Here is a 57,671-nt window from a genome sequence, read left to right as displayed (position 1 = left end):
CCCATTTCTGTAGGTGGGAAAACTTCTTCCAACCTATTTCCATATACTGCTTTTAATTGGAATGGTTGATTACTTAATAATATTTTTAATTCTTTAAATGTCGGTGTTTCACGTGCAAAGTCCTTTGGGGTTGTTCCAAATCCAAACCAACTGTTAAACTCTTTGGGGACATCCACCTGTTCCTTAGTCAATGCTTTTATCCATAAATATTGGTCTAGATAAATATGGCCAAGATTCCAGCGGATATTGTTATTGAAACCTTTTGGAACAATTTCTGCCTCCTCACAGTTCACTCCGTCTAATACACCTAAAGTATACCTTCGATACGTCTTTAATTGAGTAAATAATACCTCATGCCTTTGTTTCATTATTAACGGCCCCTTTCTTTAATCATAAGGATGTATTCCGCGTATCCTTTATTTTTCCCTGCCAATTTCAAACCAAGTTAGAATTAATATAAAGTGTTAAATGATAATGATTTTCATTATGAGTAGACGTATCGTTTGTGATTTCTTTATAATTACTGCCTAGACATTAATAATCATTCTCAACTAGATTAAATTATTATCAATTAAGATTGACATTTTAGGAAAAGTTTAATATTATAGTTACATGATAATAATTATAAATAAGTTAATGGAAGAAAAAATAAACCAAAAATAAAGGGAAAGGAAGGTGTAAATATGAGTGCCCAGGCACAATTGTTAAAAAGTAATAAACCAATTCCACAAGAAAACTTATGGAAAAAGCTTAAGGTCAATGGAGAACTAATTGCAGCTTTAGGGAGCGGTGTTCTCATCCTACTTGGTTGGTTATTCGATAAAAGTGGTTATGGGACAATGTCAGTGATTCTATATATGTTCGCCTTTGTGATCGGTGGTTTCGCAAAAGCAAAAGAAGGTATTGAAGATACCATCAAAAATAAAGAGCTTAATGTTGAAATGTTGATGATTATGGCAGCTGTCGGTTCGGCAATCATTGGCTATTGGACTGAAGGCGCCATTTTGATCTTTATTTTTGCAATGAGCGGTGCTTTAGAAACATATACGATGAACAAAAGTCATAAAGAAATTTCTTCATTAATGGAGATGCAGCCAGAAGAGGCATTGCGAATTACAGACTATAGTGAAGAACATGTGCATGTGTCGGAGTTAACCGTTGGTGATCTCATACTCATCAAGCCTGGAGAAAGAGTTCCTTCTGATGGTGAAATAACGAAAGGTCGTACAACTCTGGATGAAGCGGCTATCACAGGGGAATCGGTCCCTGTTTCCAAGAGTAATCATGATGAAGTATTCGCGGGAACTGTGAATTTAAACGGTTCGATCACTGTGCGAATTACAAAGCCAAGCCACGAAACCTTGTTTCATAAGATTATTGAATTAGTACAATCAGCGCAAAGTGAAAAATCACCTTCGCAGCTTTTTATTGAACGATTTGAAGGACAATATGTAAAAATCGTGCTGGCTGTTGTGTTCGTGATGATGTTCCTACCACATTATTTGCTGGAATGGAGCTGGACTGAATCTTTTTATCGGGCAATGATTTTACTTGTCGTTGCTTCACCGTGTGCACTCGTGGCTTCTATTATGCCTGCTTCGTTATCAGCCATTTCTAATGGGGCAAGACATGGCATCCTCTTTAAAGGCGGCGTACATTTAGAACAATTAAGTGCAATAAAAGCGATTGCTTTTGATAAAACGGGAACCTTAACGAAGGGAAAACCGGAAGTTACTGATTTAATTGTCCAAGACGGACTCACCGATGAGGAAGTTTTACTCGCGACAGCATCGATTGAAAGCCACTCAAACCATCCATTGGCTAATGCGATTGTAAAATACGCCAAGGGTAAATTAAGCTTACCGCTCATTCACCCAGATAGCATTGAAGATGTTACTGGTTGGGGAGTAAAGGCAGTTATTGATCACGAAGAATGGAAAATTGGTAAAGCGAGTTTTGTTGGAAATGAAATGGCAGAAGCATTTGCCAATGGGGCGGCAAAGAAATTTGCAAGTGAAGGAAAAACCATCGTCTTCGTGCAAAAAGGCAAAGAGCTTGCGGCAATGATAGCACTTAAAGATATGGTGCGTGAAGAAGCGAAGCTTGCTATTGATCAATTAAAAGATCAAGGTGTTTACACGATTATGCTTACAGGTGACAGTGAAAAGACAGCTCAAGCGATTGCTGCTGATAGCCATGTCCGTGATCATATTGCTGAATGTTTACCGGAAAATAAGGTCGACCATCTTAAGGAGTTAAAAAAGAAATATGGAAATGTTGCGATGGTTGGTGATGGAATCAATGATGCTCCAGCACTTGCGACAGCAAACGTAGGAATTTCCATGGGCGAGGGCACCGACGTCGCGCTCGAAACAGCGGATATCGTCCTAATGAAAAATGATCTGTCGCGTATTTCCGAAGCAATCCGTTTATCGCAAAGGATGAATAGGATTATTAAGCAGAACGTTATATTTTCAATCGGCGTGATTATCTTGCTCATTCTATCCAATTTCCTTCAAATGTTGGATTTGCCATTCGGAGTGATTGGCCATGAAGGAAGTACCATTCTTGTCATTTTAAACAGTTTAAGACTTTTGAGGTAAGGTTCCTTATATATCAAATGGGCCCTATAGGGTAGACACTTTAAAAAGGTCTCCCTATAGTTTTTTTGTATACCAAATCGTTAATTGAATAATGGAAAAGTTAGAAATAGTACATAAGTAGTATAGACTGTTTGGTGTAACAAGTCTATTATGTTTATAACAAGTTGATATTATCGTAGGACTTTTTGTAAAAATTACTACAACTTTGAATCAGTAAACCCATGTTATTGTTCATTATTTAACTCCGCTAATAAAGGAAAATAAATATCTAAATCCTCAATAAATTAACCACATGACGCTAGAGACAACTAAAGCTTGAAAATTATTTAGCCTACCTCACAATGCTTAATTCATAAACCTCCAGCTTTTGCACATTAGTTCATATCATTTCTATTGATAAGATATATTAATATTTTTTGCTTGAAAAGGGGGGATGGGATGTCAGACAGCTACGTATAAGTAATTAGCTATATAAGTAGAAAGTTCCTCATTAATGAAAGCGCTTTATTAATCTTTGAAATTAAATAAGGGGGATGCAAATGAGGGCCAGTAAGAGAATAAAAAGAAAGTTAAAACATCCAATATCATTCTTGTTAATGCTGTTGTTAGTATTTTCTAGTTTTTCAAATATCACTTTGGCTAATAGCACAAACAAGGAAGATGCGGAAATGAGTAAAAATACTCCTAAAAGACCTTTTCCTCAACATGTAACTTATACAGAGGGAACAATAAAACCTAATCATCTAACTCAAGAAGAAATGGATGCAACGGTAGCTAGATTGTACGATGAGTGGAAGGAGCGCTATTTAAAGCAAAATCCATATGATAAGAATCAGTACTATGTATTTTACAACCACAATGGAGAGTCGACAAATGATCCAAGGGAAGCAATTACGGTATCAGAAGCACATGGCTATGGTATGGTGATTACTGCCTTAATGGCTGGACATGATCCGGATGCAAAAAAGTATTTCGATGGTCTATATCGTTATTTTAGAGCACATCCAAGTGAAATTAATCCACAATTAATGGCATGGCAGCAGGCTATCATTAACGATGAAATCGTCGATGTCAATGGAGTCGATTCGGCCCTTGACGGAGACATGGATATTGCATATTCTTTGCTCCTTGCTGATAAACAATGGGGTAGTAATGGTGACATTGACTACTTAAAGCAAGGTAAACTAGTCATTGATGCCATAATGGAAAGTGAAATCCATCAAACGGATTATTATTTGAAATTGGCTGACTGGGCATCAGACAATAGTGATACTTATGGTATAGCTACCCGCCCATCCGACTTTATGCTTCAACATTTACAAGCGTTTAAAATGGAGTCCGGAGACACTCGTTGGGATAAAGTTATTGATAAAACGTACAGCATTATTAATGATGTGTTTGCGGAATACAGTCCAAATACTGGATTACTTCCTGATTTCTTGTTAAAAGACAAGGATTCTGGTAAATTCAAGCCGGCTCATCCATGGTTTTTGGAGTCTAGTAGGGACGGAGACTATTATTGGAATTCTTCTCGTGTTCCATGGCGCATTACTACTGATTATCTTGTAACAGGAGATGAACGTGCGAAAGACCAGCTATCAATGCTGAACAGTTGGATACGTGAGACTACTGGAAATAACCCGGCCAATATAAAGCGTGGATATAAATTAGATGGAACTCAGTTGACTACTAGTGCAGGTGATGCGGCATTTTCCGCCCCATTTACGGTCAGTGCTATGATGGATGACGCAAACCAACAATGGTTAAACGATTTATGGGATTATAATGTGAGTAAAGAAACAGCAAAAGGAGCATATTTTGCGAACAATATCCGCATGCTTAGCATGATTATTGTTTCAGGAAATTGGTGGTCACCTACTGAGGTAAGCCTAGATTATTTGAATAATCTTTTAGAATACTATATTGCAATAGGGGAAGTAAATGGTCCACTTACGAACCAATTAACTAACAGCCTTAAACAAGCCGGGCATCAATATTTCAAAGGGCATCAAGAGCAAGCCATCAAGTCATTGGAGGATTTTATTAAACATATTAGCAACAAAGCATTACAAAAAAATATCACTCCAGAAGCAAAAAGAATCCTTATTGAAAATGCTGAAGTATTGATTCAGTTGTGGGCTGATTAATGTAAAAACACGGATTTTTATTTGATGGTATTGAATATCGGAGGAGAGGTATTATAATATGTTGAAAACTTTCTTTAAGCGAGTGTCTATTGTTCTAATTATCGCGATGCTTTATCCACTATTTCCCAACTCCTCCTCGGCGGGGGAGACATCTTTGGGGTTTGAAGATCACTTTGATTCATTTGATCCGGAATTATGGTATAGATCCGATGGTTGGGCAAATGGAGCAGACTTCGGCGTTGGCTGGTTAAGAGATCATGTAGAGTTTTCGGGAGGGAAAATGGCGCTTCGACTAGATGATGCACCAAATAATAATGATAAGCCGTATACCTCAGGTGAGTTCTACACTTTGGAGAAGTATGGATATGGCCGTATAGAGGGACGAATAAAAGTCGCTAAGGGTGTAGGGCTAGTCACTTCTTTATTCACATATTCGCCAAATGCAGATGAAATTGACATTGAAATCTTAGGAAAAGACACGACCAAGTTAGAAACAAACTTTTTTGTAGGCGGTGTACGAGGAATAAATGGTCATGCTATTATTGATCTTGGATTCGACGCCTCGGAAGACTATCATGACTATGCTATAGAGTGGTCTTCAAATTATATTAAATGGTTTGTCGATGGGGAATTAGTTCGTACTGTAGAGGGTAATGGAATCGAATTACCATCCGAACCATCCTTTATCATGGCCAACTTATGGGCTGGTGCTGGTGCTGCTGCAAGAACTTGGACGGGAGAGTTTGTTTATCCTGGAAGCCCTGTACGCGCTTATTATGATTATATTAAGTTCACTCCTGAAAAAGAGGAAGATAGTATAACGTTAGAGTACATGAATGATCTTCTAGAAAACTATATTACAACAGGGGAAGTAAATGGACCACTTACGAACCAATTATCAAACAGTCTAAAACAAGCCGATCATCAATATGTTAAAGGACATCAAAAACAAGCCATCGAGTCAATGGAGGATTTTATTAAACATATTAGCAATAGTGCATTACAAAAACATATCACTCCAGATGCAAAAAGAATCCTTATTGAAAATGCTGAAGCATTGATTCAGTTATGGGCTGATTAATGTAATATCACGAAGGAAAACCTCTTCAAAATGGGGGTTTTCTTTTTTATATCTTTTTATAAGTTCATTCGGGGCAAAAAAGGGAAGAGGATGGTGATGACGATTATTTAGGAGGAACAGAAGAATGACTATCAAAGCGTTAGTACTAAATTGCACGTTGAAGAAAAGTAGTGAACCGTCAAACACACGAGCCCTTATAGAAGAAGTTACAACTATTTTTGAGGAAAATGAGATTGATACAGAAATATTAACGATAGCGGATTACAATATTGAATTAGGGATTACAGCAGAAGCAGTCAGTGATCAGGACGAATGGCCAAAGATTTTTGAAAAAGTAAAGGAAGCAGACATCCTCATTATCGGCTCTCCAATTTGGCTTGGTGAGCAAAGCAGTCTCGCCGTTAAAACAATCGAACGGCTATATGGCGGGAGTAGTTTAACGAATGAAAAGGGGCAATATCTCTATTACAATAAAGTTGGCGGTGTGGTTATTACTGGAAATGAAGATGGTGCTAAACACGTTGCCCGCTCCCTTATTTATTCCCTCTCCCATATTGGCTTCACCATTCCTCCGAATGTTGATACTTATTGGGTAGGGGAAGCCGGACCGGGGCCTTCTTTTATCGAAGCGAAAGGTTATAAAAATGAATTCACTATGCAGCACGCCAAAATCATGGCTTATAATTTAATGCATTTTGCCAGGATGTTCAAACAGCATCCGATCCCTGCAGAGGGGAATGTAATTGAACAATAGGACTTGATAGCTAAAACGCTTTGAATGACAATCAATGTCATTCAAAGCGTTTTTTTTATGAATGGAAAAACAAAAAAACTTTAAACAGTACCTTGCACTGAACAGTACCGTGTGATATATTTATTTTGCAGGGTACTTCTTATGGATTGGTACTGTTTAATGAATAGTAGTGAATAATGAATAAACGAGGTGGCACACAACAATGAATGTTCAATTTAAAAAAGGTGTCCTAGAACTATGTGTTCTTGCATTACTTGATAAGAAAGATCGATATGGATATGAGCTTGTTCAAAAAATTTCGGATCAGATTGCTATTTCTGAAGGTTCTGTTTACCCGCTTTTAAGACGGTTAACGAAAGAAGAATATTTTACAACTTACTTACAAGAATCCTCGGAGGGACCTTCAAGGAAGTATTACAAGTTAACAGATAGAGGAAGGGAGTATCTTCATGAACTCATCCATGAGTGGCAGGAGTTTTCAAATGGGGTCAATCAATTAATTAAAGAAGGTGTTTTCAATGACTAAGTATCAATTCTTAAAACTATTAGAAGCGTCTTTGAGCAAAATTTCCTCGGAAGAACGTCAAGATATTTTACAAGACTTTGAGGAGCATTTTGCCATTGGTTTAGAAGAAGGAAAAACGGAAGAAGAAATCTCGGCTGCGCTTGGTTCACCGCGAAACATTGCAAAGGAGCTCGTGGCAACGCATCATCTTGAAAAAGTAGAAACAACTGCAACGACGGGGAATGTAATCCGTGCCGTGTGGGCTGTCATCGGATTGGGCTTCTTTAACTTAGTAATCGTCCTTGGACCATTTATTACTGTAGCGGCTGTGATTATCGCGGGTTGGACAACAGGAATTGGATTTATTGCTTCTCCCCTACTCGTATTGATTAATGTAGCCATCTACCCAGGTACATTTGAATTCTTTGACTTGTTTTTCTCTATGGCACTTGCTGGAATCGGGCTGTTCATTGCCATTGGGATGTACTTTGCTACTCGAGGAATGATAAAGGGATTCGTCCGTTATTTAAAATTCAATGCAAAGCTTGTAAAAGGTGGTTTGAAACATGAATAATATTAAACAAATATCGATGGTTGCTTTATTTCTATTAATCGTTGGTACTGTTGGCAGTATCTTAACATTTAAAACAATGACTCAATCAAAGCAAGTTTCAGAAGAAAAAGCGATTACCGAAGATTACACGAAAATTGATGTCAAGACGAATAACGCTAAAATAGAAATTTTACCTTCAAATAATTCAACTACAACAGTGGAGTTATCGGGCAAGGTTGCCAACAACTTAAAATATAGTTTCACTGCTGATGTAGAAGGAAATACTCTTTCAGTCAAATTAACAGATAAACTAGGAAAACTGTTTAAGTTCGACTTTTTTACCACCTCATTATCATTAAAAGTTTTCGTTCCTGAAAAGCAGTATGATTCGATACAGATTATAAGCAACAACGGACGTATCATCGGAGAAAATTTACATGCTCAAGATATTATTGCGGAAACCGACAATGGTCGAATTGAACTGAATAATATTAAGGGTTCTACTGTCACTACTGAAGCTGACAATGGAGTTGTTCATTTAAAAAATGTGGTAGCTTCTACTGTCGCGGTTGAAGTGGATAATGGAAAAATCCTTCTGGACGACATTGATGGGGAGCTGTCAGGAAGAGCAAATAATGGTAGTATCACGCTTATCACCAATCATTTGGATCGTCCCATTAACTTTGATACGGATAACGGGAAAATCAGGATTGAAACTAAAAATGAGCCGACAAATGCCACTATTGATGTAGGAGTGGACAATGGAAAAGTGAGCATTTTCGGCAAATCCAATAGAAACGTTATATTCGGCAACGGTGAGCATCAAATTAAACTCAAAACAAATAACGGGAGCATTACTGTTACAAAGTAGGAAACTAGAAAATTAATTTTTAAAGCATCGGCGTAAACTGCCGATGCTTTTTTGGGTGCCTGGTACTAGGTATAGGCACGATCCTTTTGATAAACAATAGGTTTGTCTTCTTTGCTGCGACAAAGATAGCTTTCTTCTTTATTGATTGCAGGGGGCCCATACTATAACATTAATAATTGGATAATTTTTTTATGAAAGGAAGAGAGCATATGGCTCAATCTAATATAAAAGTAGCTGTACAAAAGTTCGGCAACTTCTTAAGTTCAATGGTTATGCCGAATATTTCAGCTTTCATCGCGTGGGGTCTAATTACTGCGCTGTTTATTCCTACGGGTTTCATCCCTAATGAAAGCCTTGCCAAAATGGTTGATCCGATGGTCACCTATTTGCTGCCTTTATTAATAGGGTTCACAGGCGGTAAAATTATATATGATCAACGTGGCGGTGTTGTGGGTGCCATTGCGACAATGGGTGTCATTGCAGGATCAGATATTCCAATGTTTCTAGGCGCCATGATTATGGGTCCTGTTGGTGGATATGCGATTAAAAAGTTTGATCAGTCGATTGAAGGAAAAATTAAAACTGGTTTCGAAATGCTGGTGAACAATTTCTCAGCAGGTATACTTGGCGGCTTGCTGGCGATTCTATCGTTTTTAGCGGTGGGTCCAGCAGTAAATGCTTTCTCTAGTTGGCTAATGACTGGTGTTAATTGGCTAGTGGGGTTAGGGCTATTGCCTTTGACAAGTATTTTAATCGAACCCGGAAAAATTCTGTTCTTAAATAATGCAATTAACCATGGCATTCTTACACCCATTGGTCTAGAGCAAGTGAAACAGACGGGCCAATCGGTACTATTACTTCTTGAAGCAAATCCAGGTCCTGGTCTTGGTGTCTTACTTGCTTATAGTATTTTTGGAAAAGGAAATGCTAAAAGGTCGGCACCAGGGGCAGCAATTATTCAATTTTTGGGCGGAATACATGAAATATATTTCCCTTATATACTCATGCGACCGATGTTGTTCTTGGCGGTCGTTCTAGGTGGAATGAGCGGTGTGTTTACACTCGTTCTTTTAGGTGGCGGCTTATTTGCCCCGTCATCCCCAGGAAGTATACTTGCGATCACTGCTGTTACTCCACATCATGCAAGTGCATATATTGCCAACTTCGCTGGAGTACTTGTAGCTGCAGCTGTATCCTTTGTTGTTTCCTCCTTCGTATTAAAAACAGGCAAGCAACAAGAGGAAGATATTGAAGAAGCAACAAGAAAAATGCAAGAAATGAAAGGGAAGAAGAGCTCAGTTGCAGGTGCATTGGCTTCAAATACTGGCGAGGTGCCAGAAGACGTCAACAAAATTTATTTTGCTTGTGATGCTGGCATGGGCTCTAGTGCAATGGGTGCCTCCCTTCTTCGTAAGAAGGTAAAAGAAGCGGGTCTGGATATTGCTGTAACAAATACAGCGATTAGCAATCTTCCCTCCGATGCAAAAATTGTTATTACTCAAGATGAGTTGACGCCAAGAGCGCAAAGTAAAGTGCCGGCTGCTTATCATATATCGGTTGATAATTTCTTATCGAGTCCTCAATATGATCAATTAATCGATCGACTGCAAAATCAAGGAAATGATGAACCTAATAAAGTAGTCGAGGATGCTGAAGAACAGATTGAAGCTGAAAATACTGAAGATGATTTGCTTCTTGAGGAAAATGTCTTTTTAAATCAGCAATTCGCAAATAAAGACGATGCCATCCGTTTTGCAGGAAGAGCTTTAGTTAAAGCTGGATATGTGGAAGAAAGCTATATTGAAGCAATGATTGCCCGTGATGAAATGACATCAACTTATATGGGTAATGATGTGGCAATCCCACATGGCACAGAGGAAGCGAAGAAGGCCGTAATTAAATCAGGATTTACCGTCTTACAGGTTCCTAATGGAGTTGACTTTGACGGCCAAAAAGTACGCTTGATTTTCGGTATAGCCGGGAAAGACGGTACACATCTGGAAATATTATCTGGAATAGCAGTAACTTGCTCAGATATGGATAATATTGAAAAGTTGGTTCAAGCTAAAACAGCTCGTGAAATCATGGATATGATTAATATCAAATAATAGTTTGGTTTAACGAATAGAAAAGCGTCTCTTTGACGCTTTTCTATTCATCATTTTCCGACGCTGAAAAGAGATGATGGTATGCACATTACCTCGAGAGAAAAGGACATCATTGAATTAATTATTAAAACATCTGGAAAACATACTGCTTTTTCAATTGCAGCATTTTTAAATGTAAGTACCCGAACGGTTCAACGCGATTTAAAATCGATAGAAAAGGTTCTCCAGTCATTTGATCTCCTTTTAGCCAGAAATTTGAATAAAGGATTGATGATTGAAGGAAAGAATGAACAGATATTCCGACTTATCCAGTATTTGGCGGGAATGAACCCGATTGATCAAACACCTGAGGAAAGAAAGCTGCTTTTACTTTTAGCCTTGTTGCATGAAGAATCCTATAAACTCCGAGTATTAGCGACTGAGATTGGTGTAAGCATTACAACATTAACGATTTATTTGGATGAATTGGCCGACTGGTTAAAGAATTTTAATGTAAGCATTGCTAGAAAAAGAGGTGTAGGTGTTGAACTTACTGGGAAGGAATCAAATAAGCGCCAAGCTTTGGCCCGCTACATCCTCATTCATTTTCATGAAGAACTAATTGAGAGTTTATTTTTATTACAAAAAGGAAAACGCGCTGGGAACAAAATTTTGCATTATTTACTTCCGGAATATCTCCTTACAATTGATAGGTTAGTGAATACGGAAATCAATAGCTCACAGCCGCGTCTAGCGGATAGTGATTACATCGGATTCCTTGTACATATATGTATTACGATCCAAAGGACAGAAGCGGGCTTTCTATTAGAGGAAAAAATAAATAATGTAAATGAACTTATCCATGAATATCATCTGATTATTGAAATTGGCAAGAAGTTGGAGGAAATATGTTCAGTAGCATTATCCAAAGAAGATTTGTACTTTTTAGCCGTAATACTTAAAGGTTCTAAGCTTCAAGCAGTGGATGGTCTGCCCTATGACAGAGTTGATCTCAGTCGGATGATAAAAAATTTAATACAATATGTATCCTCTCAGCTCCATGTAGATTTAACAAAGGATTTTTCTTTGTATCAAGGGCTTCTCGCTCACATGGAACCTTCACTTTTTCGCATCAAACAGAAAATGGGTTTGTTTAATCCTTTAAAAGAGGAGATTAAACGAAAGTACCCGGTTTTATTTATGGCTGTAAAGGGATTTGTTGAGTCGGAATTTAATGAAATTGATGATATTCCGGATGATGAAATAGCCTTCATTGTCCTTCATTTTGGCTCGGCGCTACTCATGCATGAAGAGCAACTATATATTAAAGCACTTGTCATTTGTCCAACAGGCATAGGTACGTCGAAGATGCTGGCAACTCGAATAAAAAAAGAAATCACCGAAATAAACTCGGTAGATATTTTATCGATTAAAGATATACAGCGGGATGCAAATTTGACAAGCTATGATGTCATTATCTCAACCGTAAGGCTTCCGTTTATAGACATAGACTATATTCTCGTTTCACCTCTCTTAAGTGAAGAAAATATATTAGCGATTAGAAGTTATTTAAAAGATAACATTGAAAACGTGACAAAAAACAAACCATATCAAAAATCTGTACAAAAAGAATCTACTCCAGCAAGAAGTAACCTGACAAACGTTTTACAAGAGCTGAAAGATGTACACGGAACCATCGATGCTGTTATGAACAATTTTCGGGTTTATCGAACACAGCTTAATGGATATGAAGAGATTATGGAAGAAATGGTCAGGGCCGCTGAAAGGGACCAACTTTTAACACATGTTCCTGATGTAATCAAAGCCTTACAGGATCGTGAAAGAAAAGGCGGGCTTGGCATACCGAATACGGGAATGGCTCTTTTCCACTGTAGGCATGAAAAAGTTAGGGAGCTGATTTTTCAAATCTCACACTTGGATGAACCTTGCCTGGTAAAAGGTATGGATGGAAATGATATGTACATGAAGAGCTTGCTATTAATGCTTGCGCCAGCAGAATTAAGCGAAATAGAGCAGGAAATAGTAAGCCTAATCAGTTCAAGTTTAATTGAGAATAATGAGGCGATGATGATTTTTTCTTCAGCAAATGAGGAATTGATTCGCACAAAATTAGAGACCATTTTTCTAAGCTATCTTCATACAAATTTATTAAAGGACTGATACGAATGAAACAAGCCGTACACTTTGGAGCAGGCAATATCGGAAGAGGATTTATTGGGGCACTTTTTTCACAGTCTGGCTATCATGTTACATTTATTGATATCGCAGACCAAATTATTCAACAACTAAACGAAGAAAAGCAGTATCAAGTTATATTGGCAACAGATCAACAAGAAACAATGACGATTGACAATGTATCAGGATTAAATAATATGACACAGGAAAAAGAAGTCATCGATTCAATTCAACAAGCCACCTATCTTACAACGGCAATTGGACCGAATATCTTGCCGCGGATTGCACCGCTAATCGCAAAAGGCATAACGAATAGAATAAAAGCAAACGAAGAAAAATTATATATAATTGCCTGTGAAAACCAAATTTCTGCTACAGATCTACTAAAAGGTTACATATTAGAACATTTAGATGAAGATACAAAAGCGGATTTAGACGCTAAAGTTTATTTCTTTAATTCTGCCGTTGACCGCATTGTTCCAATCCAAAATAATCAAGGTTCCCTTGATGTTCTTGTAGAACCATATCACGAGTGGGTTGTGGAGACTAGCGAAAGTATTCCCCCGATTGAAGGGATGAAAATAGTTTCAGATCTGGCGCCTTTTATTGAAAGAAAGCTTTTTACCGTTAATACGGGACATGCTGTCATTGCTTATCTCGGCTTTCTTGAGGGTAAAGCTACAATTGATGAAGCGTTGGCAGATGAAAAGGTTGAAGCGCAAGTTCATGCCACGCTCACAGAAACCGGCGATTATTTAATTAAACAATATGGCTTGGATCGAGATGAGCACAATCAATATATTAACAAGATTCTCGATCGCTTCAAAAATTCATATTTGAATGATGCAGTGACGCGAGTAGGGCGGTCACCTCTTCGTAAACTCGGTCCGGATGACCGCCTAGTTCGTCCTGCTGTCGAAGCAAACAAAGCAGGACTCTCTTATACTAATCTTGCTAAGGCGATTGCCTCCGCATTGCTCTTTGACTTCAAGGAAGATGAAGAAGCAGTAAAATTACAAGCAATGATCAAAGAACATAGCGTTCCACATGTGCTTAAAGAAGTGAGCGGGTTAGATGAACATAGCGAAATCACCCAAGAGGTCGTAAGACAGTACAATGCGTTAAAGAAATAACATCCCGGGATTGACCGCGAACTATTGATGAAAAAGATTTCTACCACAGTGGAACCTAGCAATGGCAGGGCTGACCTTGACGATTATACCAGTAGTTATTTTTTATGCAGCTGCACAAAAGCATATCATCAAGGGCGTTGCTGCTGGTGGAGTAAAATAACGTATATATGGTGAACTTTAAAAAAACGGATTAATCAGGCGAGAAGCCTGCATCCGTTTTTTGTTTTCTTTACAGACAGATAATTTGCAATGTAAAATTTAATTAATAATCTCTCATCATAAAAGAGGTAAATAAAACGAACCAGAGACATGTGACCGATTAAGAATGATTTGTATATTGTTGAATGAAGGGTGAGACATGACGATGCTAAAGGTGATTAAGCTGCTACTAATGTTTTCTTTACTAATGATAATGACTGCTTGCGTTTCGCAGAAGTCTTTACCAATAGAAAAATTACCTTCAAAGAAAAATGATTTACATCCTAAAGATAAGGAACCTATTTCTTTTATACTTGATCGAATGATGGAAAAGGCTCGTGAGGGAATGATTATAGATTCCTCGTTTAATGTGATGGATAGCTCGTTTCAACAGGTTAAAACGAAGTGGGGAAAGCCAGATCAAATTGACCAAGTGGCTGGTGGGTCTTATGCTACTTATTATGAAAAGAATGTTGTTTTAGGCTTTAATGCAGATGGGGAAATCTATGATTTACGTTCGTCCAAGGAACTAAAAGATATTACATCAAAGACAGTTGAGCAGTATTTGGGACCGCCAGATGAAATAAGGGAATACAATAATGAACGTATTTATGTTTACGGGTTGAAACAAAATATTGAACTGAAAATGATCATTCCAAATGCTACTAAGTTTGTCGACCACATCTCGGTTTACAATCCGCAACGTGCTATTGCTGAAGAATATACACTTGATATCAAAGGTAAATCCAATCAATTATCCAATCAAGCGTGGAATAGTATGCAAAATTGGCGAAAACAAATTAGTTTATTTTCAAAAGAACATGGAAATGTGTATTTGAATGGTCCTAATAAGAAAATGGTCGCCTTGACCTTCGATGATGGTCCTGATAATACAATCACTCCAGCCATTATAGATATTTTAGATGATTACAATGTAAAGGGAAATTTCTTCTTTTTGGGAAGCAAGGTAAAGCTCAACCCGCAGGTTGTGAAGAACGCTTATAATAAAGGGAACTTAATACTAAGTCATAGCTATAATCATCTGGAACTAACGAAGTTATCGAAGGAAGATATACAAACGGAAATTGAAAGCACTGAAAAGGCGATACAATCCGTGATTGGGAAAAAAACTGCTATTCTACGAACACCATACGGAGATACCGATGAAAAGGTTGTTACGGTTACTCAAAAACAAGGATATTCTATCGTGCTTTGGTCAATTGATACGCTAGACTGGTCACAAAAAGAAGCGGGACATATCGTGAACAATGTTGTAGAAAATGTTCGCAATGGTGACATCATATTAATGCACTCGGATTCTGATAAAATTGAAACTGCGAAAGCACTCCCGCTCATAATTGAGTCATTACAAAAAATGAACTATGAGATTGTAGATTTAGAAACATTATTAAATGTGAAAGCTTACCAGTGACAGTCTGGCAAGCTCTGTTATTTCATTAGATGAAAAATACGAACAAATATCTAATCAAGCGTTTGATTAGACGTCAGAATGCGAACACATATCTAACCAAACGTTTGATTAGTTGTAAAAAAGCGAACAGATATCTAACCAAACGTTTGATTAAAAGCGAATGCGAACAGATGTCTAACCAAACGTTTGATTAAGAGAAAGAAAGCATTGAGACCCGAGAAAAAGTGATAAAACGGTCCTCATGAAGGTTCATGGGTAAGGAGATCTAAAAATACAAAAAAGAAATCTAATCAAACGTTTGATTAGACGTAAAGAGGTATTATTCACTTTACGTCTAATATTTTTTTAAGTAGAATGATAGTGAGTAATCACTCATTCAGGAAGAGGTGGAGAAAGTGAAAAAAGTGAACACAAACTCATGTGTGTCCATTCAGCATGTCTCAAAGAAATTTGGAAAACAGCAAGTACTTAACGATATTAATTTAGAAGTATTAGAGGGTGAGATATTTGGTTTGCTTGGACCATCGGGGGCCGGAAAAACAACGTTAGTAAAACAACTTGCCGGCTTGGATGTCCCATCATCAGGTGAGAACTTTCTTCTTCAAGAAAAAATGCCGTCTTTAAAACTGATCGAAAAAGTAGGGTATATGGCCCAATCTGATGCGCTATACGAGGATTTGTCTGCGAAGGAAAACCTCCAGTTTTTTTCAGCTTTGTATGGGTTGAAAGGGGAGAAGCAAAAACAAAGAATAGAAGAAGTAATGGAACTTGTACACCTATCAGAACACCTTAACAAACTAGTATCCAACTATTCTGGTGGAATGAAAAGAAGGCTGTCATTAGCCATTGCGCTCCTTCACGAACCTGATATTTTGATACTTGATGAACCAACAGTTGGCATTGATCCTGTATTAAGAAAAAGTATATGGGACGCATTTTATGAATTAAAGAAAAAAGGAACGACACTTATAGTCACTACACATGTTATGGACGAAGCGGAAAAATGTGACCGATTAGGACTGATTCGTGAAGGCAGCTTAATTGCGGTTGGAACACCTCGTGAGTTGAAAGAGGAAACAAATTCAACAACGATTGAAGAAGCGTTTCTTTTTTATGGAGGTGCTTAAGATGAGGATTGTGGCTTTGTTAATCAGAATTTTACGACAGATCGTCCGGGATAAAAGAACAATGGGGTTGCTCATTTTTGCACCAATCCTCGTACTAACGATGTTGCATTTAGTTTTCAACGGGGGCGACTATATACCGAAAGTTGGTCTAGTTAATATTCCTGAATCCGTTGCGGATCGAATCGACTTATCTGATGCCGAAATTACTAAATATAAGGATGTAAAAGAAGCGAAAGTAGACTTATCTTCACGAGAAATAGATGGATATATCGTATTTGACAATCAATTCCCTTCTATATTTCTAGAAGGCAGTGATCCTAGTGTAAATGGCTCTACATTAAAATGGATTCAAAATGCATTAAAACCTTTGCAAAGTAACGAACATTCTTATGAACCTAAAGTAGATTTTCTGCACGGATCCAGTGAGATGGGACAATTTGATTATTTTGGCCCCGTACTACTAGGTTTTTTTGTTTTTTTCTTTGTATTTTTGATTGCAGGAGTTTCATTTTTAAGGGAACGAACAACCGGAACGCTCGAACGACTTCTTGCCAGTCCGTTGCGTAAATGGGAAATTGTGATTGGATATGTACTTGGCTTTGGAATTTTTACACTGATCCAGGCAACCATTATAGCTGCGTACGCCATTTATGTGTTAGGGATGCTGATGGAAGGCGCGTTCGGGTATGTGCTCCTCATTACCTTGCTTCTATCCTTAACTGCACTAACGCTCGGGATTTTATTATCTTCATTTGCAAATAATGAGTTGCAAATGATCCAATTTATTCCGATTGTGGTCGTGCCACAAGTATTCTTTTCGGGTTTGTTTAACTTAGAAACGATATCTGAATGGCTTAGGTGGATTGGACAGATCACTCCTTTGTATTATGCTGCAGACGCATTAAGAAATGTCATGGTCCGCGGATATGGATGGAATGATATTTATTTGGATCTCCTTGCCCTAGTAGGCTTCTCCATTTTGTTTATGATCATAAACATTTTGGCGCTTAGAAAGTACCGGAAAATATAGGAGAGGGAGTACAGAATGTTTGAAGAATTTGTAAATGACGAGGAAGAGTTAACAGAAAAACAAAAAAAAATAATAGCCGCAGCGATAGAATCGTTTTCTGAGAAAGGATTTGCAGCAACTTCCACAAGTGAAATTGCTAAAAAAGCAGGTGTGGCTGAGGGGACTATATTTAGGCACTATAAAACGAAAAAGGAATTGCTCTTGTCGATTGTTGCACCGATGATGGCAAAGCTTGTTGCGCCATTAGTTATTAAGGATTTAAATAAAGTGCTGAATCAAGATTATGAACGCTTCGAAGACTTTATAAAAGCGATGATCGAGAATCGAATTAAATTTCTTAAAAACAATATGCAGCTGTTTCGAATCTTGATTCAAGAAATTCCTTTTCATCCAGAATTAAAGGAACAATTTACGGAGCATATCGCCGTAAAAATATTTGATCGACTTAGGCAGATTATCGAACATTACCAAGCGAAAGGGCAGATCATTAAGATGCCGGCGGATACTGTCATTCGTGTTACATTGTCGACGATGCTCGGTTATTTAATTTCGCGATATTTACTGCTTCCAGAAGCTGAATGGGATGACGAAGCAGAAATCGAAAGAACAGTACAATTTTTAATGAAAGGATTATCTCCTGAATAGTGAACTTTGCAGGAGATAATCCTTTTTATTAAAAGATAAGAAAGTATAAAAATTGGGTCTACCATGGTCGTTTCGGCTATGGTATTTCATTTTATAAAGATGAATATTCTTAGAGGAATCAAAAAGGACGTCCAAATCATGAATGACGCCTTCAACTGTTAGATAATCAAAACTGGAGACGTCCAAATCATGAATGACGTCGTCAACTGTTAGATAATTAAAACTGATGACGTCCAAATCATGAATGACGCCTTCAAATGTTAGATAATCCAAACTGACGACGCCAAAATCAAGGATGCAGTTTTGTAATTTGTAAAAACTGCGAAAACAATCCTCAAAGACGCCGAATGAGATTCGGAATCTTTGATTGTTCTCGTTTGCAGGCAGTTTAATCACGTTCAATGCCTATTTATTCTCGTTCGCAGTGAGTTTATTCTCGTTCCATGCTGATTTATTCTTGTTCAGTAAACTTTACACCTTCGCAAGAAACGTCCTAGTCGAAAAATAAAAAATTATTTTTGCCCGCTCACAGGAACTGCCACATTATAATACTCTTCTAAGGTAATACCTTTCTCATGAATCTCTTTTGAAATATCTGTTCCCACATAGCGTAAGTGCCATGGTTCATACTGATATCCTGTAATCTGCTCCTTGCCTTTTGGGTACCTGATAATAAATCCATACTCATGAGCATGCTTTGCTAACCAATCGGCTTCTGGAGTACCATCGAAGCAATCCTGCGCTGCACATATCCCAGTGTGACCGGAAACATCCATGGCCAGACCTGTTTGATGCTCACTATGCCCGGGCCTTGCACTAAATAACTCGGCAGCTTTCTGACCGTCCCTATTTACATAGTTGTTGAACAACACTTGCTGTGTAGCAAAAGAGCGATATCCGGAAACCCCGGCCAGAAGGATACCATCGTCCTTAGCCCCAGTAAATAATTTCTCTAAAGCTTTTGCTGCATTAGCGCGCATTTTTCGTTTATCCGCTTTTTCATTAAAGGTAAAAGGAACATCTGGATACACTAAATCTTTTGGCGAATAATTGTCTGGCAGCTTATTTTGCTTGTTGACGAGAACAGCTATGGCTTCAGGTTGTCCAATAACTTTAACCGCGTCCGCATTAGTTGCCCACTGCTTTCGTTCGGACTTTTTTTCAGCAGTCTTAGATTCATTGGATTTAATTTCGGAATTAGACGATGACGGATCTTCCGAATTCTTTTCCTGAATTGTTGATGATGCATGATCTATTTTGTCCAAAGAAGGCTCGTTTTCTTTATTATCATTATAAAAATCTACTACTTTCCCATTTTCATTGGAAATTATTTTAGATTTAATATCACCATTTAGCATACTGCACCCAGTTTGAAGACTAACGACTCCAGCAAATAGAAGGGCTGCCAAAATAGATTTACTAAATAGTTTCACTGTTGTTCCCTCCTGATTTTATTGCGATAGAAAAGATATGTTCAATCCTAAAATTATATCATAGTTTATGAAAATATTAAAAAGAGACACTAATATGAAATATGTGCCCTTGAGACTAGAAAAAAAGGTTTTTAAGCTAAATGTGGAGAATATATATAATTAATACCCTCAAGAAAATCATAAATGGTATGAAAGTATTAGGAATATTGCTATAATTAATGATAATGCATGATTTGGCAAAGGGGTAAATAAAAATGGGTGAAATTTTCGTAAACATTGGTGAAATTCTTCAGTCATTAAGAGTTTATAAAGGACTAACAAAAGAGGAACTCGCAGAAGATATTTGCTCAGTCGAGGAACTGGACTTATTTGAAAAGAATAAGCAAGATCCGACAATTGATCAGCTAATTAGATTCGTGAATAAATTAAATGTTCAATTAAGTGATTTCTTTGATTTTACCTCAGCGGACTCGATTAGTTATGTATCTGCGGTAACTGGTTTGATTAATCGATATAAAAGAGAAAGAAATTATCAGGCCATCCATGAAATTGTGGAACGGGAGAAAAAAAATCCACTATTCAACATGCCTTCTGGAAAGCAATTTTTACTTTGGCATGAGGCTATCTGTCTATACTATTTAACAGATCTAGAGAAAAGGGATAAGGATCGTTCTATTGGAATGTTATATGAAGCTATTGATATTACAAATCCATCTAGAAAGGGTCTTTCCGAAAGAGAAAATGAAATTAAAATGTCTATTGCCATAATAGAAAAAGATGATCTAAATTTCGAAGAATCCATAACTATTTTAAAAGAAATTATGGAGGATATCGACCAACTTCCAGCATTGGCCGAACCTCATACTCGATTACGAGCATTGTTTGGCTTATCTCAGTCACTTTCTAAAGTAAAGAGATTTGAGGAGTCATTATATTATAGTGAGAAGGGAATAAAGCAATGCATTAATGATGAGGTTCTATATTTACTTGGGGAGTTTTTGTATCAAACAGCTTTAAATCATTTAGAACTTGGTAATAAACATGAAGTAATAGAATCTTTAACCAAGTCTCTTCATGTTTTTAATCTCCAACAAAATAAGGCATTTAGTAATATTGTGGAAACTGAGTTGGAGAAATTATCAAAATAATGCTATAATTTGTATATTAATATTAATATTAATATAAATATTAAAGTTATGGAGGGTGAAAAATGAAGAAAATATTAATTATTTCCGCTCTTTCACTTGGTTTATTTGGAGTGGTAAGTTCCCTCGGAATAAATGGTGCTAATGTAGCGGGCTTACCCGATTTACCAAGTCAGCATAGTGTAAAACCAGGAACAACACTAGCGGGCTTACCTGATTTACCAAGTCAGCATAGTGTAAAACCAGGAACAACACTAGCGGGCTTACCTGATTTACCAAGTCAGCATAGTGTAAAACCAGGAACAACACTAGCAGGCTTACCTGATTTACCAAGTCAGCATAGTGTAAAACCAGGAACAACACTAGCAGGCTTGCCTGACTTACCAAGCCAACACAGTATAAAACCAGTCTCATTCGCATAAAAAAGTAATGCTGCATTCATAATGATGCGGCATTTTTTTGTAATTGGGTTTTAAATACTTAGAACCTGGTGATGGATCCTAATAAAGAAAGGGGTATCCTATTGCCGAATAAAAATATGAAGCAGGAAAGTTAATATCCCAAGATAAACAGCCTCGTGGATTTTACGTAACCGTTTAGTTTCGAGCGTGCTTTAGTTGAGAAAAAACAAAGGAGGATTGCCTGTTATTGGCTATCCTCTAAAAATAGGGCTAAATATCAACCTTCAATATCCCGTTTATTATATCCAATAAAACCAATAACGGTTATAACGATTGCAATAATTGTCAGCATGAAAGCCTTTGGAAAGTCCATATCTTCAACTGGGAGTTTAGGAATCTGACCAAAGGGTGAAAGTTTACCTAGCCATTTAGGGAATTGAAGTAATCCGCCTAAATAAACAACCACGAATGAATAGGTCAAGTATAGCCAGATTAAACCCGTTAATTTCGGTGCCACACCAGCCACTAGCACTGCGATTCCAATCATGATCCATATTGCGGGTAAATAAACCATTGCTGCACCATAAAGAGTGCCAAAAGCAATTCCGTCATCCATGACTGCAGAGGCAGCAGACCAAAGACCGATTGCAGCAAGTGATGGCATCACAAAGGCAACAACAAAGGACACTAGAAATGAACTACCCATTAGTTGCGTTCGAGATACCGCACGACTTAGTAAATGTTCCGTACGATTCTTCTTTTCTTCGCCTATAAGCTTAAGCATGGCCATTAGTGCCGGTATCGTACTGAGCATTGCCATGATTGACATTAACATTGTAATAAATTGTTCAGTTAATGAAAAACCTTCTACAGGAGTCAATATGTCTATATTTTCGAAAAAGGAATCTAAATCACCAAAAACTGACCCATAAGACGCGCCTAAAATGAACAATCCAATGGACCAAGCGATCAATCCGGTCCGCTGAAGTCTTAGCGTAAGCCCGAGCGGACTTTGTAAAAAGACAGATGCATATTTTCTCCCTGGCCTTGATCGTAAAAATCCGGACCCTAAATCACGGATGGCATTCAAATAAAATGCAAGTAGGATGAAGATAAGCGAAACACCTATCGTTAGTAAAATCGGCCACCAATAATTATTTACATACACTTCCGCACCTAACACCCAGCCTAAAGGTGAAAACCATGAGAGAGTTTCGTTTCCGGCATCACCGATAGCTCGAACAAGATAGGAGAGGCCAAGAACCGCAAACGATAACCCAATTGTTCCCCTGGAATTTTCCGAAAGCTGTGCAAATATTGCAGTGATAGCGGTAAAAAGGATTCCGGTTGCTCCTAAAGCAGCTCCATATAATAGGGAACCTTCTAAATCCATGCTTTCAATTCCTAAGGCATACAATCCAAAACCGGTAACTAGCGCTAATAATACATTCGTTCCACACACAACTATGATTGTCGAATTTAAATTAGATAATCTTCCAGTAGGCAAAGAGCGAATCAATTCGATTCGACCGTCTTCTTCGTCTGCCCGTGTATGACGCGCAACAAGTAAAATACTCATTAGCCCGACAGTTAAAGCAGTGAAAAGTAACATTTGATGCGCCATCATTGCTCCACTTGTATAGTTTTCTAATCCGTATCCTTTGCCGACCATCGCTGTCATTGCAGGGTTCTTCATTGTTTCAGCTATAGTTTGTCTTTCTTGCTTTGATGAGTATAGATCTGTAAATGCATGAGCAACTGCAAGTGTAACGGCGCATATAGAGAGTAACCATACAGGAATACGAATCCGATCTCGTCGTAGGATGAACCTGGAGAGGGTTCCTGTTTGATTGTATATTTGCCTTGCCATTATGATTCACCTCTAGTACCTTCATAATGACGCATAAATAAATCTTCTAATGTTGGTGGCGAGCTTTCTAATTTTACAATTCCAAATTGACTGACATACTTCATCACATTGTCCAATTCTTCGGTGTCTACATGGAAAGAAAGTGCTTGACCTTTTTCTTGGATATCATGAACACCGTTTATTTCGTTTAAAGAAGATAAAGGTTTCTTCGTCTCAACTAGTAGACTCGTTCTCGTTAGGTGACGCAACTCATTTAAAGATCCTGATTCGATGATTTTGCCTTGGCGAATAATTCCGATTTTATCACATAGTTTTTCAACTTCTGATAAAATATGACTGGAGAGCAACACGCTTTTCCCATCTCTTTTTGCAGCCATCACACATTCTTGGAATACTTTTTCCATTAGTGGGTCAAGCCCGGATGTCGGTTCGTCCAAAATATAAAGATCGGCATCAGATGAAAACGCGGCAACTAACGCAACTTTTTGGCGGTTTCCTTTTGAATATGTTCTGCATTTTTTTGATGGATCTAAATCGAATTTCCTAATCAGCTCTTCACGTCGGTTTTTATTATTGATCCCACGTAATTTCACAAATAGATCGATGACTTCTCCGCCTGTTAAGTTCGGCCATAAGTTCACATCCCCAGGGACATATGCAATGCGCTTATGAATATCAACTGCATCTTTCCAAGCATCCTTTCCAAAAATCTTTGCTTCACCTTCCGTTGCCTTTAGCATCCCAAGCAATACACGAATGGTTGTTGATTTACCGGCTCCATTAGGACCAATGAACCCATAAACTTCACCTTTATTTACTTCGATGTTCACACCATCCAATGCCGTAAAATTACCAAACCTTTTTGTTAAATGAGTTGTTTTTAATATGGTCATTTCGGACGCTCCTTTTTATAAAAACAAGTTCTCATAATATCCAGATAGTTAAAAAATTCATCGAAGTACGGTCCGTAATCAATGGAAGTTACATCTTGATGACGTAAACGAAGCTTGAGCTCTTCCTCATAACCGTGGAAGGCCCACTTTACTAATTTAAGTGCTTTCTCAGCATCAATATCATCTCTAAACATCGAGTAATCTAAATTTCCATAAATTTTTGTGTGCCCAATTACTTGCAATGCCTCAACCCGCGATATTAATTCTTCATCCATTTGATCGAAGTTCTGAAGAAAAATGGTCGCCAAAAAGTTTATTGCGTTCGGATACTTCATAAGGAATTCCATTTTGACATTTGATATTTTCTTTAGTCTTTCAAACAGATCACGCTCACTTGTATCAATTAACTCAAAATACCTTTGTTCCGTTATTTCAAGGCAATAATCAATTAAATAATAATAGAGTTCTTTCTTGCTATTAAAATAATAAAATAGCATTCCTTTCCCAATACCCGCGTCCTTCACAATTTGATTCGTTGAGGCCTGTTCAAAGCCTTTATCTGTAAATTCTTTTAGCGCAGCGTTAATAATCCGTTTTTGTTTAGCAAAGTCGAGGTTTTTAAATGGCTTTGTAATACCAAACATCCTCCTTTGTAATCGTTTTATTCATATCGCATAATAAATAGACCACAATGGTCTATAAAAGCATAGCATTTGTCGACCGTTATGGTCTACAGGTAAATTGAAAAAAATGGATATGATTATTGAGTTAAAGGCTAGCAGGTGAGAGAGAGGATAAATAGAAAAAGAAACCCTGAAGAATGTCCTCCAGGGTTGCAATAATGATTTTATTGTAGTCCTTCAATGGCAAGTTCTTTAACAGGCATGAAGGAATCTCCTGTATCTAAATAAGTCAATTTTACTTTATCTCCTGCTTCTAAATAGATGGCAAGAGGGGCATTTTCCGAAGAAACGATATAATTTTGATGATTATCTAAATAAAATGAGATAACAGAAGCATCCCCGGCTTTTTCTTTAAATACGCGTAGTACTGTACCTGAAGTGCTCTTTTCTTCAGCATTTGATGTACCGTCAACGGAACTGCCTCCGCGTTGCAATGCCGTTTTATAAAGTTTTAGCGCTTCGTTTGGTGTATTTGCAAAAACAGATATTTCAGGGTTTGCAGCTGATACAATAAAGTAGTTCTGCAAAAATCCATTCGAATCGAGTACCGGCGTCAACCAACTAGCTTCACCGTAGAAGTTGTAAAGAACAGGCATTTCACCTGACCACTTTTTCTCGATGAATTTCTTCTCAATAATTTGCAGAGCTGCCTGTGAATCCATATAAGATTCTTCTAAGATTCCTGTGTAATAAGTCGCTTTTCCAGTTCTGGCATCTGTTAATGAATAGCCAAGCATTGAATCTACGCCTTCTTTTGGACTCGTAAAATCGGTGAAATAAACCATTTTTCCATCTTCATCAAAAATTGGACTCACATTTGCTACCGTCCCTTCATCAGATGGCAGTTTCACATCTTTTTTCCCGAAGATACTATTCCAAAATCCGTGAATATATTTCCCGAAGTAACTATTTTGCAAACTAACTGCTTCCGGTGAAACAGCGCCGTCAATGAATGCTGGAACCTTATCCAAAGTGAATTTCTTTGTTGCTCCTGTAGCTGGGTCAACCATAACAATCCCCTTCATATCAAAACCATCACGTGCAGAAATGAAATGACCATAGGTCCTGATATAGAAGGGCTTTCCATCGTCATCGATCTCTAACCGCGGTTCCCCATAGAAAATGAGATTGGGATTTTTATTTCGAATAAATCTATTTAGATCTTTATTGAGATAAGCCGAAGGGCTGTAAGTCATTTCTGCCTTCACAAATTTGGGGTTATTTGAGGCGTCTGTTGCACTCATCTTAAAGTAACCAGGCGTTGTCTTTCCATTCCACCATTTAAAAAATCCTGAAAATTCAACAGGTGCAATATAAACATAATCCCCATTAATTTTTTGAATCTGTAATTCTCCAAGCTCATAATAACTTGTATTTGGCACTTGCCCAAACGCTTTTTTCATTTTGTTTCTTGCAAATTTCGGCGGTACGCTAGCAGGTGTCTTTGTTTCATCGAAAGCTTTGATTTCCACCTGCTCATTCATTTTTGATGCAGAAAACTTTTCATCTGCATTAAATAAAAAAGCACTTAGTATATAAACCATAAATCCTAAACTGCCTAGAAAGAGAACACCTTTGACTAGTTGCTCTCGTCCTCTTGCTAATAATACCCCAATAATTGTCGCGACGAGTAATAAAAACCATAGTGAACTAATTGTGCGATCTATATTAAAAAGATAATAGCAAACGAATATTACTACCGAAGTTAGGGCGAATACACCGATGTACACTGTCGCTTGATTGCGTCTAACCGCTTTCTGTCCCTTTTTATTCTTCGTTTGATTTGTTGTGAATGGTACGATGATCAAAGTAAACACAATCGCAACAATCAATGAAAATCCAATGATACTTCCCATCTTCGAACATCTCCTCAAATGTTTGATTTTCTATATAGTCTTTATTACGAGGTAATGATTAAAAAGGTTTCATAGATAGGTAGAGCAAGAGTGGGTGGATAATACAGATGGGGAGGGCATGGTAAAATGTGAAGAGAATGTCCCAAATAGAAACATATGAAAAAGCTCTGATCGGACGATGACCAGAGCTTTCTAATTTTAAGGACGGAAGATCTTATTATAAATCAATCGATCTTCTTCCAGATCTCTAATCTGTAAAATATCTCTATTTTTCAGATAAATACCTTTATAGCTTTTCCCTTGTTTATTTTCGAATAAAAGCACGCGTTCGTCTTCACTATCTGTTTCAACACTCACTTCATATTCTGCACTCGGGATTTGTTCGGATACTATGGAATATTCCGGAAACTTTGAGAACTCCTCGTTTTGTCCGGAATCGACTGCGACTTCCTCTTTTTCTACAGGCTTTTGTTCACTATCCTTACTTGAACAAGCTGTAGTTAATAGTAATGTACCCATGAGTAAAAAAATAAGTTTCTTCATGCTGACTGCTCCATTCTATAAAAATATTATTCCCAATTATAAATGTTCTGACATTTAAACGGGGAAAAAGTACTATTTTCTAATCATAACCCATTTAAACATTATTTTGAAATAATAAACAACTGAAAATTTAAAAAGTCGGCAAATGAGGCGAACAAACATCTAATCAAATGTTTGATTAACAAAGAAATACGAACAAACATCTAATCAAATGTTTGATTAACGAAAAAAATGCGAACAAATGTCTAATCAAATGTTTGATTAACGAAAAAAAGCGAACAAACATCTAATCAAATGTTTGATTAGCATAAAAAATACGAACAAGTATGTGTGAAGCAATATACAAAGAGCTATGATGATGGTCTTAGTTCGCCCATCATCATAGCTCCTTTTTATTAAAAGTTATTTTCTTTTCTTGCTAATCAGCAGTGTAATTTGCGCCATCGTAAATGATAAAGAAGATTTTTTCCGATAGGCTAAATATTTTGGTACCCAGAATGTAGCGTATTTTTCTTTGAATTTTCTTAACCCCTGAAAGTGATAGAGAAATTGTCCATGTAAAAATATTTGGGCAGCTACTTTTTCGCTTAGAAATGAAAATTTCGATAAGCCTACATTTGAAAGGGGAGCCATTCCTAAGTTGAAGTTTTGATAACCAGATTCTTGTGCCCACTTAAACAAGCTTAAAAAAATAAAATCCATTGTTCCCGATGGTGCCCCAGGTTTAAAACGCATTAAGTCAACCGAAATTTTATTATTATCATCATACATGGGCATTAGGCTTGCAAAGCCAATTATTCCTTCTGCACCTCTTAGCACAATCAATCTTGATGTATTCAAGTAATGCTCATCAAAAAAGCCAAGGGAAAATCCTTTTTCCTTTCTTCCACGGAGCCATTTATCTGAGATTCCTTTCAAATCTTGCACAAGCTCAGTACTAAACGGAGGATTGATCATTTCAACCTGATAATTTTCCCGCTCAAATTTATTCATAACGGCTCTTTGGCCTTTCATTTTTTTCCCTGAAAGTGTAAAGCTCTCTAAATCGACGTAAGCTTCCTCACCGAGTTTAAAAAAATCATATCCATATTCGTGGAGAAAAGGAATCGTTTTATTGCTAACCTCATAAAAAACAATCGTGTACCCATATAGGTCTGCTGTTTCCATAAATTCTTCTGTAGCAGAAGGGAAATCAGCCTTTTCACCAACAGGATCGCCGAGAACGACGATTTTATCCGCATATGTTTGATACGAAAATAGGACCGTCCCTTTTTTGTTCCAATACACATATTTATCGTGTAAGAAGATAAGATGAGATAGCTCTGTTCCTTGATATTGCTGGAGATGTTCCACTATCTTCTTTTCTTGTAGGAGAGAGGAATCCCTATCCATTTGTTTCGGTTTCCGAATCAAATAGCCAATGATCAGAATGAAAACTGCAATCGAAATACCAATAATGGCACTGAAAAATAAATCACGATAATCGGTAATGATATAAGGTTGCAGCTTTTGTAAAACAATGAGCTTAGAAGTCGGTAAATTCATATATCCGATCAGTATATACATGGCGAGGATAGTCAGAACAACAAATGAATCAAAAAGGGCTTTTCCCCAAGTCAACACATAACTTTCCCGATAAAATCGCTTTTTTGCAATGATAAGAAGCAGTGCTACAAATAGTAAAAAAATAGTTTCTTCGTAATCAATTCCTTTAAGAATCGAAAAAATGGCTGCAGATGACAAGACAAGAATGGTAAGCTGGTAGGCCCTTTTTACTTTGTACTCAATCCCTCTGCATAAGCCTAATAAAATAAAGCCGGCGGCTACAGTTAGTTGATGTGAAACATTCATAACTGGAGACGATAAAAATTCTTGAGCAATCTTCAATCGGCTTAAAATACCCGGAACAGATGCTGACAGCAATAATATGAGTCCCGACACAAAAACTAAAACAGTTAATAAAGTATGACTAAATCTTTGGAAGACGATGTTAGGTAAGTCATTCCACGAGCGATTCCATCTATCCCAGTATTCTTTAATGAAAAGGGCAACTGCAAATAGGAAAGGAAGAACAAAATATCCAACCCGATAAAAAATAAGCAATACAATTACCTTTTCATCGAGGATACCAATACTTTGCGTTCCCCAAAGGAAAACGAGATCAAACGACCCCATTCCTCCGGGAATCATACTAATAATTCCTGCACAGGAAGCGATAATAAAAATCGGAATTAACTCTTTTAATTGAATGGGTACTTGCAGCGCATATGCTAAAAACCAAATAACGAAAAATATTGCCACCCATTCAAGGACCGAGACTAATACAAGTCTCGCCGCCACATTAAGGTTTAAGGGCGACCCGGCAGTTTTTTTGTTATGTAACAGATAAAAAACAAGAAACAAAGGTAAATATAAGCCAACAGCGAAAACTGCAAACCAAAGCCACTTAGATTCTGAAAGCAGCGGAATTTTCCCAAAAGTGATGGGCACAATCCACGCGAGCAATGAGATTCCAGTCAGATAAAAAAGCGTAACGGAAGCGATTGTTTTTAATAAGCCTTGCTTTTCTACATCATACTTCGTGTAGAAATAGCTTCTGAGCATCAAACCGACAAGTCCGCCAAAGCCAATGATATTCGAAAAGGTGTTGGCGATAAAAGACTGTCTCACTAATCTTTTCCGTGGTATTTTTATTCCTAGCAACTTAACGATCATAGTGTCGTACAAAAACATTGGCGAGACAGCACAGAAAGAAATAATAAAAATTAAAGCTATTTCCACGAAATTCAAATGACTTACTTCACTTTGAAGCAAATTAACATTGATTCCTCTAGCTGTTTTCTGAATTTCAAAGGCAGCCATTATTAATAAGAGGAGCGGGAAAATCGTTTTTAATAATTGTAACAGTTGCTTTTTTTGAATTCTCATATTTTCACATCCCTCTTATAGCTTATACGATATGTTTTTTTTTTTGCAACAAAACGCAAATATTTTTCCCCTTTATCTGGAAGAGAGATGTAAAAACATTAAAAAGCTGGACCCATTGTATTTATGGCCCAGTTTAAGTTTTAACCATTAAAGACATGTTGTATAAATATCCTCGGTAAATTCTTTTTCTAGGAAGCTGCTCTCAAAAAGTGTATGCCAATGATTCCAGAACCCAGTTTGTTCTTCCCCAAAAAAAGAATTGATAAACTCGGTCCAGCTGGTAGTTACATTTCATGAAGATTTAATCCAACCATATTTTTTAGACAGAAACTTGGGTTAGTCTGTACATTAAATCCTTTTTGAATAAAAACTTGAGCAGAATCAGTGTCCATTTCTCGTTTAAGTAAGTCGATTGTTCTCTTCCTTCTTATTTCAACTTAACTTATTATACCAGTTGTGAGGAGGTGGAAAATAAAAAAACTTCGATAACATTTAAATTATCGAAGTTTTTCACCTTGCTAACGGACAATATGGGCATTTACTCGTTCCAGGAATCTCTTTTAGGAGGCAGCATGTAGTCCGCTTATAGTTATCCATTGCATCTATCGCTGATTCGTTTTTTATATATTGTTTGAAAGGGGAGCGACGCATAGCTGGTTTCCAGAGATCGTCCTGTAAAAGCATGTCTAAATCAGCGTCTGCCTGAGCTTTTACTGTTTCGTCTTTTAGTAATTGTGAGTATATCCACAAGACATAACCCCAAATGTTTTCCCATAAGATTAATTTTGAAATTTTACCGCGCCTACTCATATATTCCACAATAGGGTGACCATATGTATTGAGAATATAGAATAAGTCTTCCCTCCGTTGCTCGATCCGGGCTTCCTTGAAGTGCACTGATGCGATAGAAAACTGCAATAGATCTTCATTTTCTATTAATTGAATGTCACTTAAAGGACCAGTCCACCGAAGATTGTGTACACATAATAGATGTAATTGAGCAGTGATAAAGAATCCGTATCGACGCATAAAGACGGACGTTGATACCGCGTTAATAGGAGCTTTCGTTGTCGTTTGAATCGCATTAAATAAAAGGCCGCTTCCTTCTTCGTTTAAGCAATCTTCTATGGATAGGAAAGCATCTCCGCGGTCAACGAACACGCTCAATCGCTCTAAGTCATCTATTTGTGTTTCGTTAAGCTCAAGCACCTGTATGGCTCCTTAGTTCAGGTACGATGCAGCGGCCGCGGCCGAATGGGATGCAGTGTGGGGTGCCGAAAAGAGGATCCTTTGATACTTGGCATTCCATTCCGAACACAGCATGGACTAATTCGCATGTAATAATATCTTCCGGTTTTCCTTGTGAGAAAACAGCACCATCTTTAATGGCAACAATGTTATGTGCATAGCGAGAAGCCAAATTTAAGTCATGCAGCACCATTACAACTGTGCGATTCTTCTTTTCATTTAACTCAAATAGTAAGTCTAAAATTTCAATTTGGTGAGTCATATCTAAATAAGTCGTTGGCTCATCGAGTAAAATAATGTCGGTATCTTGCGCAAGTGTCATGGCAATCCATGCCCGCTGGCGCTGTCCGCCGGATAAAGTATCCACTGTCCGATCGCGAAGGTCACTTATACGAGTCGCCTCCATCGCTGCTTCCACTTTCTCTGTATCTTCTTCCGTCCATCGTTTTAACCAAGATTGATGTGGGTAACGTCCTTGTTTTACTAAATCAAGCACAGTCAAACCTTCGGGAGAAATCGGTGATTGGGGGAGGATGCCCATTTTTTTCGCAACATCTTTGGATGATAATTTATGAACATCTTTTCCTTCTAATAAAATCGATCCAGCCGACGGTTTTAATAAACGGGCAATCGAACGTAGGAGTGTAGATTTTCCGCAGCCATTACTTCCAACAAATACGGTAATTTCTCCACGTGGAATGGAAAGATTTAAATCTTCAAAAAGTAATTGTTCTGTATAACCGATGGATAAACCATTCGTTTTTAAGGCAGTTTGCATAAGGGAATACCTCCTCACAATTAAAGACTAATTGATATGCGTTCTCATTTATTTCATCATAACACAATTTTAATAGTTAGTGAGAATGATTTTCATTATTATCGTAAAAAGCCTTTACAAAAAAGTAAATTGAGCCTAAACTATAATAAATAATTGAGAATGATTATCAAAATCATATAAATAGGGGGATTTAAATGAAGCGTTTGAATGTATTGATGCTTGTTTTAGCAGTTTTCATACTATTATTGACGGCGTGTTCATCATCAAAAGAAGATAGCACTTCAAAAGAGGGAGAAGCTCCAAAAGACAAGGTTACTATTCATGGCACAAATGGAGATGTTACATTAAATAAACCGGCAAAGAAAGTGGTTGTGCTTGAATGGACATATGCAGAAGACTTGCTTGCAGTTGGCGTGCAGCCGGTAGGAATGGCAGATATTAAAGAGTATCATAATTATGTAAATATTGATGCGGAGTTAAGCAAAGATGTAGTAGATGTTGGCGGTCGTCAAGAACCTAATTTAGAAGCGATTGCAGCACTTGAGCCAGATTTAATTATTGGTGTCAGCTTCCGGCATGATGCAATGCTGAAAGATTTAGAGTCTATTGCTCCTACAGTGATTTTCAATCCATACCCTAATGATGAGAGTATCGATCTGTATCAGGAAATGATTACGACTTTTAACGAAATTGCAAAAGCAGTTGATAAAACATCTGAGGCTGATGCCGTATTAGCCCACTTAGATAAAAAGTATGAAGAAGCAAAGGCTGAAATTGATCATGCTAATTTAAAAACGAAAGATGTTATTTTGACACTTGCTTATACGGGTCCTCAAGCACCAGAAATTCGCGTCTTTACTCCGAATTCAATGGCATCGATTATTTTAGAGAAAATTGGCTTACATAATATTCATAAGCCTGATCAATTTGAAGTGTTTGGATCAAGTACATTTAATGTAGAAGGTTTAACGAAATATGAAAAAGCAAACTACTTATATACTGTACCAGATACTGATAATATTTATGAAAACCAATTGAAAGATAATACCGTTTGGAAAAACTTAAATTTTGTGAAGGAAGATCGGATGTACGATTTAGGAGCTGATACGTGGTTATATGGCGGTCCATTGTCGGCTGAAACTTTGCTTAATCAAATTACCAAAACGATGGTGAGTAAATAATGGCAAGTGTATTAAAACGGAATAAGTCCTTTGTCACAATGACGGGGGGCTTTTTCCTTCTGTTCATTTTCTCCATTATCCATTTGACACAAGGACAGGCAGATTATTCAATTTCACAATTAATGAAAGAAGTGTGGGTTGAAGGGCGTGTTCAAGATATTGTCATGTCATTACGTCTCCCCAGGCTCGCCATTGGGATCGTTGCGGGTGGGGCATTAGCTGTTTCCGGTGCCGTATTGCAAACGCTGACGAATAATCCACTTGCTTCTCCGGGGACACTTGGAATCAATGCGGGAGCGTTCTTTTTTGTCGTATTATCGATGATCTTTTTCCCAGCTTTTCTTGGAAGCTTTCCTTTTATTACTGCTCTTCTTGGAGCAATTGTCTCTTCTGTGATGGTTATTACCCTTGCTGGAAAACAAATGGAACCTGTCCGTGTAGCATTGACAGGAATGATTATTTCCTTAATGTTCGCCTCTGTTACAGGTACCCTTCAGTTGTTATTTGAAAATCAAACGAACGGACTTTTCTTGTGGGGATCCGGTACACTCGTTCAATTAAATTGGAAAGGTGTATCCTTTGCTGCACCTATCATAGGTGCTGCTTTTATTATTGCATTGCTTTTGGCTAAGTCTATGGATATTTTGTCATTAGGTGAGGATATTGCTTCATCATTAGGGCAAAATGTTCGCCTAGTAAAATTAATCGCTTGGGCAGTCGCCATTGTATTGGCAGCAGCAACAGTCAGTGTTGTTGGTCCAATTGGCTTTATAGGATTAATGGCTCCGCATATTATTCGAATGCTCGGTGTCCGGGGTCATTTCCAAATTTTCCTTCAGTCATTTTTATGGGGAAGTGTCATGCTCATTGGCGCCGATGTGTTAGGGCGGTTCATCCAACCAGGGCAAGAGGTTCCTGTAGGAGCGATGACGGCACTAATTGGCGGACCATGGCTGCTATATTTAGCGTGGAAAACGGCAAGGTCTTATCAACGTGGAGAAAGACAAATGGGTGGAACGGCAAAGCCCGTTAAACTACCTGTTGCCATACCAATTCTTATATTGCTCATTGCGGCAGTCATTACAACCGCACTTTCATTTAATGGTATGGAATGGACTATGGATTGGCTGAAGCCTGTCGTTTGGAATTTTCGTGTCCCGCGAGTACTGACGGCCTTTATTGTCGGCGTCATGTTAGCCGTCACGGGAGTCTTATTGCAAGGTGTATTGCGTAATCCATTGGCGGACGCCAGTGTGCTCGGGGTAACGTCCATGGGTGGAGCCGGGGCAATGATGATTTTAGTGCTATTTCCGGCCATTCCGGTCGAATATTTGCCGATTGGGGCGATTTTAGGGGCAGCTGTGGCACTTAGTGTGATTTTGTTAACATCATGGAAAAACAATTTCCAGCCGATGTTAGTCGCATTAATGGGTATTGCCATCTCAGCCTTTGGTTCAGCAGCTACTCAAGTATTTGTCGTTAAAGCAAAACTTGCTGTTTCCGCTGCACTTGTCTGGTTATCAGGAAGCACGTATGCAAAAGGATGGGATGATGTTCAAATTGCGGTTGTATTGTTTGCACTATTCATCGGCCCAGCCATTTATGTGACACGGGGCTTAGACGCACTGACTTTTGGAGATGATGTCGCTGCAGGACTAGGATTGAATATTCGATCCGCGCGTGTCGGTGCGATGGTGATAGGGGTAGCCGTCAGTACAGCCGCGGTCGCGTTAGTAGGAACCATTGGTTTTATTGGACTTGTCGCCCCACATATTGCACGTCGCATTGTCGGTTTCCGTCATTTGCCTTTACTCCTCATATCTGGTTTGTTAGGCGGTTTATTGTTAGTAGCTGCTGATTTTATGGGGCGAGTTCTTATTGCGCCAAAGGATATTCCAAGTGGGTTGATTGTGGCATTGATTGGAACGCCATATTTACTCTATTTATTGAGAAAAATGAAATGAGTCTCTACTCTGAGGGAGTGGAGGCTTTACTTTATTCAAGAAAAATTTAACACGAAAATATGTTGGCGCAAAACTTCAATCACGATTATAATGAAGAGTCGACACATAAATCATACAAGCGCGTGGAAAATTACTCATGAACATAGGTAAAATCGCAACGAACGTTGGTAAAACGCTCCCGAACGTGAGTAATTGGCCATGAACATGAATAACCAACCACGAACGTAAGTATATGTGATCGCGACAGAAAGAAGGTGGGACGCTTTGTCGCCAGAACAACGTAAAAAAATGATTATCTTAATGATAAATATGTTTATAGCTATAGGAAGCTTTGGTATTATCATTCCTATTTTGCCGGCATATCTGATGTCGATCGGCGAAGGAGGGACCGCGGCAGGTTTGATGATTGCCATCTTCGCCGGGGCGCAGCTCATCGTATCTCCGATAGCTGGTAAGTGGACGGATCAGTATGGGCGTAGGAAAATGATTATTGCTGGGCTCAGCGGTTTAGCTTTATCGATGTTTGTCTTTTATTTTTCTGATTCGATTGCCGTGCTTTACCTTTCCCGTGTCATCGGCGGCATCGGTGCAGCATTATTAATTCCAGCCATCTTTGCGTATGTAGCAGATATTACAACAATGGATCAGCGGGCAAAAGGAAACAGCTATATTTCCGCTTCCATGTCACTGGGAATTGTCATTGGACCTGGAATCGGTGGATTTTTAGCTGACTTCGGTTTAAAAGTACCACTTCTTGTTTCAGCTCTTGTGGGGGTTGTCGCTGTTATCTTTTCAGCCCTCGTATTAAAAGAAAGCATGGGAGCGGATAGTCATATCCCTGAAGAAAGTCCAGAGCCGATGATTAAAAAAGTTGGGCAATCTTTCAGTAAGCCTTATTTTATTCCACTCGTAATCACACTCGTGATGAGTTTTGGTTTAATGGCATACGAATCCGTGCTTGGTCTGTTCGTCGATAATGAATTTGGAGCTACTCCTAAAGATATCGCCATTATGGTAACGACAACTGGTATCGTAAGCGTCGTTGTTCAGTTATTTGCTGTAGACCGAATTGTGCGCAGGCTTGGAGAAGCAGCTGTGTTAAATATATTCCTTGGAGTCGCAGCAGGCGGATTTTTACTGTCACTATTTGCGTCGAGCTACGTCATGTTTTTTGTCGTCACAACGATTATTTTCTTCTCCACATCGATCTTAAGACCGGTCTTAACGACACTCATATCAAAGCTTGCAGGGAATGAGCAAGGGTTTGCGATGGGAATGAATAATTCCTATATGAGCATCGGCAATGTCCTTGGACCACTGCTTGCGGGACTATTATATGATGTGCATATCACATATCCGTTCATCCTCGGTCTTATCGTTTTAATCATTACGATGTTTGTATCAATCACATGGAAAGGGCGTCGAAACCCTTTACCAGCCATCAAATAAGAGCAAAGTCCATCGCGGCTTTGCTCTTATTTTTTTATGAAAAAAGAATTGACTCTAACGTAACGTGATACTCTATAGTGATTATTGAAAGGGGGCAACATACTTTGAAAGTGAAAGAAGTAGCTGATTTAGTTGGAGTCAGTGTGCGCACACTACATCATTATGATGAAATCGGGTTATTAATCCCAGAAGAGACAACTGAATCCGGTTATCGAATTTATTCTGAGGAAAATCTGGAGACGCTTCAGCAAATCCTATTTTTTAAAGAACTGGGCTTTCCTTTAAAGAAGATAAAAGAAATAATTAGCAGTCCTTCATTTGACAGGCATGAGGCGTTAAATCTGCATCGAAAAATGTTGGTTGAGAAACGCAATCGGCTTGATCAAATGATCGCGACGGTAGAAAAAACACTTAAACATTCGAAAGGAGAAATTCAAATGTCTAATAAAGAAAAATTTGAAGGCTTTGACTTCAGCCGTAATCCGTATGAGCAAGAAGCACGTGAGCGCTGGGGAGATAAAGCTGTTGACAAAGCGAACGCTAAAGTAGGTAAAATGTCCAAGGAAGAAAAAAAGGATTTGGAAGAAGCTTTTAATTCTATATACAGGAATCTTGCGGCTATTCGCCATCTCTCTCCTGAATCAGAAGAGGCACAAGCCGGGATAAAAGAGTGGTTCGACTTCTTAAATAACATGGGCGACTATTCGCTTGACGCATTTAAGGGACTAGGCCAAATGTATGTCGATGATCAACGCTTCACCAAAAACATCGACAAATTTGGAGAAGGCCTAGCCCAATTTATGTGCGAAACAATGGCAGCCTTTGCCGATAAACAAAGATAATTCGACAAGTGACAGGCACCACCCGATTTTTGTCGAATGGGTGGGCTTCTTTTTTTCGCTGATAGATGTGTAGGGGTATAAGCTGAAGTTCTCGTCTATAATAATGAGAATTTAAAAAGCTTGGGGAGTGTAAGTGTGAAAAAGAGAAAATTAATCCTGTTTTTTGTTGCCTTAATTGCCGGATTGTTCGGGATAATGAATAAAGATCAAATAAAAATGGCGGTAATTAAAAGTGTTGATCATCCAACGGCAGTTGGTATTTCAGGGGAAGCAGCGCTGGTCATGGATGCCGAAACTGGGAAAGTGATTCTTTCAAAAAATGAAAAAGCAAAAATGTACCCTGCCAGCACGACAAAGCTGTTAACCGCCTTGGTTGTCCTTGATGAAAGTTCACCTGAAGAACAACTAAAAGTGGGTAATGAAGTGTCATATAGCCAAGAAGGTGAAGCGCGAGCGGGATTGTTCGAAGGCCAAATATTAACTGTCGGTGATGCGCTGGGCGCAATGCTGCTCCCTTCTGGAAATGATGCAGCCAGATCATTGGCGATATATATTGCTAGAAAAAATAGTGGTAATCCATCGATGGGTGTTGAAGAGGGGATCGCTTATTTTTCTGATTTAATGAACGCTAAAGCTAAGGAAATTGGAGCAACTCATTCTCATTTTTCCAACCCGCATGGTTTGCATAATGAAAATCACTATTCTACCGCAGAGGATTTGGCGCTCATTGCAATGGAAGCAAGCAAACATGAGACGATTAAAAGCATTGTAGGCTCGGAATATTTTACAACGAAAACAAATACATATGAGAACCGCAATAAGTTGGTTAATCACAATAGCGAGTACTATTATCAAGCTGCTACAGGGATGAAGACTGGATTTACAGATCAAGCTGGCTATTGTTTGGTTACGTCAGCTGAGCGAGATGGACATGAATTAATTGCGGTTGTCTTGAATTCCGGAAAAGAATCGATTTGGTCTGATTCGATAACCGCGCTGGATTATGGATTTATGAAAGTGGATAGTCATTAAAACATAAATCCGCTGGCCCTCAATATTGGACCAGCGGGTTTTTCATTTTCGCATCATTTGTTCTTGAGCCATCTTAATCATTTCTTTCACCATATTACCGCCAATCGGTCCGCCAATTTTCCCCGCTTGTTCGGAGGTGAGTTGACCGTTGTATCCTTTTTTTAACGGGACTCCCTGTTCTTTAGCGATTTCATATTTTACATTATCAGGCTCAGCCATGTTCACGTCATATCCTTTAGATTTCATGACACGCCCTTTTAATTGATCTAAACCTGCACGTGCTTCGGGCACTAAAATTTTATTATTTCTCGCCATCATTTAACCCTCCTTTACTCATAGTATTTCCGGGAACGTAAAGTTCACTCGCTTTAAAGGATTGTTCAGTAGTCATCTCGAATAAGTGGATGATAATAAAATTTTCAAATATGTAAAGGAAGATAGAGATGAAACCAGTCATAGAGAAAAAAATCCCAGAAAAAGTACTAAAATGGATTGTGGAATCCGTTAACCCAAATGCTAAAGTTCAATCGATCAGTCAGCTTCACGGTGGGGTATCGTCCCTCGTCCATCGTGTTTCGCTTATTGTAGGTAAGAATGTGGAAGAATATGTCGTTAGAAGAGTTGATAATAAGAAATGGGTGCAAGAGGAGCCAGATTTAGCTCTTCAAGAAGCGGAAAGTCTTCGTCGTGCAAATGAATCAGGTGTCGGAACGCCGCAAATTATTGCTTATGATGAAACAGGTGCCATTTGCGGAATGCCGACTGTACTGATGTCAAAGCTTGAGGGCACGGTAATCCTGAAACCGAACAATATGAACAAATGGATCGAAGAACAAGCAAAAGCCTTAGTGAACATACATAAGGTCAAAGCAGATGAATTTCCATGGACTTATTATACTTATCAAAATATGGAGTCTTTTGAAACTCCTGCTTGGTCACCATTAAGAAAACAATGGGAAGAGGTCATTTCCATCGTGAAAGGACCGCGCCCGAAGTTCAAGGAGGTTTTCATTCATAGAGATTACCACCCAAACAATGTTTTATGGTCCGGGGAAAAAATAAGCGGTGTTGTTGACTGGGTGAGTGCTTGCCGGGGACCAGCAGGTATTGACGTTGGCCACTGCAGGGTGAATTTAGCCCAGCTATATGGTGTCGAAACTGCAGACGCTTTTTTAAGGGCTTACAAAACGCAAGCAGGGAAAAGTTTTAACTATGACCCATATTGGGATCTCGTTTCATTGATTGATATCCTTTTTGGACCACCTGAAGTGTATCCCGGCTGGACTGCTTTAGGGATAACAGGTTTAAGCGATCAACTGATAGCTGAACGAACGGATGCTTATATGTTGAGCTTATTGAAGCGCATAAGGTGAGGAGCAATTTTCAACAATATTCGAAAAATATTGTCCTTATAATTATTGTTTGATAGTATAAATATAGAGTTATCCGAAATTTCCATTATTACATAATTTTAGGGAGAGGAATGTAAAATATGAGTAAAAAGGCATTAATCGTATGGGGCGGCTGGGATGGCCACGAGCCTGAACAGGTCGCACAAATTTTCAAAGGGATCCTTGAAGAGGAAAACTTCGATGTCGAAGTTTCAAATTCGCTAGATTCATATGCAGACAAGGAAAAATTGAAAGCGCTTGACTTGATTGTCCCACATTGGACGATGGGCGAAATTGAGAGGAAATATGCTCTAAATATTTCCGAAGCGATTGCAGGTGGAGTAGGATTAGCAGGGTGCCACGGAGGCATGTGTGACTCTTTCCGAAATAATGTCGATTGGCAATTTATCACTGGTGGAAATTGGGTAGCACATCCCGGAAATGATGGCATTGAGTATATGGTAAATATTAAACACTCGTCAAGCCCGTTATTAGAAGGGATGTCCGATTTTAAAGTAGTAAGTGAACAATATTATTTACATGTAGACCCAGCGGTAGAAGTATTGGCAACCACTCGTTTTCCAGTATTTGAAGGACCACATTCTACAAATAAGGCTGTTGATATGCCTGTCGTATGGACGAAGCGCTGGGGTGCTGGACGGGTTTTCTATAGTTCCCTAGGTCATTTAGCAAACATTGTTGCCATGCCGGAAGTAACAGAAATTATGCGCAGAGGTTTCCTCTGGGCAGCTGAAGGCAAAAAGCTTTATGCAGAGCAAGGAGCACAATTAGCCGCAGCCGGGAATATTCGCTCCTATACAGGTATGGGAGATAGTCAATAAAGAATGAAAGGCTGTCATTGCGACAGCCTTTCATTTATGATGCAATTGAGTGATCCTTTTTCAAAAATATCATCGATGCGGCTACGATTAATAATACACCAGTAAATATAAAGCCTTCATTTGCAGTTAATCTTAATAATCCCGTTAAACTTGAGCCTACAACAACGCCGATTGAAAAGAATGCATAAAAATAGCCGTAAGCTTTGCCACGATATGCTTTATGTGTGGCTTCAATAAGCAAAGAATTAAGCGAGGGAAATAAAAACGCAAATCCAATTCCGTACAAGCCCATAATCATATAAAGCAGGAGAATATGATTGCTAAAACTAATGAGTATCAGGCCAATTCCCATTGTCGACATTCCAAAGGTAAGTGTCTTAATCGGTTTGATTGTATCAAATACATTGTTGATCGGAAGAACAAAAACAAGTATAGCTACAATTCCAAACGTACTTAGTAGCAAGCCGCTTGTTTGTGTATCAAATCCAAGTGCCATTACTTTTAAGGGGAGCATATAAGCAAGAACCCCTTGGGAAAACATTAAGAAAAACGCGCCAGAGAATGCTTTAATGATAAGCGAATTTTGAAAAAAGCTTCGAATCGATAATGGGTCACTTTCGGTTTTTGTTTGAAGTGTAATTTTTGAACGTAAAAAAATAAATGATAATAATCCTAATACGATCATAATCACGGCTGTAATATTTAGGACAGTTACTTCATTTGTTTTACTTGCGACAATTCCGCTAAACGCTGGCCCAATGACAGCGGCAAATCCTACAAATGCCCCAGAAAGCGCCGAACCTTTTCCCTTTTTGCCCTCTTTCATTGAATTTGCTAAATATGTAAAAGCGGCTGGAACAATTAAACCAGCTGTAAGGCCGTGTAGAAATCGAATAAAAAGTAAATAAGTTGCCCCGTCGGCAAACCTGTATAAAAAGAGAGAAGCCCCTGTTAATAACAATCCACATAATAAAATGGAAAATGGTCCTCTACGATCTGTTAAAATCCCGGAGGCGACATTCCCGATTGTATTTGAAAATGAATACATCCCGACTGCCAATCCTGTTAAAAACGGAGTAGCACCAAGCGATACCGCAAACGGAGTTATGATAGGCAATTGTGAAAATAAATCAAAAAACGAGAAAAAAACAATGATATAAACAAAGATACGCATTTATTAGCCTCCATCCTTTTTATATCATCTCTTTTTATAGAAATTTAGGCAAGAAGTTCAGCTTTAAAACGCTATCTTGCTTTACAATGTAGCTATGCTATAATGTATTACAAGATACCTAATTGAAAGCGGTGTTTCTATGTCATCATCAAGTCAAATGCTTAAAGGGGTGTTGGAAGGTTGCTTATTAGCCGTCATCAGTAAAGGGGAAACGTACGGCTACGAAATGATTGAGCAGCTCGAAAAATACGGGTTCACGATGGTAAGTGAGGGAAGTATTTATCCAGTATTATTGCGAATGCAAAAAGATGATTTAGTTAAAACAAAGATGAAAAAATCACCAACAGGGCCAAACCGTAAATATTACACGATTACAGCAAGAGGTGAAGCTGAACTCGACGCTTTTCAAAGTCGCTGGGATGAACTAGTGGGAGCTGTTGGTAAGTTATTTGCAGGGAGGAATGAAGATGTTATCAACTAAAAGTGTAGACTTCATCGATAACCTACGCCTATATTTAATCACTTCAGGAAAAAACGAAGGCGAAGTGAAGGAAGTAACAGAGGAGTTACGAGATCATTTAATCGAATCGGAAAAACGCGGTAAAAACATTGATGAAATTATCGATGGTACGCCCGAGGCTTATATGGATTCCTTCAGAAAAGAAATGAAGACAGACTATACCGGCTTCATGAAATTAATGCCAATGTATTTTTTAGGTGTCATTGCCTATTTCATAATGGGTCCTGCAATCAGGGGAGAATTTGAACTAAACATCATTCAAGTCATCGGCTTTCCTATCGTCTCAGTGATAGCACTTATTATTTATGTTGTATTATTGCGGCAAGCCGGAAAAAAGCAATATTCAACCAAAAGATTTTTTTTGACGGGAGTCGTCTCAAGTTCAAGCGTAACTGCACTTTTTCTTGTTCTTTTACTGGGGAGTAACTTTTTTGCAAAACCATTCTATCAAGCAAGCGATACTGTAAACTGGTTGGTTGTTGCAGTCTGTGCGATTATTTTTATCGCTGGCGCAATATGGAGTAAGGCATGGTTTCCAATCTGGATTCCAGCACTTCTTTATACTCCAGACATACTTATGCGCTTTTTAAATCTCAAAATAGAAACATACCTCATCATAAGCGGCACAACCTTTTTACTAATCTTCATAATCATGATATTAAGTGTGATCATAAAGGGAAAATCCAAAAAGTCCAAAGCTTAAATTGAAATAAGATCATCCTATTTACATGGGTGATCTTATTTTTTTGGTAAGTGTCTTGAATTGTGTTTATGTGTACCTATGTTACAATTTTGCATACATCATTTAATAAAAAAATTACATAACCAAAAGGGGCGCAGTCATGATAAAGTTTTCAAATGTTTCAAAGAGGTATTCGGATGGCACCCATGCTGTGAACGATCTAGATTTAGAAATCGAAGATGGAGAAATTTTTGTATTAATCGGACCAAGCGGATGTGGAAAAACGACGACGTTAAAAATGATGAATCGTTTAATTGATGTGACGGATGGGACGATTTTTGTAGATGGCAAAGAAATTTCAAACTATGACATTCATGAATTGCGTTGGGAGATTGGTTATGTTTTGCAACAAATAGCGCTATTTCCCCACATGACAATAGAAGAAAATATTGCTGTCGTCCCGGAAATGAAAAAATGGGGCAGAGAAAAAACTCGCTCGCGTGTCGATGAATTACTTAAAATGGTCGGCTTGGATCCAGGAGTTTACAGAACGAGAAAACCAGATGAACTATCAGGAGGCCAGCAGCAGCGAATTGGTGTCGCTCGCGCTTTAGCCGCAGATCCGCGGTTGATTTTGATGGATGAGCCATTTAGTGCGCTTGATCCCATCAGCAGAGAAAAATTACAAGACGATATATTGGACCTACAGCGAACGATTAAAAAAACAATTGTTTTCGTTACTCATGATATGCAGGAAGCGCTAAAGCTTGGAGACAGAATTTGCATTATGAAGGAAGGGAAAATTGTCCAAGTAGGAACAGCGCAGGAAATTATTGAAAGTCCTGCCAATGAGTTTGTAAAAGAGTTTGTTGGGATTGAAGGTAGGCTGGATGAGCGTGTCGATTTGGAGCCATTGGTCGAATCTTCTGTTGGTCATGACACGTCCGATTCTCCAGTTTCAGCGGTCAGCTCATTAAAATTAGTGTTAGAAGCATTGTCTCGCAAAGATGAACTCCCAGTGGAAAAAGATGGCCAGATTATTGGAATGATAAACAGGCAAAAAATCGTTCAGCATTTGGCTGAACGCATGCAAGAAAGAGGTCAAGGATTATGAGTAACTTTACTGATGTATTTCGCGAAAGACAGGGACAGCTGTTTCAAGCGTTACTGGAACATATTCAAATATCTTTAATTGCCCTCTTTTTTGCCGTCTTGATTGCAATTCCTTTAGGCATATATTTAACGAGAAGAAAAAAGGCAGCGGAAAGTATCATTGGAGCATCCGCAGTTTTACAAACAATCCCATCATTGGCGTTGTTGGGATTGTTGATACCGTTGCTTGGCATTGGAAAGGTGCCGGCAATCATCGCTCTTATTGCCTATGCATTGCTTCCGATTTTGAGGAATACATATACAGGCATCAAAGAAGTAGACTCCTCATTGAAAGAAGCTGCTCGAGGAATGGGAATGAATACACGCCGGCAGCTGATGAAGGTTGAACTGCCACTCGCCATGCCGGTGATTATGGCCGGCATCCGGACGGCGATGGTATTAATCGTCGGTACAGCAACCTTAGCCGCCCTGATTGGTGCCGGTGGATTAGGAGATCTTATCCTACTTGGCATTGATCGTAATAATTCTGCATTGATTGTACTTGGTGCAATTCCAGCTGCATTACTGGCGATACTTTTTGATTTGCTGCTCCGCAAGTTCGAACGTCTTTCATTTAAAAAGACAATAACAACGGTTGGTGTCATTGCAGTGGCGGCAATAATGTTCATGGCCATACCATCCTTGCTTGGCGGTGGGAAAAAGGATATTGTCATTGCCGGAAAACTCGGTTCGGAACCTGAGATATTAATTAATATGTATAAAATACTAATTGAGCAAGATACGGATTTACGAGTTGAATTAAAGCCCGGACTCGGAAAAACATCCTTTGTTTTTAATGCGTTAAAAAGTGGCAGCATCGATGTTTATCCCGAATTTACCGGAACAGCCATATCCGAATTTTTAAAGGAAACCGCCGTGAGTACTGATCGCGATGAAGTTTACGAACAAGCAAAAGCGGGGATGCTGAAAGAATTTTCCTTAGCCTTGCTTGAGCCGATGGACTTTAATAACACGTACGCGTTGGCGGTGCCCGCGGAAGTGGCGGAGCGATTTAATTTGGTCACGATATCTGATTTAGCACAAGTCCAGCAAAACGTGAAGGCCGGATTTACACTCGAATTCGCCGATCGTGAAGACGGCTACCTCGGCATTCAAAAACTGTACGATATCCACTTTCCGGATGTCATTACAATGGAACCTAAATTACGATACAACGCAATTGAAACCGGCGATATCAACTTAGTGGACGCCTATTCAACAGACAGCGAACTAAGACAATATGGATTGGTTGTGCTGGAGGATGACAAACAACTATTCCCACCATACCAAGGAGCACCATTGCTTCGGCAAGAAACCGCCGAGAAACATCCTGAAATTGTATCAGCACTAAACAAGCTCGCCGGAAAAATCACCGACGACGAAATGCGAGAAATGAACTACCAGGTCAACGCCGAAGGCAGGAAACCAGCCGAGGTCGCTGCGGAATTTCTGCGCGAAAAAGGATTGTAGAGTTCGGGTTGACAATAGCCGCGATTCTTTTAGGAATAGCGGCTTTTGTCGATTGGCAAAGGGTCGTTGGTGGTGAGTTTAATCGTGTTCACGGTCGGTTTATTCTCGTTCGTGGTGAGTTTAATCGTGTTCGCGATTGGTTTAATCTCGTTCGCGGTGAGTTATTCGTGTTCGCGGCCGGTTTATTCTCGTTCAGTGAGTTTATTCGTGTTCGCGGCCGGTTTATTCTCGTTCGTGGTGAATTTATTCGTGTTCACGGTCGGTTTAATCTCGTTCGAGGTGAGTTAATCGTGTTCGCGGCCGGTTTATTCTCGTTCAGTGAGTTTAATCGTGTTCGGGATTGGTTTATTCTCGTTCGAGGTGAGTTTATTCGTGTTCGGGATTGGTTTAATCTCGTTCGAGTTGAGTTATTCGTGTTCGCGGCCGGTTTATTCTCGTTCAAGGTGATTTTATTCGTGTTCGGTGATCGACTTAATCTCGTTCATTGGTTTTCAGTTACATCCATGTAGTAAGAACGATTCCGTTTGGCACCATCACTTCGCAGATTCATGCTTTGAAGGATGCGAGTGGCGCTGTGTAGATCATCAATCTGGAGAAATTTTCGGCAATCCCGATTTGTCATTTTGCCTCCAAACAATAGAAACCATTCTTTAATAGCTTTTTCGTGGGCCAATTTATTGTTATTACCACATCTCTTACAGTGCCAATTCCGTAATACTTTATCCATCCCCAGCATCCCACACACTTCACACTCCACCCCAGTCCGAATATGTCTTTTAGCAATATTGTAAATTTCGCAAAGAGGATCAGGGATATAGCGTTGATGACTTCTCAAAATTTCGGCAGTCAACCAATCTAGTTTATCTCGTTCCAATTTAATTGGAAGTGTAGAAAGGCTTCTAATATATGAGGGAATTAAGTTGGGGAATAAAATTCGAGTTTTCGATGGGGCTTGTTCGACGATTTGTTTCGGATAGGCCAGCACCACTACTCCAATCACGGGTAGTCGAATTCCTCGTCCTTGAAGCCATTCATCAAGTAATACTACATATCGCTCGACTTGTGCCGCCGGGCTGTCGAATCCATCTACTTGTCCATCGGCTCTTGTCCGAATTAATTGTGGTGGATTTTCGGTGAATTTCAATCTCCCTGAGATGTTTTTTACTTCAAAAATAAGCGCGTAAGAGGATGTTAGAAATAAGGAATCCATTTGGAATAGAGTGCTAGCTGAAAGGGAAATATCGTGGATAATGCGGTGGTCCATAGTAAAAGAGTGTTTGCGGAAAAGGTCTGCAACCCTTTCTTCTCCGGCTATTCCCGCCTGCCTTGAGGAAAAGCTGGCCAATACGGTTGACGATAAAGAGTGATTTTCAAATATACGCACTACGCCTGCTTGCAAAGCTTGCAGAATTAGCGATTTGTCTCGATTTTTAACAATAATACCCAAACACCACCTTAATTTTTTATCCTTCAAGCCAGTCCATATCCATGCCGCCATCCATCCATTGATATCTTCCAAGGTCTACCCGCATCCGCGCATTCACTGCAACACTCTCCTGCTCAAGCAACTTCTTTTGCTCATCTGCAGCTCCAACGACAATTTCTCCTTTCGCGTTCACGACACGATGCCAAGGCAGCCCATGTTTCGCGCTCATCGAATGCAGAACTCTCGCCACCTGGCGCGCACCTCTGCGATTTCCGGCAAGAATGGCAATTTGTCCGTATGTTGCAACGCTTCCCTCAGGAATTTCATGCAATACACCGATAATTTTTTCTGTAAAAGTTTCCATATTAGAATCACCCCATCATTAGTATAGCATTTGAACCTTGAAATCCTTTGCAAATTAATTTGTTCAAAGAATCAGCGCTTATCCTTGGGAGATTTAGCATGTGAAATTCCAAATGAAACCAATTGGGTTTAGATTCGTATACTGAAACAAGGGAGAGGATTAAGACGATGGAAAATATTTTAACAGTCAAAGAGCTAGGGAAATCATTTAAAGAAACCCGCATATTGCAAAACATTTCTTTTGAAGTAAGAAAAGGAGAAATCATGGCGATTCTGGGGCCAAATGGTGCGGGGAAATCAACGACGATCCGCAATATTATGGGCATTATGTATCCGGATGAAGGCAGCATTGTGTTCCATAATCATGTGGAAAATGAAATTCCGCGAAATAAAATTGGTTATTTACCAGAAGAGCGGGGCCTGTATAAAAACGTAAAGGTCATGGATATGATTTTATATTTAGCTGAACTGAAGGATTATCCGATTAAAAAAGCGAAAGAACGTGCTTTGGCATATTTAGCGAAATTTGGCTTAGAAGGAAAAGACAGAGTGTCAGTTGAAGAGCTTTCTAAAGGGATGGGGCAAAAAGTTCAATTTATTGCATCGATCATCCATGAACCGGAACTGCTTATTTTAGACGAGCCATTTTCCGGGCTGGATCCTGTTAGCCAAGAGCTTTTCAAAAAGGAAATTAGAGAACTCGCAAACAATGGAACTGCGATTCTATTATCTTCACATCAAATGAATGTCGTGGAGGAATTATGCGACCGTTTATTTATGATCCATCGCGGGCAAAAAGTCATTTATGGCACGATGGAAAATGTGAAAAATCAATATGCTAACTTCAAATGTACGATTAAGGGGAGAAATGATCTTGCTTTATTAGAAAAGCTTTCGAATGTCCAACGCGTGGAACAGACGGAAGATATATCTATTCTATATTTAACTCAAGATGTCATCGTTCCAGTGTGGTTAAGACAGCTTCCAGAAAACTTACATATCCAGGAACTATCAATTGATAGAATTTCACTTCATGAGATTTTCATTGACGTTGCTACAGATCAACATATATTGGACGAGGGAGGTGCCGTTCATGCGTAACAGCTTAAAGGTAGCTAAATGGGAAATAAAAAGAAATATGAAGAACAAGTCTTTTATCATCTCTCTACTATTAACGCCTGTATTGTTCATGATTTTCTTTTTTGTACCGTCTTTGCTTAGTGGGAATGACTCAGACGAGATTGTGAATGTTTATGTGCTTGATGAGTTAAATGTTTGGAATCAGATTGAAACGGCAGTTGAGCAGCAGGAGCTTACTTGGGATTTGAAAAAGACGGATATAGATGAAGCTTCTATGGAGGGAAAAGCTGCTGCTTCTGAACAAACAGTTTATATTGCGCTTACAGAAGAGGGGCTTGACCAAGGAAAAATAAATATGTATATGAGTGAAGATGTAGATAAAAATTTTCACTATGAAGCTTTTATTCTAGAAGATCCGTTACGCCAAGTACAGTTGGAACGACTTGGTTTAACTGAGGCACAAAAAGAAGTCATCGCAAGCAGGATTGCGATTGAACCCATTTTTGCTAAAGCTGCGGGGGAAGCTGAAGGATCTATTCCCGATACAGAACAAGCTGCAGATCCGCTGAAACGGGCAGTACCTGGAGCATTTGCTGGAATAATATTATTTTCAATTGTGATGACTGGGATGATGATTTTTCAATCTGCTTCCCAAGAAAAGAAAGAAAAGGTAGCGGAAATCATTCTTTCTTCTGTAACACCGACGGAATTAATGCAAGGAAAAATCATGGGTTACTTTGTGCTTGGTATTACACAAGTACTAGGCTGGCTGATTTTTATTATTCCACTTGTGATGTGGAAGTTCGATATTCCTCTACTGAAATATTTATTTGTGCCTGAATTATTATTGCTCTTATTTCTTGCTTTCGCAGGTTACCTCCTGTTTGCCGCCATTTTTGTCGGATTTGGGGCGACTGTAGAAGACATGACAGCAACAAGCAACTTCCAAGGGATGGTTATGATGCTTCCGTTCTTGCCGTTTTTATTTATTGGACCCGTGATGTACGATCCAAGCGGCTTGATTGCGAAGATTGGTACCTTTATCCCTGTAACAGCCCCGGGAATATTGTTACTTCGCCTTTCGCTTTTGGAAGAATGGCCATGGACGGAAATCATCATTTCAATCGTCATCTTGATCATTAGCATCTGGTTATTTATGAAACTTGCTGGGAAAATTTTTAAAATGGGAATTTTAATGTATGGAAAAAATGCTACGCCAAAAGAAATATGGAAGTGGATGTGGGCATGAGTCAAGGATAATTAACCGAACAAACATCTAATCAATCGCTTGATTAAACTAATCAAACGATTGATTAGTTGGGTAGCGGCCGCTATAGCGGGCAGAGCGGCCGGAAAACCAAGCCAAGGGACCTGTTGCCTCTTTGGCTTAGTTTTAGTGTGCGTGATATTTATAAAATCCCTTTTCAATAAATGCTGAATCTTCCGTTAATAATCTATATAAAATGCAAGGAATATAGTACTATGGTATTAGGTGAAATGTTCGGTATTTTATTGGGAAGGGGTGTTAATGATGTTTTGTTCCAAGTGCGGGGCCGAGGGTCAAGAAGGCAGCAAGTTTTGTAAAGAGTGTGGTGAGCCGTTGACAGTATCAGCATCGTCTTTGAAACGTGGGAGACCTTCTTTGTTGATTGCAATAACCGCTCTGATTATTGCAATCATGGGGACCGGATTAGGACTTTTTTTCTTTTTTTCAAATAAAGAGGAGCCGGTCCAGCCAGTGGTAGAAACGGAAAAGTCTGTGCCTGTTACAACAGAGGTGAAAGTTGTTAAGAGTGAGCCACAAGAAAAAACGGTTTCGGAAAATCAACCTAAACCGAAAAGTAAACGGGAAATTATCCAAGAAGCTCAGTCAAAAGTATTTACTGTTTTTACGAGTTCAAGTCAAGGATCTAGTTTTTTATTGAATGCTAAAGGCGATCTTGTGACGAATGCGCATGTGGTAGCAGGATATACAGAAGTCATTGTAAAAGATCAGAGTGGTACTGAATATTCAGGACGAATCATCGGTATTTCGGATCAAGTAGATATCGCTTTAATTCGGGTTGATCAATTGTCCGGAATGGAGCCACTACCAATGGAATTAAATCATACACCCATCGGATCTGAAGTCATTGCACTTGGCAGCCCAAGAGGATTAGAAAATACGGCATCAATTGGTTATGTGACAGGACTAAATCGCGATATTGAGGGCGATTATCATTATGAAAAAATGTACCAAATTGATGCGCAAGTGTCTCCAGGCAGCAGCGGTGGTCCATTGCTTGATGGGATATCTGGAGCTGTGATTGGAATTAATTCAGCAGTTTTGATTGCTGATCAGTCGATCGCATTTTCAATTCCTTTTTATATTGTAAATGATCAGTTGATGGCTTGGTCTCAAAACCCAATGACTGCCGATGCTGTACAGGCCACATTTGATTTCTATGAAGAATATCAAGATTACTGGTTTGATGAAAATGCATGGGAAGATGAATATAATAATACGCCCACTGATGATTATGATGAAGCGTGGGAAGATGAGTACGAGGATGAGTATGAAAATAGTTATCAAGATGATTCCGACTATGATGACGAAGATGATTCCGATTATGACTATGAAGATGAAGATGAAAGTTATGAAGAAGAAGATGATTATGATGACGAGGAAGACCAAGAATACTTTTATGAAGATGAAAATGATGAAGCGGATTACTTTTACGAAGATGACACAGAAGATGGTGAAATGTGAATGCACCCGAGGATGAATATTAGTTAAATATGGTGCATAGAACCGGCGGTTTATACGGGGCTATGGAAAATGAGGGATAGATTTGAATAAGGTTTATGGGAAAACGATTGATAATGAAACTCGCTGTATCCACTATCATACTGAAAAAGATATTATTGCAATTAAATTTCAGTGCTGCGGAAAATACTACCCTTGCTATAAGTGCCACGAAGAGGGTGAAGATCATCCGATTTCGCTGTGGAAGCTGGAAGAGTTTGATGAGCCTGCTATTTTATGTGGTGTATGCAGAACGGAACATACGATCAATCAATATATGACTACTGATCGCTGTATTAACTGCAAATCAGCTTTCAATGAGGGCTGCAAAAATCATTACCATCTTTATTTTGAATACGAAAAAGACTAACCAGACTCGGAAACAATTCGAATTAAGTATGAGGTTCCAGATAAATAGAAAAATCCGCCTTATCGTTGGCGGATTTTTCTTTATGATTAAAACGTAAAATCTACTTCTTTATTTTCCTGCTCTTCAACACCTTGCATATATTTAATCCTGCGCTGGGCTGAAGCTTGGCTTACTTGTTCGTCGGCGTGGTAGGAAGAACGGACGAGCGGTCCTGCTTCACAGTGGCTGAAGCCTTTCGTCATCGCAATATCCTTTAGCTCCGCAAATTCATCTGGGTGGTAATATCGTTCGACAGTTAAATGCTTTTTTGTTGGCTGCAAATATTGGCCAATCGTCATGATATCTACGTCATGCGCGCGCAAATCATCCATAGCTTGAATAATTTCTTCTTTTGTTTCTCCAAGTCCGACCATGAGGCTCGATTTTGTCGGCGTAGTCGGTGCGATTTCTTTTACACGCTTCAAGAGCTGCAAAGAACGATCATACGTTGCTCTAGCACGAACTCTCGGCGTCAATCGTCTTACAGTTTCGATATTGTGGTTGAAAATATCGGGACCACTCGACATTAGGTTTCTTAAACTTTCATAGTCACCTTTCATGTCTGATGGCAAAATTTCAATCGTACAACCAGGAACATCCCTGCGGATAGCGCGGACCGTCTCAGCAAAAACAGCAGCTCCTCCGTCATTCAGATCATCCCGTGCCACTGCCGTGACAACGACATGTTTCAGACCCATGATTTTTACGGATTCAGCGACTCTTGCAGGCTCATTCCAATCCAATTCATTTGGCAGCCCTGTTTTGACTGCACAAAAGCGGCATGCTCTCGTACAAATATCACCGAGGATCATGAATGTGGCTGTTTTACGTTCGCTCCAGCATTCATGAATATTTGGACAGCGCGCTTCCTCGCAAACGGTATTCAAGCCTTTTTCGCGCATTAGCTTCTTTAATCCTGTATACGATTCATTCGTATTAATTTTGGTCTTAAGCCATTCCGGTTTTCTGATGTACTCAGTATTTCTTGCCATTATGAAAGCACCTTCTTCCGATCTTTGAAATTCCATTCATCAGACCTGTATTTTGCCTCTGCTAATTCATGAACCTCTGCCCACTGTGAATCAGTTAGTTTAAGGGGAACCAATTCAAGATTCAATCCATTTTCAAAGCCTTTTGTAAAAGCCTTCGTTGCTATTTCATATGTAATCTTTTCATTCGAAACATCATTCATCGAAATCGCTTTTTCTGAAAAAGCAGATCTCTGCTTTTCTCGTATTTCCTCAGAGGAAAATTTAAATAAATCGAATAACATGTCCTTATCAATACTAAACGGCAGCGATCCATGTTGTAACAAAACGCCTTTTTTCCTTGTTTGAGCATGTCCCGAAATCTTTTTCCCATCGACGAGCATTTCGTAATCTGATGGTCTTTCAAAGCAAACAGCTGTAGAACTTTTCTTGAAATGTTCCTCAGGAATGGAATAGTCTGCAGCAATACCCAGTTCTTTAAATCCAGTCATAATTCCTTTTGATAATGTAAAATATGCTTCCCGAATTGAATCGGATATGTATGGTTTTTGCTCAGAAACGACGAGGCTATACGTGAGTTCATCATCATGTAAGACGGCGCTTCCCCCAGTAAGACGTCGAACAAACTGGCATTGATATTTTTCAACCGCGTTGAAATCAATGGTTCTGTCTACCCGTTGGAAATGGCCAACTGAAAGTGTAGGCTTAGACCAACCATAAAACCTAAGCACAGGTGAAATCTTCCCTTCACTATGCCAATCAAGCAACTTCTCATCCAATGCCATATTGACTGCGGCATCGTTGTAACCAGTATGAAGCAGACCCCATTTGTCTTTCATCGTCATCTCAACCCCTTTAAAAAAATAAAAAGACCGCATCCCATTAGGAATGCGGTCAGATTGTATGCCAAATAAAAGCTGCATACGACGACCACACTTCCCCACGCTAGTATTACCTAATTCGGGTGCAAAGAGTCAGAACATATGTCTTCTCAGCCGCAAAATTGCAGCTCCCCCAGTGTGTAAATAACATTTTCAATTGGTTATATGGTAACGAAAGCAATCATTAATGTACAGTGATAAGCCACTAGATATATAGATTTATTAAAATTTTCAAGTTTTAGTGGTAGAACGAGTAGTATTTTTAAAATTTATATTGTTAATTTTTCAAAAATAACATATACTACATTACAACACTAATGCACTATGTCGGGAGGAGGTAAATGTATGATCTTAAATACGGATGGATCGAAACCGATTTACGTGCAGATTGCAGAATGGCTGGAAAATGAAATAATGAGCGGCAGTTTTAAGAATGATGACAAAGTCTATTCTCAATATCAGTTGGCGGAAATGTTTAATATTAACCCAGCAACTGCAGCAAAGGGGCTGAACATATTGGCGGATGAGCAAATTCTGTATAAAAAGCGCGGGCTCGGCATGTTCGTTGCCGAAGGAGCAAAAGAGAGCATTCTTAACAAAAGAAAAAACGAAACTTTAAAGGGACTCATTCAAGAACTAGTGTTGGAAGCGAAGCGCTTAAGTGTCGGTGAAGACGAACTAGTGGAAATGATTAGAGCCGAAAACGAGGGAGGTAAGAACAATGAAAGTCATTGAATGCACAAATGTTACTAAAAAGTATGGACGGATAAACGTACTCGACAAGATGACATTTTCGATTGAAGAAAATAAAATGACAGGATTAATTGGCCGAAACGGCGCAGGTAAAACAACATTATTAAAAATTCTATCTGGATTTATTCGTGAAACATCAGGTGAGGTGCAAGTTTTCTCGGAGGGTCCGTTTAATAGTTTATTTGTATCGGCAAATAGCATTTTCATTGATGACCAAATGACGTTCCCGCCAGCTCTTAATCTAGCCGAGATTCTTGAGGAAGCGAGCCGCTTTTATGAAAACTGGGATGCAGAACTCGCACAGGGAATGTTTGACTATTTTTCATTTAATCCTCATCAATATCACAGAAATCTTTCTAAAGGATTAATGAGTACATTTAATATGATTATTGGGCTATCTGCCAGGTGTGCACTGACTATTTTTGATGAGCCAACGACTGGAATGGATGCTTCGGTTCGGAAAGATTTTTACCGTGCCCTATTAAAAGACTATATTGCGCATCCGCGCTCGATTATTATTTCAAGTCATCATTTAAATGAAGTCGAGGATCTTTTAGAAGACCTACTGCTCATTAAAGATGGGAAAGCTCATCTCCATTTGCCGATTTCAGAATTGAAAGAATGGGCAATCGCTCTACAGGGGAAAAAATCCACAGTTGCTGGGTGGACAATGGGGAGAGAAGTTCTCCATGAAAAACAAATGGGACCCAGCAGTATTTATTCAGTAGTTAAAAATGACTTTACCGAGGCGGACATTCAAAGTGCGCGGCTAGATGGACTTGAGATTACTTCAGTTTCTTCAAGCGATGTCTGTGTGTACTTGACGAGTAAACATAAGGGGGGAATCGATGATGTCTTTAATCGAAATGAGTCTATCTGATGTAGTTAAAAAACAATTTTCCTTCAAGTTAAAAGCTTATTTGGGCGTGTTTAGTTCACTGATGTTCATGCAAATCCTTGCGATTTTTTTCTCTCTATTAGGGACTATGTCTACCTATCATGGCAGTTCTATCGTGTCAGTGAATTTTTCTTATTTTTCAGCAGATACAGTCATTGTTTTCACAATGCTCTGGGGCTTTATGTCGGCTATTTTAATCACAACAAAAGCGACAAGATACGATGATTTTGCCTTCGTTGCGAACCGTGTAAGCAACAATGTTTCCAATACACTCTTTTTGGTAGCGGCAAGTGCCATCGGGGGGATTACATCCATGTTGTCAAGTTATCTTATTAAGTTGATCGTCTATTTTATAAAAGATATTCAATATGGGGCTAATATGACGCCTAAAGAATTATTAATCGGGTTTGCAGCGGCGAGTTTATATGTGCTGTTATTTAGTGCTCTCGGTTATTTAGTTGGCATCTTCATTCAAATGAGCAAAGTATTTGTCATTTTATTACCTGCTCTACTTGTTGGATCATTTGTTGTAAGTGCGGTAGGTGACAATGGCGATTGGCTTTTAGCAATATTTAATTTCTTTGTTGCAGAGTCGTCACTACTTATCTTTTTTATAAAAAACATTGTATTATCGGGACTGCTTTTTAGTTTTTCTACGGTCTTGTCGAATAGATTGGAGGTTAGAAATTGATGGCGATCATTCCACTGTTAATCATTATTGCGATTGTTGTATTACCCTCCATATTGATTATGCAAGGAGTGAATTCAAGCAATAAACGTATAAAAAGTAAACGGTTGATAAAGACATTTTTAGGCTGCTATCTTGCCATACTACTTCTTTCCATTGCACTCTACGGTTTGCTTCCGACAAAGGCATCTCAAGTTGTAGTAGTAAAAGAGAAAGAGGCGGATCAAATAACTGATCATTTATATACGGACATTTTTAATGGGAAAATACAAAAGGTCGATCCTACTTTTATAAAAGACAAATGGACACGGGATTATAAGGGAGAAAAGCTGAAAATTGTCCAAACTGAGGGATTTTTCGAAGGAACAATTGTTGTTGAAAGAAAACTTGAAAACGACGGGGAAATAGAAGGAACCTACTATGCGAGTACAATTGTGGGCGGAATCGATGTAACGAAAGAAATTGAACCTGTCAGAGTAAGATTGGTAGGGAGTAAACTGGAACTAGCAGGAATGCCGGAGACGGTAAATCTAGAGTATGCGATAAGCAAAAAAGAATTTATCGTCAATCAATTTACTGGCGAAAGCTTTGTTCAAAGTGATTCGGATGCTTACAGAGACTTCCAGGTGCTATATTTACGCATACCAAGAAACCTCGATCTTATCGATGAACAAGACATGCCGATTCACTATGTTGGACACTGAGTGGAACTTTATGGAGACAGTCGCGTGTTGAATGTTGTCGAGCGGCTATTGATGATATGATGAGGGCCAGTAAATGCTCGTGACGGCTCATAAAGGAGTGAACATGGCCAATAAACTTGTACCGACGACTTATAAATACACCACAAAGGCCAATAAAATATCGGCATATAAGCTGGTAAGACCCAGTTATACTGCTTATGAGTGTGGAAAAACATGCAAAAAGAGAAAAACGATGCGCTGATAGTGAATGGTGATTACAACTCTAATCGAAAAGGGGTGGGATAATAATGAACAGTATTAAGGTAGTGATGCCAGTTGTGGCATTAGTCATTGTGTTCCTATTGGGGAATTGGCTTTTTCCTTTTTCAATGATTAGTTTTAATAAATCCTACTCATATGACCAAGATAATGTATCTGGAAGAGAGTTTCTGAAAGAATATAAAGTTGCAAAGGCCTTTGCAAAAGAACAAGAAACAGATAAAGTTTCCATAGCTGTCCTTGATTTTTATCACACGATTGATCATTCATATATTATAGAACTAGGTAAACAGTCCATCTCAAAGCAAAGTTTATATTCATTACAATTAGCACTAGAGCAAAACAGAAAATCTTTTATGAAATTATTAGCAGACAATAATGTTGACTTATCAATAGACTCAAAGCAAAGTTTATTATTTGCAATAAATGAGATAGAAAGTACTGAAAACCAACTCAAAGACTTGCAACAGCTGCCTCTTAAGAGGAGCGATCTCAGAAGATCTATCCGCAACACGCTTGTTACCTTAGAATTTGCTTGTGAGTTAACGGATCACTTTTATCATAGTTATATAGATCAGAGATAATCTTGAAAATTAGT

The 57,671-nt window shown here is 38.7% G+C and carries 54 protein-coding genes, 1 pseudogene and 1 riboswitch (1 of these 56 cut by a window edge); of the genes and pseudogenes, 38 read left to right on the top strand and 17 right to left on the bottom strand.

Annotation, left to right across the window (positions count from 1 at the left end; all coding sequences use genetic code 11):
• On the bottom strand, window positions 1-368 hold the 5' portion of the coding sequence (locus KHA88_RS17010; protein WP_213122576.1) for a DinB family protein. The gene continues 91 nt to the left of window position 1, outside the view; only the first 368 of its 459 coding nucleotides appear in the window; it begins with the start codon at window positions 366-368; its stop codon lies beyond the left edge, outside the window.
• Window positions 369-683: 315 nt separating this feature from the next.
• Here KHA88_RS17010 and KHA88_RS17005 point away from each other — a divergent pair, with 315 nt between their 5' ends.
• From KHA88_RS17005 to KHA88_RS16935, 15 genes and pseudogenes are all read left to right on the top strand, one after another.
• Complete coding sequence (locus KHA88_RS17005; RefSeq protein ID WP_213122575.1) at window positions 684-2,603, top strand: heavy metal translocating P-type ATPase; 1,920 nt, start codon at window positions 684-686, stop codon at window positions 2,601-2,603.
• 539 nt (window positions 2,604-3,142) lie between these two features.
• Window positions 3,143-4,750 (top strand): family 8 glycosyl hydrolase, encoded by a 1,608-nt coding sequence (locus KHA88_RS17000; protein WP_249313271.1) that lies wholly within the window; start codon window positions 3,143-3,145, stop codon window positions 4,748-4,750.
• Between the two features lie 154 nt (window positions 4,751-4,904).
• The gene (locus KHA88_RS16995; protein ID WP_249313269.1) at window positions 4,905-5,831 is read left to right on the top strand and encodes a family 16 glycosylhydrolase; all 927 of its coding nucleotides are present in this window, start codon (window positions 4,905-4,907) and stop codon (window positions 5,829-5,831) included.
• A 124-nt stretch (window positions 5,832-5,955) separates the two neighbouring features.
• On the top strand, window positions 5,956-6,585 hold the full coding sequence (locus tag KHA88_RS16990) for a flavodoxin family protein (RefSeq protein ID WP_249306140.1): 630 nt from the start codon (window positions 5,956-5,958) through the stop codon (window positions 6,583-6,585).
• Window positions 6,586-6,787: 202 nt separating this feature from the next.
• Window positions 6,788-7,111, top strand: coding sequence for a PadR family transcriptional regulator (locus tag KHA88_RS16985; protein WP_213108454.1), 324 nt, complete (start codon window positions 6,788-6,790; stop codon window positions 7,109-7,111).
• Window positions 7,104-7,664 carry an HAAS signaling domain-containing protein gene (locus KHA88_RS16980; protein ID WP_213122572.1) on the top strand — a complete coding sequence of 187 codons (561 nt, stop codon included), beginning with the start codon at window positions 7,104-7,106 and terminating at the stop codon, window positions 7,662-7,664. Before KHA88_RS16985 ends, KHA88_RS16980 begins: the two co-directional genes overlap by 8 nt.
• The gene (locus tag KHA88_RS16975) at window positions 7,657-8,514 is read left to right on the top strand and encodes a DUF4097 family beta strand repeat-containing protein (protein ID WP_213098992.1); all 858 of its coding nucleotides are present in this window, start codon (window positions 7,657-7,659) and stop codon (window positions 8,512-8,514) included. Before KHA88_RS16980 ends, KHA88_RS16975 begins: the two co-directional genes overlap by 8 nt.
• Before the next feature lie 209 nt (window positions 8,515-8,723).
• Entirely contained in the window at window positions 8,724-10,622 is a 1,899-nt protein-coding gene (locus KHA88_RS16970) for a PTS mannitol transporter subunit IICBA (protein ID WP_213098993.1), read from the top strand.
• A gap of 81 nt (window positions 10,623-10,703) precedes the next feature.
• Window positions 10,704-12,782 (top strand): BglG family transcription antiterminator, encoded by a 2,079-nt coding sequence (locus KHA88_RS16965; protein ID WP_213098994.1) that lies wholly within the window; start codon window positions 10,704-10,706, stop codon window positions 12,780-12,782.
• Window positions 12,783-12,787: 5 nt separating this feature from the next.
• The gene (locus KHA88_RS16960; protein WP_213098995.1) at window positions 12,788-13,930 is read left to right on the top strand and encodes a mannitol-1-phosphate 5-dehydrogenase; all 1,143 of its coding nucleotides are present in this window, start codon (window positions 12,788-12,790) and stop codon (window positions 13,928-13,930) included.
• 49 nt (window positions 13,931-13,979) lie between these two features.
• Window positions 13,980-14,090, top strand: a pseudogene (locus KHA88_RS16955) (carbohydrate ABC transporter permease); the annotation flags it as partial.
• A 204-nt stretch (window positions 14,091-14,294) separates the two neighbouring features.
• On the top strand, window positions 14,295-15,560 hold the full coding sequence (locus KHA88_RS16950) for a polysaccharide deacetylase family protein (RefSeq protein ID WP_213122571.1): 1,266 nt from the start codon (window positions 14,295-14,297) through the stop codon (window positions 15,558-15,560).
• A 404-nt stretch (window positions 15,561-15,964) separates the two neighbouring features.
• Window positions 15,965-16,687, top strand: a complete 723-nt coding sequence (locus KHA88_RS16945) for an ABC transporter ATP-binding protein (RefSeq protein ID WP_213099421.1) — start codon at window positions 15,965-15,967, stop codon at window positions 16,685-16,687.
• A gap of 1 nt (window position 16,688) precedes the next feature.
• The gene (locus tag KHA88_RS16940; RefSeq protein WP_213108450.1) at window positions 16,689-17,717 is read left to right on the top strand and encodes an ABC transporter permease; all 1,029 of its coding nucleotides are present in this window, start codon (window positions 16,689-16,691) and stop codon (window positions 17,715-17,717) included.
• A gap of 15 nt (window positions 17,718-17,732) precedes the next feature.
• The gene (locus KHA88_RS16935) at window positions 17,733-18,362 is read left to right on the top strand and encodes a TetR/AcrR family transcriptional regulator (protein WP_213122570.1); all 630 of its coding nucleotides are present in this window, start codon (window positions 17,733-17,735) and stop codon (window positions 18,360-18,362) included.
• Here KHA88_RS16935 and KHA88_RS16930 read toward each other — a convergent pair.
• Window positions 18,348-18,764 carry a hypothetical protein gene (locus KHA88_RS16930; protein WP_213122569.1) on the bottom strand — a complete coding sequence of 139 codons (417 nt, stop codon included), beginning with the start codon at window positions 18,762-18,764 and terminating at the stop codon, window positions 18,348-18,350. The two genes, KHA88_RS16935 and KHA88_RS16930, sit on opposite strands and share 15 nt — an antisense overlap.
• Window positions 18,765-18,874: 110 nt before the next feature.
• A complete protein-coding gene (locus tag KHA88_RS16925) occupies window positions 18,875-19,795 on the bottom strand; it encodes a M15 family metallopeptidase (RefSeq protein ID WP_346729200.1) in 921 nt (306 codons plus the stop codon).
• A gap of 254 nt (window positions 19,796-20,049) precedes the next feature.
• On the opposite strand from KHA88_RS16925, the gene KHA88_RS16920 reads away from it, so the two are divergent.
• Window positions 20,050-20,943 (top strand): helix-turn-helix domain-containing protein, encoded by an 894-nt coding sequence (locus KHA88_RS16920; RefSeq protein WP_213122568.1) that lies wholly within the window; start codon window positions 20,050-20,052, stop codon window positions 20,941-20,943.
• Between the two features lie 62 nt (window positions 20,944-21,005).
• Entirely contained in the window at window positions 21,006-21,362 is a 357-nt protein-coding gene (locus KHA88_RS16915; RefSeq protein ID WP_213122567.1) for a hypothetical protein, read from the top strand.
• A 256-nt stretch (window positions 21,363-21,618) separates the two neighbouring features.
• Here KHA88_RS16915 and KHA88_RS16910 read toward each other — a convergent pair whose 3' ends face one another.
• The 8 genes from KHA88_RS16910 to KHA88_RS16875 all read right to left on the bottom strand — a co-directional run bounded on the left by KHA88_RS16910 (window position 21,619) and on the right by KHA88_RS16875 (window position 32,140).
• Window positions 21,619-23,211 (bottom strand): ABC transporter permease, encoded by a 1,593-nt coding sequence (locus KHA88_RS16910; RefSeq protein ID WP_213122566.1) that lies wholly within the window; start codon window positions 23,209-23,211, stop codon window positions 21,619-21,621.
• Window positions 23,211-24,104: an ABC transporter ATP-binding protein gene (locus tag KHA88_RS16905; protein WP_213099002.1), complete on the bottom strand. Its 894-nt coding sequence runs from the start codon at window positions 24,102-24,104 to the stop codon at window positions 23,211-23,213. Before KHA88_RS16905 ends, KHA88_RS16910 begins: the two co-directional genes overlap by 1 nt.
• Window positions 24,101-24,748: a TetR/AcrR family transcriptional regulator gene (locus KHA88_RS16900; RefSeq protein ID WP_213122565.1), complete on the bottom strand. Its 648-nt coding sequence runs from the start codon at window positions 24,746-24,748 to the stop codon at window positions 24,101-24,103. The genes KHA88_RS16905 and KHA88_RS16900 overlap by 4 nt, the downstream gene beginning before the upstream one ends.
• 203 nt (window positions 24,749-24,951) lie before the next feature.
• Window positions 24,952-26,643, bottom strand: coding sequence for a hypothetical protein (locus KHA88_RS16895; protein ID WP_213122564.1), 1,692 nt, complete (start codon window positions 26,641-26,643; stop codon window positions 24,952-24,954).
• 198 nt (window positions 26,644-26,841) lie between these two features.
• Complete coding sequence (locus KHA88_RS16890) at window positions 26,842-27,186, bottom strand: hypothetical protein (RefSeq protein ID WP_213122563.1); 345 nt, start codon at window positions 27,184-27,186, stop codon at window positions 26,842-26,844.
• 402 nt (window positions 27,187-27,588) lie between these two features.
• Window positions 27,589-30,114, bottom strand: coding sequence for a bifunctional lysylphosphatidylglycerol flippase/synthetase MprF (mprF, locus tag KHA88_RS16885; RefSeq protein WP_213122562.1), 2,526 nt, complete (start codon window positions 30,112-30,114; stop codon window positions 27,589-27,591).
• A 510-nt stretch (window positions 30,115-30,624) separates the two neighbouring features.
• The gene (locus KHA88_RS16880; protein WP_346728996.1) at window positions 30,625-31,323 is read right to left on the bottom strand and encodes a hypothetical protein; all 699 of its coding nucleotides are present in this window, start codon (window positions 31,321-31,323) and stop codon (window positions 30,625-30,627) included.
• Window positions 31,316-32,140 (bottom strand): ABC transporter ATP-binding protein, encoded by an 825-nt coding sequence (locus KHA88_RS16875; RefSeq protein WP_213122561.1) that lies wholly within the window; start codon window positions 32,138-32,140, stop codon window positions 31,316-31,318. Before KHA88_RS16875 ends, KHA88_RS16880 begins: the two co-directional genes overlap by 8 nt.
• A gap of 194 nt (window positions 32,141-32,334) precedes the next feature.
• Here KHA88_RS16875 and KHA88_RS16870 point away from each other — a divergent pair, with 194 nt between their 5' ends.
• From KHA88_RS16870 to KHA88_RS16850, 5 genes are all read left to right on the top strand, one after another.
• Window positions 32,335-33,321, top strand: coding sequence for an ABC transporter substrate-binding protein (locus KHA88_RS16870; protein WP_213099008.1), 987 nt, complete (start codon window positions 32,335-32,337; stop codon window positions 33,319-33,321).
• Window positions 33,321-35,285 carry an iron ABC transporter permease gene (locus tag KHA88_RS16865; protein ID WP_213122560.1) on the top strand — a complete coding sequence of 655 codons (1,965 nt, stop codon included), beginning with the start codon at window positions 33,321-33,323 and terminating at the stop codon, window positions 35,283-35,285. The genes KHA88_RS16870 and KHA88_RS16865 overlap by 1 nt, the downstream gene beginning before the upstream one ends.
• 264 nt (window positions 35,286-35,549) lie before the next feature.
• A complete protein-coding gene (locus tag KHA88_RS16860; RefSeq protein ID WP_213099010.1) occupies window positions 35,550-36,734 on the top strand; it encodes an MFS transporter in 1,185 nt (394 codons plus the stop codon).
• An 83-nt stretch (window positions 36,735-36,817) separates the two neighbouring features.
• Window positions 36,818-37,576, top strand: coding sequence for a MerR family transcriptional regulator (locus tag KHA88_RS16855; RefSeq protein WP_346729003.1), 759 nt, complete (start codon window positions 36,818-36,820; stop codon window positions 37,574-37,576).
• A gap of 135 nt (window positions 37,577-37,711) precedes the next feature.
• Window positions 37,712-38,608 (top strand): D-alanyl-D-alanine carboxypeptidase family protein, encoded by an 897-nt coding sequence (locus KHA88_RS16850; protein WP_213122559.1) that lies wholly within the window; start codon window positions 37,712-37,714, stop codon window positions 38,606-38,608.
• Window positions 38,609-38,650: 42 nt separating this feature from the next.
• Here KHA88_RS16850 and KHA88_RS16845 read toward each other — a convergent pair whose 3' ends face one another.
• Entirely contained in the window at window positions 38,651-38,923 is a 273-nt protein-coding gene (locus KHA88_RS16845) for an alpha/beta-type small acid-soluble spore protein (protein ID WP_213099013.1), read from the bottom strand.
• 128 nt (window positions 38,924-39,051) lie between these two features.
• Here KHA88_RS16845 and KHA88_RS16840 point away from each other — a divergent pair, with 128 nt between their 5' ends.
• Window positions 39,052-39,981 carry a phosphotransferase family protein gene (locus KHA88_RS16840; RefSeq protein ID WP_249313267.1) on the top strand — a complete coding sequence of 310 codons (930 nt, stop codon included), beginning with the start codon at window positions 39,052-39,054 and terminating at the stop codon, window positions 39,979-39,981.
• A 119-nt stretch (window positions 39,982-40,100) separates the two neighbouring features.
• Window positions 40,101-40,841: a ThuA domain-containing protein gene (locus KHA88_RS16835; RefSeq protein ID WP_213099014.1), complete on the top strand. Its 741-nt coding sequence runs from the start codon at window positions 40,101-40,103 to the stop codon at window positions 40,839-40,841.
• A gap of 34 nt (window positions 40,842-40,875) precedes the next feature.
• Here KHA88_RS16835 and KHA88_RS16830 read toward each other — a convergent pair whose 3' ends face one another.
• Window positions 40,876-42,015 carry an MFS transporter gene (locus KHA88_RS16830; protein WP_213122558.1) on the bottom strand — a complete coding sequence of 380 codons (1,140 nt, stop codon included), beginning with the start codon at window positions 42,013-42,015 and terminating at the stop codon, window positions 40,876-40,878.
• 139 nt (window positions 42,016-42,154) lie between these two features.
• Here KHA88_RS16830 and KHA88_RS16825 point away from each other — a divergent pair, with 139 nt between their 5' ends.
• From KHA88_RS16825 to KHA88_RS16805, 5 genes are all read left to right on the top strand, one after another.
• Window positions 42,155-42,496: a PadR family transcriptional regulator gene (locus KHA88_RS16825; protein ID WP_213108441.1), complete on the top strand. Its 342-nt coding sequence runs from the start codon at window positions 42,155-42,157 to the stop codon at window positions 42,494-42,496.
• On the top strand, window positions 42,483-43,238 hold the full coding sequence (locus KHA88_RS16820; RefSeq protein ID WP_213122557.1) for an HAAS domain-containing protein: 756 nt from the start codon (window positions 42,483-42,485) through the stop codon (window positions 43,236-43,238). Before KHA88_RS16825 ends, KHA88_RS16820 begins: the two co-directional genes overlap by 14 nt.
• A gap of 139 nt (window positions 43,239-43,377) precedes the next feature.
• Complete coding sequence (locus KHA88_RS16815; RefSeq protein WP_213122556.1) at window positions 43,378-44,331, top strand: ABC transporter ATP-binding protein; 954 nt, start codon at window positions 43,378-43,380, stop codon at window positions 44,329-44,331.
• On the top strand, window positions 44,328-45,839 hold the full coding sequence (gene opuFB / locus KHA88_RS16810) for an osmoprotectant update ABC transporter permease/substrate-binding subunit OpuFB (protein ID WP_213122555.1): 1,512 nt from the start codon (window positions 44,328-44,330) through the stop codon (window positions 45,837-45,839). Before KHA88_RS16815 ends, opuFB begins: the two co-directional genes overlap by 4 nt.
• An 8-nt stretch (window positions 45,840-45,847) precedes the next feature.
• Complete coding sequence (locus KHA88_RS16805; protein ID WP_213122554.1) at window positions 45,848-46,348, top strand: hypothetical protein; 501 nt, start codon at window positions 45,848-45,850, stop codon at window positions 46,346-46,348.
• Here KHA88_RS16805 and KHA88_RS16800 read toward each other — a convergent pair.
• Entirely contained in the window at window positions 46,321-47,358 is a 1,038-nt protein-coding gene (locus tag KHA88_RS16800) for a nuclease-related domain-containing protein (protein ID WP_249313265.1), read from the bottom strand. The two genes, KHA88_RS16805 and KHA88_RS16800, sit on opposite strands and share 28 nt — an antisense overlap.
• Window positions 47,303-47,629, bottom strand: coding sequence for an MGMT family protein (locus KHA88_RS16795; protein WP_213122553.1), 327 nt, complete (start codon window positions 47,627-47,629; stop codon window positions 47,303-47,305). Before KHA88_RS16795 ends, KHA88_RS16800 begins: the two co-directional genes overlap by 56 nt.
• Before the next feature lie 167 nt (window positions 47,630-47,796).
• Between KHA88_RS16795 and KHA88_RS16790 the strand changes: the two genes are divergently transcribed.
• The 4 genes from KHA88_RS16790 to KHA88_RS16775 all read left to right on the top strand — a co-directional run bounded on the left by KHA88_RS16790 (window position 47,797) and on the right by KHA88_RS16775 (window position 51,863).
• Entirely contained in the window at window positions 47,797-48,729 is a 933-nt protein-coding gene (locus tag KHA88_RS16790) for an ABC transporter ATP-binding protein (protein ID WP_213099026.1), read from the top strand.
• The gene (locus tag KHA88_RS16785) at window positions 48,722-49,957 is read left to right on the top strand and encodes an ABC transporter permease (RefSeq protein ID WP_213122552.1); all 1,236 of its coding nucleotides are present in this window, start codon (window positions 48,722-48,724) and stop codon (window positions 49,955-49,957) included. The genes KHA88_RS16790 and KHA88_RS16785 overlap by 8 nt, the downstream gene beginning before the upstream one ends.
• 282 nt (window positions 49,958-50,239) lie before the next feature.
• A complete protein-coding gene (locus tag KHA88_RS16780) occupies window positions 50,240-51,457 on the top strand; it encodes a trypsin-like peptidase domain-containing protein (RefSeq protein ID WP_213122551.1) in 1,218 nt (405 codons plus the stop codon).
• A gap of 82 nt (window positions 51,458-51,539) precedes the next feature.
• Window positions 51,540-51,863 (top strand): CHY zinc finger protein, encoded by a 324-nt coding sequence (locus KHA88_RS16775; protein WP_213099029.1) that lies wholly within the window; start codon window positions 51,540-51,542, stop codon window positions 51,861-51,863.
• An 86-nt stretch (window positions 51,864-51,949) separates the two neighbouring features.
• Here KHA88_RS16775 and lipA read toward each other — a convergent pair whose 3' ends face one another.
• Window positions 51,950-52,894, bottom strand: coding sequence for a lipoyl synthase (gene lipA, locus KHA88_RS16770; RefSeq protein WP_213099030.1), 945 nt, complete (start codon window positions 52,892-52,894; stop codon window positions 51,950-51,952).
• Window positions 52,894-53,730, bottom strand: coding sequence for a lipoate--protein ligase family protein (locus KHA88_RS16765; RefSeq protein ID WP_213122550.1), 837 nt, complete (start codon window positions 53,728-53,730; stop codon window positions 52,894-52,896). Before KHA88_RS16765 ends, lipA begins: the two co-directional genes overlap by 1 nt.
• A gap of 81 nt (window positions 53,731-53,811) precedes the next feature.
• Window positions 53,812-53,917, bottom strand: a riboswitch (TPP riboswitch).
• A 200-nt stretch (window positions 53,918-54,117) separates the two neighbouring features.
• Here KHA88_RS16765 and KHA88_RS16760 point away from each other — a divergent pair.
• The 5 genes from KHA88_RS16760 (at window position 54,118) to KHA88_RS16740 (ending at window position 57,657) form a co-directional block, all read left to right on the top strand.
• Window positions 54,118-54,507, top strand: coding sequence for a GntR family transcriptional regulator (locus KHA88_RS16760; protein WP_213122549.1), 390 nt, complete (start codon window positions 54,118-54,120; stop codon window positions 54,505-54,507).
• Window positions 54,494-55,405, top strand: coding sequence for an ATP-binding cassette domain-containing protein (locus KHA88_RS16755; protein ID WP_213122548.1), 912 nt, complete (start codon window positions 54,494-54,496; stop codon window positions 55,403-55,405). Before KHA88_RS16760 ends, KHA88_RS16755 begins: the two co-directional genes overlap by 14 nt.
• Window positions 55,377-56,114, top strand: a complete 738-nt coding sequence (locus KHA88_RS16750) for a hypothetical protein (RefSeq protein WP_213122547.1) — start codon at window positions 55,377-55,379, stop codon at window positions 56,112-56,114. Before KHA88_RS16755 ends, KHA88_RS16750 begins: the two co-directional genes overlap by 29 nt.
• The gene (locus KHA88_RS16745; RefSeq protein WP_213122546.1) at window positions 56,114-56,815 is read left to right on the top strand and encodes a hypothetical protein; all 702 of its coding nucleotides are present in this window, start codon (window positions 56,114-56,116) and stop codon (window positions 56,813-56,815) included. The genes KHA88_RS16750 and KHA88_RS16745 overlap by 1 nt, the downstream gene beginning before the upstream one ends.
• Window positions 56,816-57,102: 287 nt before the next feature.
• Window positions 57,103-57,657 carry a hypothetical protein gene (locus KHA88_RS16740; protein ID WP_213122545.1) on the top strand — a complete coding sequence of 185 codons (555 nt, stop codon included), beginning with the start codon at window positions 57,103-57,105 and terminating at the stop codon, window positions 57,655-57,657.
• Window positions 57,658-57,671: the final 14 nt, after the last annotated feature.

This window comes from Lederbergia citrea (assembly GCF_018343525.1).
Lineage (GTDB): Bacteria > Bacillota > Bacilli > Bacillales > Bacillaceae_C > Lederbergia > Lederbergia citrea.
The sequence above is the reverse complement of the archived record's forward strand: the minus strand, read 5'-3'. Positions and strand labels throughout refer to the sequence as shown.

Excerpts from the sequence above, each read along its gene's own strand:
- KHA88_RS17005 (WP_213122575.1), top strand. The coding sequence starts at position 684 with ATGAGTGCCCAGGCACAATTGTTAAAAAGTAATAAACCAATTCCACAA.
- KHA88_RS17000 (WP_249313271.1), top strand. The coding sequence starts at position 3,143 with ATGAGGGCCAGTAAGAGAATAAAAAGAAAGTTAAAACATCCAATATCA.
- KHA88_RS16990 (WP_249306140.1), top strand. The coding sequence starts at position 5,956 with ATGACTATCAAAGCGTTAGTACTAAATTGCACGTTGAAGAAAAGTAGT.
- KHA88_RS16985 (WP_213108454.1), top strand. The coding sequence starts at position 6,788 with ATGAATGTTCAATTTAAAAAAGGTGTCCTAGAACTATGTGTTCTTGCA.
- KHA88_RS16980 (WP_213122572.1), top strand. The coding sequence starts at position 7,104 with ATGACTAAGTATCAATTCTTAAAACTATTAGAAGCGTCTTTGAGCAAA.
- KHA88_RS16975 (WP_213098992.1), top strand. The coding sequence starts at position 7,657 with ATGAATAATATTAAACAAATATCGATGGTTGCTTTATTTCTATTAATC.
- KHA88_RS16970 (WP_213098993.1), top strand. The coding sequence starts at position 8,724 with ATGGCTCAATCTAATATAAAAGTAGCTGTACAAAAGTTCGGCAACTTC.
- KHA88_RS16965 (WP_213098994.1), top strand. The coding sequence starts at position 10,704 with ATGCACATTACCTCGAGAGAAAAGGACATCATTGAATTAATTATTAAA.
- KHA88_RS16960 (WP_213098995.1), top strand. The coding sequence starts at position 12,788 with ATGAAACAAGCCGTACACTTTGGAGCAGGCAATATCGGAAGAGGATTT.
- KHA88_RS16950 (WP_213122571.1), top strand. The coding sequence starts at position 14,295 with ATGCTAAAGGTGATTAAGCTGCTACTAATGTTTTCTTTACTAATGATA.
- KHA88_RS16940 (WP_213108450.1), top strand. The coding sequence starts at position 16,689 with ATGAGGATTGTGGCTTTGTTAATCAGAATTTTACGACAGATCGTCCGG.
- KHA88_RS16935 (WP_213122570.1), top strand. The coding sequence starts at position 17,733 with ATGTTTGAAGAATTTGTAAATGACGAGGAAGAGTTAACAGAAAAACAA.
- KHA88_RS16920 (WP_213122568.1), top strand. The coding sequence starts at position 20,050 with ATGGGTGAAATTTTCGTAAACATTGGTGAAATTCTTCAGTCATTAAGA.
- KHA88_RS16915 (WP_213122567.1), top strand. The coding sequence starts at position 21,006 with ATGAAGAAAATATTAATTATTTCCGCTCTTTCACTTGGTTTATTTGGA.
- KHA88_RS16910 (WP_213122566.1), bottom strand. The coding sequence starts at position 23,211 with ATGGCAAGGCAAATATACAATCAAACAGGAACCCTCTCCAGGTTCATC.
- KHA88_RS16905 (WP_213099002.1), bottom strand. The coding sequence starts at position 24,104 with ATGACCATATTAAAAACAACTCATTTAACAAAAAGGTTTGGTAATTTT.
- KHA88_RS16900 (WP_213122565.1), bottom strand. The coding sequence starts at position 24,748 with ATGTTTGGTATTACAAAGCCATTTAAAAACCTCGACTTTGCTAAACAA.
- KHA88_RS16895 (WP_213122564.1), bottom strand. The coding sequence starts at position 26,643 with ATGGGAAGTATCATTGGATTTTCATTGATTGTTGCGATTGTGTTTACT.
- KHA88_RS16890 (WP_213122563.1), bottom strand. The coding sequence starts at position 27,186 with ATGAAGAAACTTATTTTTTTACTCATGGGTACATTACTATTAACTACA.
- mprF (WP_213122562.1), bottom strand. The coding sequence starts at position 30,114 with ATGAGAATTCAAAAAAAGCAACTGTTACAATTATTAAAAACGATTTTC.
- KHA88_RS16875 (WP_213122561.1), bottom strand. The coding sequence starts at position 32,140 with ATGCAAACTGCCTTAAAAACGAATGGTTTATCCATCGGTTATACAGAA.
- KHA88_RS16870 (WP_213099008.1), top strand. The coding sequence starts at position 32,335 with ATGAAGCGTTTGAATGTATTGATGCTTGTTTTAGCAGTTTTCATACTA.
- KHA88_RS16865 (WP_213122560.1), top strand. The coding sequence starts at position 33,321 with ATGGCAAGTGTATTAAAACGGAATAAGTCCTTTGTCACAATGACGGGG.
- KHA88_RS16845 (WP_213099013.1), bottom strand. The coding sequence starts at position 38,923 with ATGGCGAGAAATAATAAAATTTTAGTGCCCGAAGCACGTGCAGGTTTA.
- KHA88_RS16840 (WP_249313267.1), top strand. The coding sequence starts at position 39,052 with ATGAAACCAGTCATAGAGAAAAAAATCCCAGAAAAAGTACTAAAATGG.
- KHA88_RS16835 (WP_213099014.1), top strand. The coding sequence starts at position 40,101 with ATGAGTAAAAAGGCATTAATCGTATGGGGCGGCTGGGATGGCCACGAG.
- KHA88_RS16830 (WP_213122558.1), bottom strand. The coding sequence starts at position 42,015 with ATGCGTATCTTTGTTTATATCATTGTTTTTTTCTCGTTTTTTGATTTA.
- KHA88_RS16825 (WP_213108441.1), top strand. The coding sequence starts at position 42,155 with ATGTCATCATCAAGTCAAATGCTTAAAGGGGTGTTGGAAGGTTGCTTA.
- KHA88_RS16820 (WP_213122557.1), top strand. The coding sequence starts at position 42,483 with ATGTTATCAACTAAAAGTGTAGACTTCATCGATAACCTACGCCTATAT.
- KHA88_RS16815 (WP_213122556.1), top strand. The coding sequence starts at position 43,378 with ATGATAAAGTTTTCAAATGTTTCAAAGAGGTATTCGGATGGCACCCAT.
- opuFB (WP_213122555.1), top strand. The coding sequence starts at position 44,328 with ATGAGTAACTTTACTGATGTATTTCGCGAAAGACAGGGACAGCTGTTT.
- KHA88_RS16795 (WP_213122553.1), bottom strand. The coding sequence starts at position 47,629 with ATGGAAACTTTTACAGAAAAAATTATCGGTGTATTGCATGAAATTCCT.
- KHA88_RS16790 (WP_213099026.1), top strand. The coding sequence starts at position 47,797 with ATGGAAAATATTTTAACAGTCAAAGAGCTAGGGAAATCATTTAAAGAA.
- KHA88_RS16785 (WP_213122552.1), top strand. The coding sequence starts at position 48,722 with ATGCGTAACAGCTTAAAGGTAGCTAAATGGGAAATAAAAAGAAATATG.
- KHA88_RS16780 (WP_213122551.1), top strand. The coding sequence starts at position 50,240 with ATGTTTTGTTCCAAGTGCGGGGCCGAGGGTCAAGAAGGCAGCAAGTTT.
- lipA (WP_213099030.1), bottom strand. The coding sequence starts at position 52,894 with ATGGCAAGAAATACTGAGTACATCAGAAAACCGGAATGGCTTAAGACC.
- KHA88_RS16765 (WP_213122550.1), bottom strand. The coding sequence starts at position 53,730 with ATGAAAGACAAATGGGGTCTGCTTCATACTGGTTACAACGATGCCGCA.
- KHA88_RS16760 (WP_213122549.1), top strand. The coding sequence starts at position 54,118 with ATGATCTTAAATACGGATGGATCGAAACCGATTTACGTGCAGATTGCA.
- KHA88_RS16755 (WP_213122548.1), top strand. The coding sequence starts at position 54,494 with ATGAAAGTCATTGAATGCACAAATGTTACTAAAAAGTATGGACGGATA.
- KHA88_RS16750 (WP_213122547.1), top strand. The coding sequence starts at position 55,377 with ATGTCTTTAATCGAAATGAGTCTATCTGATGTAGTTAAAAAACAATTT.
- KHA88_RS16745 (WP_213122546.1), top strand. The coding sequence starts at position 56,114 with ATGGCGATCATTCCACTGTTAATCATTATTGCGATTGTTGTATTACCC.
- KHA88_RS16740 (WP_213122545.1), top strand. The coding sequence starts at position 57,103 with ATGAACAGTATTAAGGTAGTGATGCCAGTTGTGGCATTAGTCATTGTG.